The 57,671-nt window shown below is 35.4% G+C and carries 56 protein-coding genes, 2 pseudogenes, 1 riboswitch and 1 other annotated feature; of the genes and pseudogenes, 23 read left to right on the forward strand and 35 right to left on the reverse strand.

The genetic code is table 11. The features are described from left to right. The first annotated feature begins 70 nt into the window (after window positions 1-70). The gene (locus CRO45_RS09390) at window positions 71-1,216 is read left to right on the forward strand and encodes a hypothetical protein (protein WP_097149409.1); all 1,146 of its coding nucleotides are present in this window, start codon (window positions 71-73) and stop codon (window positions 1,214-1,216) included. Window positions 1,217-1,315: 99 nt separating this feature from the next. On the opposite strand, the gene CRO45_RS09395 is transcribed toward CRO45_RS09390, so the two are convergent. The 3 genes from CRO45_RS09395 to CRO45_RS09405 all read right to left on the reverse strand — a co-directional run bounded on the left by CRO45_RS09395 (window position 1,316) and on the right by CRO45_RS09405 (window position 4,268). Next, window positions 1,316-2,113, reverse strand: coding sequence for an ABC transporter ATP-binding protein (locus tag CRO45_RS09395; protein WP_097149410.1), 798 nt, complete (start codon window positions 2,111-2,113; stop codon window positions 1,316-1,318). Then, complete coding sequence (locus tag CRO45_RS09400; protein WP_097149411.1) at window positions 2,106-3,140, reverse strand: ABC transporter permease; 1,035 nt, start codon at window positions 3,138-3,140, stop codon at window positions 2,106-2,108. Before CRO45_RS09400 ends, CRO45_RS09395 begins: the two co-directional genes overlap by 8 nt. Before the next feature lie 111 nt (window positions 3,141-3,251). Beyond that, window positions 3,252-4,268 carry an ABC transporter substrate-binding protein gene (locus CRO45_RS09405; protein ID WP_097149412.1) on the reverse strand — a complete coding sequence of 339 codons (1,017 nt, stop codon included), beginning with the start codon at window positions 4,266-4,268 and terminating at the stop codon, window positions 3,252-3,254. 393 nt (window positions 4,269-4,661) lie between these two features. Beyond that, window positions 4,662-4,706: riboswitch (PreQ1 riboswitch) on the forward strand. Between the two features lie 6 nt (window positions 4,707-4,712). Here CRO45_RS09405 and CRO45_RS09410 point away from each other — a divergent pair. The 6 genes from CRO45_RS09410 to trpA all read left to right on the forward strand — a co-directional run bounded on the left by CRO45_RS09410 (window position 4,713) and on the right by trpA (window position 10,150). Beyond that, the gene (locus CRO45_RS09410) at window positions 4,713-5,204 is read left to right on the forward strand and encodes a QueT transporter family protein (RefSeq protein WP_097149413.1); all 492 of its coding nucleotides are present in this window, start codon (window positions 4,713-4,715) and stop codon (window positions 5,202-5,204) included. A 196-nt stretch (window positions 5,205-5,400) separates the two neighbouring features. Further along, window positions 5,401-5,642 (forward strand) — a binding site (T-box leader). 77 nt (window positions 5,643-5,719) lie between these two features. Continuing rightward, window positions 5,720-6,754: an anthranilate phosphoribosyltransferase gene (gene trpD, locus CRO45_RS09415; protein WP_097149414.1), complete on the forward strand. Its 1,035-nt coding sequence runs from the start codon at window positions 5,720-5,722 to the stop codon at window positions 6,752-6,754. Then, complete coding sequence (gene trpC / locus CRO45_RS09420) at window positions 6,754-7,551, forward strand: indole-3-glycerol phosphate synthase TrpC (RefSeq protein ID WP_097149415.1); 798 nt, start codon at window positions 6,754-6,756, stop codon at window positions 7,549-7,551. Before trpD ends, trpC begins: the two co-directional genes overlap by 1 nt. Continuing rightward, on the forward strand, window positions 7,552-8,175 hold the full coding sequence (locus CRO45_RS09425) for a phosphoribosylanthranilate isomerase (protein ID WP_097149416.1): 624 nt from the start codon (window positions 7,552-7,554) through the stop codon (window positions 8,173-8,175). Continuing rightward, window positions 8,175-9,371 carry a tryptophan synthase subunit beta gene (trpB, locus tag CRO45_RS09430; protein ID WP_097149417.1) on the forward strand — a complete coding sequence of 399 codons (1,197 nt, stop codon included), beginning with the start codon at window positions 8,175-8,177 and terminating at the stop codon, window positions 9,369-9,371. The genes CRO45_RS09425 and trpB overlap by 1 nt, the downstream gene beginning before the upstream one ends. Continuing rightward, complete coding sequence (gene trpA / locus CRO45_RS09435) at window positions 9,368-10,150, forward strand: tryptophan synthase subunit alpha (RefSeq protein ID WP_097149418.1); 783 nt, start codon at window positions 9,368-9,370, stop codon at window positions 10,148-10,150. Before trpB ends, trpA begins: the two co-directional genes overlap by 4 nt. A 50-nt stretch (window positions 10,151-10,200) precedes the next feature. Here trpA and CRO45_RS09440 read toward each other — a convergent pair whose 3' ends face one another. The 4 genes from CRO45_RS09440 to CRO45_RS09455 all read right to left on the reverse strand — a co-directional run bounded on the left by CRO45_RS09440 (window position 10,201) and on the right by CRO45_RS09455 (window position 13,737). Continuing rightward, entirely contained in the window at window positions 10,201-10,845 is a 645-nt protein-coding gene (locus tag CRO45_RS09440; protein ID WP_097149419.1) for a CPBP family intramembrane glutamic endopeptidase, read from the reverse strand. 185 nt (window positions 10,846-11,030) lie between these two features. Then, window positions 11,031-11,969: an L-threonine 3-dehydrogenase gene (locus CRO45_RS09445; protein WP_097149420.1), complete on the reverse strand. Its 939-nt coding sequence runs from the start codon at window positions 11,967-11,969 to the stop codon at window positions 11,031-11,033. 142 nt (window positions 11,970-12,111) lie between these two features. Then, on the reverse strand, window positions 12,112-12,438 hold the full coding sequence (locus tag CRO45_RS09450; RefSeq protein ID WP_097149421.1) for a YolD-like family protein: 327 nt from the start codon (window positions 12,436-12,438) through the stop codon (window positions 12,112-12,114). A gap of 36 nt (window positions 12,439-12,474) precedes the next feature. Beyond that, window positions 12,475-13,737: a Y-family DNA polymerase gene (locus CRO45_RS09455; protein WP_097149587.1), complete on the reverse strand. Its 1,263-nt coding sequence runs from the start codon at window positions 13,735-13,737 to the stop codon at window positions 12,475-12,477. A 288-nt stretch (window positions 13,738-14,025) separates the two neighbouring features. Between CRO45_RS09455 and CRO45_RS09460 the strand changes: the two genes are divergently transcribed. Then, on the forward strand, window positions 14,026-14,295 hold the full coding sequence (locus tag CRO45_RS09460; RefSeq protein WP_097149422.1) for a hypothetical protein: 270 nt from the start codon (window positions 14,026-14,028) through the stop codon (window positions 14,293-14,295). A gap of 148 nt (window positions 14,296-14,443) precedes the next feature. On the opposite strand, the gene CRO45_RS09465 is transcribed toward CRO45_RS09460, so the two are convergent. The 3 genes from CRO45_RS09465 to CRO45_RS09475 all read right to left on the reverse strand — a co-directional run bounded on the left by CRO45_RS09465 (window position 14,444) and on the right by CRO45_RS09475 (window position 17,718). Next, complete coding sequence (locus tag CRO45_RS09465; RefSeq protein ID WP_097149423.1) at window positions 14,444-14,986, reverse strand: cysteine hydrolase family protein; 543 nt, start codon at window positions 14,984-14,986, stop codon at window positions 14,444-14,446. 229 nt (window positions 14,987-15,215) lie between these two features. Next, window positions 15,216-16,589, reverse strand: coding sequence for an RsmF rRNA methyltransferase first C-terminal domain-containing protein (locus tag CRO45_RS09470; protein ID WP_097149424.1), 1,374 nt, complete (start codon window positions 16,587-16,589; stop codon window positions 15,216-15,218). A 337-nt stretch (window positions 16,590-16,926) separates the two neighbouring features. After that, window positions 16,927-17,718 (reverse strand): carbon-nitrogen family hydrolase, encoded by a 792-nt coding sequence (locus tag CRO45_RS09475; RefSeq protein ID WP_097149425.1) that lies wholly within the window; start codon window positions 17,716-17,718, stop codon window positions 16,927-16,929. A 208-nt stretch (window positions 17,719-17,926) separates the two neighbouring features. On the opposite strand from CRO45_RS09475, the gene CRO45_RS09480 reads away from it, so the two are divergent. Further along, window positions 17,927-19,114 (forward strand): pyridoxal phosphate-dependent aminotransferase, encoded by a 1,188-nt coding sequence (locus CRO45_RS09480; protein ID WP_097149426.1) that lies wholly within the window; start codon window positions 17,927-17,929, stop codon window positions 19,112-19,114. Window positions 19,115-19,300: 186 nt separating this feature from the next. Continuing rightward, a complete protein-coding gene (locus CRO45_RS20040; RefSeq protein WP_170949451.1) occupies window positions 19,301-19,456 on the forward strand; it encodes a hypothetical protein in 156 nt (51 codons plus the stop codon). Window positions 19,457-19,514: 58 nt separating this feature from the next. Here the strand turns inward: CRO45_RS20040 and CRO45_RS09485 are convergent, their stop codons facing one another. The 7 genes from CRO45_RS09485 to CRO45_RS09515 all read right to left on the reverse strand — a co-directional run bounded on the left by CRO45_RS09485 (window position 19,515) and on the right by CRO45_RS09515 (window position 26,844). Further along, on the reverse strand, window positions 19,515-20,582 hold the full coding sequence (locus CRO45_RS09485; protein ID WP_235864566.1) for a nucleotide kinase: 1,068 nt from the start codon (window positions 20,580-20,582) through the stop codon (window positions 19,515-19,517). Window positions 20,583-20,743: 161 nt separating this feature from the next. After that, a complete protein-coding gene (locus CRO45_RS09490; RefSeq protein WP_170949452.1) occupies window positions 20,744-21,934 on the reverse strand; it encodes a glycine C-acetyltransferase in 1,191 nt (396 codons plus the stop codon). An 81-nt stretch (window positions 21,935-22,015) separates the two neighbouring features. Further along, a complete protein-coding gene (locus CRO45_RS09495; protein ID WP_097149428.1) occupies window positions 22,016-23,101 on the reverse strand; it encodes a redoxin domain-containing protein in 1,086 nt (361 codons plus the stop codon). 112 nt (window positions 23,102-23,213) lie between these two features. Then, on the reverse strand, window positions 23,214-23,849 hold the full coding sequence (locus tag CRO45_RS09500; RefSeq protein WP_097149429.1) for a YczE/YyaS/YitT family protein: 636 nt from the start codon (window positions 23,847-23,849) through the stop codon (window positions 23,214-23,216). 65 nt (window positions 23,850-23,914) lie between these two features. Then, window positions 23,915-24,403, reverse strand: a complete 489-nt coding sequence (ybaK, locus tag CRO45_RS09505; RefSeq protein WP_097149430.1) for a Cys-tRNA(Pro) deacylase — start codon at window positions 24,401-24,403, stop codon at window positions 23,915-23,917. 163 nt (window positions 24,404-24,566) lie between these two features. Further along, window positions 24,567-25,067 carry a hypothetical protein gene (locus tag CRO45_RS09510; protein ID WP_097149431.1) on the reverse strand — a complete coding sequence of 167 codons (501 nt, stop codon included), beginning with the start codon at window positions 25,065-25,067 and terminating at the stop codon, window positions 24,567-24,569. Window positions 25,068-25,218: 151 nt separating this feature from the next. Next, window positions 25,219-26,844, reverse strand: coding sequence for a Na/Pi cotransporter family protein (locus tag CRO45_RS09515; protein ID WP_235864567.1), 1,626 nt, complete (start codon window positions 26,842-26,844; stop codon window positions 25,219-25,221). A gap of 346 nt (window positions 26,845-27,190) precedes the next feature. Between CRO45_RS09515 and CRO45_RS09520 the strand changes: the two genes are divergently transcribed. Further along, window positions 27,191-29,383: a DNA topoisomerase III gene (locus CRO45_RS09520; protein WP_097149432.1), complete on the forward strand. Its 2,193-nt coding sequence runs from the start codon at window positions 27,191-27,193 to the stop codon at window positions 29,381-29,383. 51 nt (window positions 29,384-29,434) lie between these two features. Here the strand turns inward: CRO45_RS09520 and CRO45_RS09525 are convergent, their stop codons facing one another. After that, window positions 29,435-29,935: a hypothetical protein gene (locus CRO45_RS09525; protein ID WP_235864568.1), complete on the reverse strand. Its 501-nt coding sequence runs from the start codon at window positions 29,933-29,935 to the stop codon at window positions 29,435-29,437. A 185-nt stretch (window positions 29,936-30,120) separates the two neighbouring features. On the opposite strand from CRO45_RS09525, the gene CRO45_RS09530 reads away from it, so the two are divergent. Further along, a complete protein-coding gene (locus tag CRO45_RS09530; protein WP_097149433.1) occupies window positions 30,121-30,393 on the forward strand; it encodes a phage holin family protein in 273 nt (90 codons plus the stop codon). A gap of 70 nt (window positions 30,394-30,463) precedes the next feature. Here CRO45_RS09530 and CRO45_RS09535 read toward each other — a convergent pair whose 3' ends face one another. The 6 genes and pseudogenes from CRO45_RS09535 to CRO45_RS09560 form a co-directional block, all read right to left on the reverse strand. After that, window positions 30,464-31,657: an aminotransferase-like domain-containing protein gene (locus CRO45_RS09535; protein WP_097149434.1), complete on the reverse strand. Its 1,194-nt coding sequence runs from the start codon at window positions 31,655-31,657 to the stop codon at window positions 30,464-30,466. A gap of 281 nt (window positions 31,658-31,938) precedes the next feature. Then, window positions 31,939-32,535, reverse strand: coding sequence for a YdhK family protein (locus tag CRO45_RS09540; RefSeq protein WP_097149435.1), 597 nt, complete (start codon window positions 32,533-32,535; stop codon window positions 31,939-31,941). Window positions 32,536-32,684: 149 nt separating this feature from the next. After that, complete coding sequence (copZ, locus tag CRO45_RS09545; protein ID WP_097149436.1) at window positions 32,685-32,891, reverse strand: copper chaperone CopZ; 207 nt, start codon at window positions 32,889-32,891, stop codon at window positions 32,685-32,687. Between the two features lie 90 nt (window positions 32,892-32,981). Further along, window positions 32,982-33,125, reverse strand: a pseudogene (locus CRO45_RS09550) (heavy-metal-associated domain-containing protein); the annotation flags it as partial. 78 nt (window positions 33,126-33,203) lie between these two features. After that, window positions 33,204-33,527 carry a metal-sensing transcriptional repressor gene (locus CRO45_RS09555; protein ID WP_408057131.1) on the reverse strand — a complete coding sequence of 108 codons (324 nt, stop codon included), beginning with the start codon at window positions 33,525-33,527 and terminating at the stop codon, window positions 33,204-33,206. 134 nt (window positions 33,528-33,661) lie between these two features. Next, complete coding sequence (locus CRO45_RS09560; protein WP_097149439.1) at window positions 33,662-34,417, reverse strand: GTP cyclohydrolase II; 756 nt, start codon at window positions 34,415-34,417, stop codon at window positions 33,662-33,664. 155 nt (window positions 34,418-34,572) lie between these two features. Between CRO45_RS09560 and hpaB the strand changes: the two genes are divergently transcribed. Next, on the forward strand, window positions 34,573-36,021 hold the full coding sequence (gene hpaB, locus CRO45_RS09565; protein ID WP_097149440.1) for a 4-hydroxyphenylacetate 3-monooxygenase, oxygenase component: 1,449 nt from the start codon (window positions 34,573-34,575) through the stop codon (window positions 36,019-36,021). 259 nt (window positions 36,022-36,280) lie between these two features. Continuing rightward, window positions 36,281-36,460, forward strand: coding sequence for a hypothetical protein (locus tag CRO45_RS09570; protein WP_097149441.1), 180 nt, complete (start codon window positions 36,281-36,283; stop codon window positions 36,458-36,460). Window positions 36,461-36,577: 117 nt separating this feature from the next. Here the strand turns inward: CRO45_RS09570 and CRO45_RS09575 are convergent, their stop codons facing one another. Next, a complete protein-coding gene (locus tag CRO45_RS09575) occupies window positions 36,578-37,117 on the reverse strand; it encodes an NADPH-dependent FMN reductase (protein ID WP_170949454.1) in 540 nt (179 codons plus the stop codon). Window positions 37,118-37,377: 260 nt separating this feature from the next. Here CRO45_RS09575 and CRO45_RS09580 point away from each other — a divergent pair, with 260 nt between their 5' ends. Then, a complete protein-coding gene (locus CRO45_RS09580; protein WP_097149443.1) occupies window positions 37,378-38,193 on the forward strand; it encodes a ZIP family metal transporter in 816 nt (271 codons plus the stop codon). Between the two features lie 172 nt (window positions 38,194-38,365). Next, window positions 38,366-39,742 carry an MATE family efflux transporter gene (locus tag CRO45_RS09585; protein ID WP_097149444.1) on the forward strand — a complete coding sequence of 459 codons (1,377 nt, stop codon included), beginning with the start codon at window positions 38,366-38,368 and terminating at the stop codon, window positions 39,740-39,742. Window positions 39,743-39,804: 62 nt separating this feature from the next. Here the strand turns inward: CRO45_RS09585 and CRO45_RS09590 are convergent, their stop codons facing one another. Both CRO45_RS09590 and CRO45_RS09595 read right to left on the reverse strand, forming a co-directional pair. Continuing rightward, window positions 39,805-40,641 carry a hypothetical protein gene (locus CRO45_RS09590; RefSeq protein WP_097149445.1) on the reverse strand — a complete coding sequence of 279 codons (837 nt, stop codon included), beginning with the start codon at window positions 40,639-40,641 and terminating at the stop codon, window positions 39,805-39,807. 237 nt (window positions 40,642-40,878) lie between these two features. Continuing rightward, the gene (locus CRO45_RS09595; RefSeq protein ID WP_097149446.1) at window positions 40,879-41,433 is read right to left on the reverse strand and encodes an NADPH-dependent FMN reductase; all 555 of its coding nucleotides are present in this window, start codon (window positions 41,431-41,433) and stop codon (window positions 40,879-40,881) included. Between the two features lie 438 nt (window positions 41,434-41,871). Between CRO45_RS09595 and CRO45_RS09600 the strand changes: the two genes are divergently transcribed. From CRO45_RS09600 to CRO45_RS09620, 5 genes are all read left to right on the forward strand, one after another. Continuing rightward, entirely contained in the window at window positions 41,872-42,921 is a 1,050-nt protein-coding gene (locus tag CRO45_RS09600; RefSeq protein WP_097149447.1) for a PseG/SpsG family protein, read from the forward strand. 216 nt (window positions 42,922-43,137) lie between these two features. Further along, on the forward strand, window positions 43,138-43,326 hold the full coding sequence (locus tag CRO45_RS09605) for an SE1832 family protein (protein WP_097149448.1): 189 nt from the start codon (window positions 43,138-43,140) through the stop codon (window positions 43,324-43,326). Window positions 43,327-43,382: 56 nt separating this feature from the next. Further along, window positions 43,383-44,951, forward strand: a complete 1,569-nt coding sequence (locus CRO45_RS09610) for an ABC-F family ATP-binding cassette domain-containing protein (RefSeq protein WP_097149449.1) — start codon at window positions 43,383-43,385, stop codon at window positions 44,949-44,951. 396 nt (window positions 44,952-45,347) lie between these two features. After that, a complete protein-coding gene (gene spxA / locus CRO45_RS09615) occupies window positions 45,348-45,752 on the forward strand; it encodes a transcriptional regulator SpxA (RefSeq protein ID WP_097149450.1) in 405 nt (134 codons plus the stop codon). Between the two features lie 75 nt (window positions 45,753-45,827). Beyond that, entirely contained in the window at window positions 45,828-46,259 is a 432-nt protein-coding gene (locus CRO45_RS09620) for a MarR family winged helix-turn-helix transcriptional regulator (RefSeq protein ID WP_097149451.1), read from the forward strand. 880 nt (window positions 46,260-47,139) lie between these two features. On the opposite strand, the gene CRO45_RS09625 is transcribed toward CRO45_RS09620, so the two are convergent. Next, complete coding sequence (locus tag CRO45_RS09625) at window positions 47,140-47,688, reverse strand: RNA polymerase sigma factor (RefSeq protein WP_097149452.1); 549 nt, start codon at window positions 47,686-47,688, stop codon at window positions 47,140-47,142. Window positions 47,689-48,183: 495 nt separating this feature from the next. Between CRO45_RS09625 and CRO45_RS09630 the strand changes: the two genes are divergently transcribed. Continuing rightward, window positions 48,184-49,566, forward strand: coding sequence for a dipeptidase (locus tag CRO45_RS09630; RefSeq protein WP_097149453.1), 1,383 nt, complete (start codon window positions 48,184-48,186; stop codon window positions 49,564-49,566). Between the two features lie 544 nt (window positions 49,567-50,110). Here the strand turns inward: CRO45_RS09630 and cyoE are convergent. The 3 genes from cyoE to CRO45_RS09645 form a co-directional block, all read right to left on the reverse strand. Beyond that, the gene (gene cyoE / locus CRO45_RS09635) at window positions 50,111-50,995 is read right to left on the reverse strand and encodes a heme o synthase (RefSeq protein ID WP_097149454.1); all 885 of its coding nucleotides are present in this window, start codon (window positions 50,993-50,995) and stop codon (window positions 50,111-50,113) included. A gap of 185 nt (window positions 50,996-51,180) precedes the next feature. Beyond that, complete coding sequence (locus tag CRO45_RS09640) at window positions 51,181-52,260, reverse strand: AbrB family transcriptional regulator (protein ID WP_235864569.1); 1,080 nt, start codon at window positions 52,258-52,260, stop codon at window positions 51,181-51,183. A 264-nt stretch (window positions 52,261-52,524) separates the two neighbouring features. Next, on the reverse strand, window positions 52,525-54,636 hold the full coding sequence (locus tag CRO45_RS09645; protein WP_097149455.1) for a sensor domain-containing protein: 2,112 nt from the start codon (window positions 54,634-54,636) through the stop codon (window positions 52,525-52,527). Window positions 54,637-54,950: 314 nt separating this feature from the next. Here CRO45_RS09645 and CRO45_RS09650 point away from each other — a divergent pair, with 314 nt between their 5' ends. Next, a complete protein-coding gene (locus CRO45_RS09650) occupies window positions 54,951-55,166 on the forward strand; it encodes a hypothetical protein (RefSeq protein WP_097149456.1) in 216 nt (71 codons plus the stop codon). Between the two features lie 32 nt (window positions 55,167-55,198). Here CRO45_RS09650 and CRO45_RS09655 read toward each other — a convergent pair whose 3' ends face one another. The 4 genes and pseudogenes from CRO45_RS09655 to CRO45_RS09675 all read right to left on the reverse strand — a co-directional run bounded on the left by CRO45_RS09655 (window position 55,199) and on the right by CRO45_RS09675 (window position 57,450). Beyond that, window positions 55,199-56,005: an alpha/beta hydrolase family protein gene (locus CRO45_RS09655; RefSeq protein WP_097149457.1), complete on the reverse strand. Its 807-nt coding sequence runs from the start codon at window positions 56,003-56,005 to the stop codon at window positions 55,199-55,201. Window positions 56,006-56,091: 86 nt separating this feature from the next. After that, a pseudogene (locus CRO45_RS09660) lies at window positions 56,092-56,278 on the reverse strand (AAA family ATPase); the annotation flags it as partial. Window positions 56,279-56,611: 333 nt separating this feature from the next. Continuing rightward, on the reverse strand, window positions 56,612-57,049 hold the full coding sequence (gene dut / locus CRO45_RS09670) for a dUTP diphosphatase (RefSeq protein WP_097149459.1): 438 nt from the start codon (window positions 57,047-57,049) through the stop codon (window positions 56,612-56,614). Window positions 57,050-57,060: 11 nt separating this feature from the next. After that, window positions 57,061-57,450, reverse strand: a complete 390-nt coding sequence (locus tag CRO45_RS09675) for a ribonucleotide-diphosphate reductase subunit beta (RefSeq protein ID WP_235864570.1) — start codon at window positions 57,448-57,450, stop codon at window positions 57,061-57,063. Between the last annotated feature and the right edge of the window lie 221 nt (window positions 57,451-57,671).

Raw genomic sequence — 57,671 nt, forward strand, 5'->3', positions numbered from 1 at the left:
GGCGAGTCAATAAAAAGCACCTCCTAGTAAGTTGATATGTTCATCATACTAGGAGGTGAGGTGATCTTATATGCGTAGTTTTATTGGGGGCTTACGATCTTTATTTGCGAATCCTGAGTTACTTGCGATTTCACTTAGTTTACTTGCGAAATCTGGAAATTTATTTGCGATTTTCGTTACTTTATTTGCGAATTCCAGCTACTTATTTGCGATTCCTGAATTACTTGCGATTTCGCGTAGTTTACTTGCGAAATTTGGAACTTTATTTGCGATTTTCGTTACTTTATTTGCGAGTTCCAGCTACTTATTTGCGATTCCCGAATTACTTGCGATTTCGCGTAGTTTACTTGCGAAACCCGGGTCTTTATTTGCGATTTTGAACGGGTTATTTGCGGTTTCTGGCATCTTATTTGCGATTCCCGAATTACTTGCGATTTCGACTGGTTTACTTGCGAAATTTGGATACTTATTTGCGAATGCCTATACTTTATTTGCGAGTTCCAGCTACTTATTTGCGATTCCTGAGTTACTTGCGATTTCGAGTAGTTTACTTGCGAAATCTGGAACTTTATTTGCGATTTTCGTTACTTTATTTGCGAGTTCCAGCTACTTATTTGCGATTCCCGAATTACTTGAGATTTCGCGTAGTTTACTTGCGAAATCTGGAAATTTATTTGCGATTTTCGTTACTTTATTTGCGAGTTCCAGCTACTTATTTGCGAATCCTGAGTTACTTGCGATTTCGCGTAGTTTACTTGCGAAATCCGGGTCTTTATTTGCGATTCCCGAATTACTTGCGATTTCGCGTAGTTTACTTGCGAAATCTGGAAATTTATTTGCGATTTTCGTTATTTTATTTGCGAGTTCCAGCTACTCATTTGCGATTCCTGAGTTACTTGCGATTTCGCGTAGTTTACTTGCGAAATCCGGGTCTTTATTTGCGATTTTGAACGGGTTATTTGCGGTTTCCGGCATCTTATTTGCGATTCCCGAATTACTTGCGATTTCGCGTAGTTTACTTGCGAAATCTGGAACTTTATTTTCGATTTTCGTTACTTTATTTGCTAGTTCCAGCTACTTATTTGCGATTCCTGAATTATTTGCGATTTCACCTGGATTACTTGCGAAATTTGGATACTTATTTGCGAATTCTGGCACTTATTTGCGAATTCCGGCAACTTATTTGCGAATTTCACCCAGCTACTTGCGAAATTAAAGCCTGCTCACTAATAATTCAGAACCCCCTCCCCATAAAAATTAAAAAGAAAAACCCGCTCCCAAAAGAGCAGGTTCTCCTATACAAAATCCTAATTCATTAACTTCCCAGTAACGCCTTATCAGAAGACATTTTTTCACCGCGGATGTGTTCGAATTCAGTCATTAGATCAGGGATGGTTAAGGTTGGTTTTTTGGCTTCATCAATTTCTAGAATGATTTGACCTTTATCCATCATAATCAAACGGTTCCCTAAATCAATCGCTTGTTGCATGTTATGCGTAACCATCAACGTTGTTAAGTTGTTTTCCTCAACAAGTTGTTTCGTTAGATTCGTTATTAACTCCGCACGAGATGGGTCTAGTGCAGCTGTATGTTCATCTAACAAAAGAATGGATGGTTGGGTAAATGTCGCCATTAATAAAGACAGTGCTTGACGTTCCCCACCTGACAACAATCCAACTTTTGCATTTAAACGGTTTTCTAAGTTTAAAGATAGCTTTTCTAACGATGTTCGGAAAAAGTCTTTGCGCTCACGGTTTACGCCGAATCGTAAACCACGTTTTTTATTTCTTGAATAAGCAATAGCTAGGTTTTCTTCAATTGTCATCGTTGGCGCTGTACCTGCCATTGGATCTTGGAAGACACGCCCGATATATTGTGAACGTTTAAACTCAGGTAATTTTGTTACTTCTTTTCCATCGATTGTAATGGCTCCGAAGTCTGGTGTTAATGCCCCTGAAATCATATTCAGCATCGTCGACTTCCCTGCACCATTACTACCAATAACAGTAACGAAATCACCAGGTGCTAAATGTAAATTGATATTGTTTAAAGCTACTTTTTCATCCATCGTACCTTCATTAAAAATCTTATTGATTCCTTCTAGTTTAAGCAAGGTCATTCCCTCCCTGCGTTACTAATTCTCGTTGCTCTCTTAATCGTTCCAAACGTCGTTTTTCTTTACGCTTTTTGTCACGTTGTTTACTTACTAGTTGAGGGATAACAAGTGCTAATACGACAATAATAGCCGTTATTAGTTTCATATCACTAGAATCTAACCAAGGCACACGTAATGCAAGCGCGTAAATGATACGGTAGATAATTGCACCAAATACGACTGCAAGTGTCGCTCTAAAGATTGTTTTCGTACCAAAAATCGCTTCACCGATAATTACCGAAGCAAGACCAATTACAATCATCCCAATACCCATGTTAACATCGGAGAATTTAGAGTATTGTGCGATTAACGATCCTGAAAATGCAACTAACGCATTGGATATTCCTAGACCTAAAATCGTATAACGGTCTGTATTTGCCGAAAAGCTTCGAATCATTCTTTTGTTGTCACCCGTTGCACGGATTGCCAAACCAACTTCTGTTTTTAAGAACCAGTCTGCTAACAATTTAATAATTACTGTAATGATTAGTACAATTAAAACTGTACCCCAAGTTCCTGGAGCAGCTGAAGCTCCTAATGACTTCACAAAATTTGATAATGCAGTATCAATGCCTAAAGGACTCCAAAATCCTTGAAACTGTGAAAAAATCGTTTCATTACTTTGTAATTGTATATTCGGCTTAACAATTACATTTTCTGCAGAGAATCCCATGATTCGTAGATTGATAGAATACAAAGCAATCTGCATTAATATCCCTGCTAATAACGCATTAATTTTTCCTTTTGTGTGTAATAGACCAGTCATACATCCTGCAATGAATCCAGCAACGATTGCTATCAATGTAGCTATAATCGGGTGATAGCCTAGTACAATCATCATCGCTGCTGTTGCCGCTCCCGTTACAAAGCTTCCGTCAACCGTTAAATCTGGAAAATCCAACACTCGGAATGTTAAATACACTCCGAGTGCCATAATTGCATAGATGATTCCTTGCTCGACTGAACCAAAGATAGATAAAAACATATTGAATCATCTCCTAGCTTGCTTATTAAAGTTTGTATTACGTTTATAAGTTCCCTCTACTTTGTCACTTCACATCAATAAAGCACAAAGTGTATAAAAATGACTTGCTTTTTATTCTACTACTTCTGCATTCCAAGAGTCTTTAATTTCAACACCGATTGTATCAGCAGTGTTTTTATTTACTACTAATTTTAAGTTCGCAGGGTATGCTGCTGGAATATCAGATGGAGTCGCTTCACCTTTTAAGATCTTCACAGCCATTTCACCAGCTTCATAACCGATATCATAGTAAGAGAAACCAAATGCAGCTAAACCGCCACCAGCTACTGAGTCTAATTCACCTACGATTAATGGAAGTTGGTTTGTATTTGCAACATCTACTACTGTAGGAAGCGCTGATACAACTGTATTGTCAGTAATAATATAAATTGCATCTACTTTACCTAGTAATGATTCTGTTGCTTGTTTTACTTCTGCTGAAGTTGTTACAGCAGCCTCTTCTAATTGGCCACCTTTTGCTTCTAATTGCTCTCTAACTTGATCTACTTGAACAACTGAGTTTTGTTCACCCGTGTTATAAACTGTCCCTACTTTTGTTATACCTAATTCATCGACAATAAAGTTAACTGTCTTTTCAATTGTATCTGGATGTAAATCAACTGTACCTGTTACATTTGCTCCTGGAGCTTCCATAGAACTTACTAATTCAGCACTTACAGGATCAGTTACTGAAGTAAATATAATAGGAATATCTCCTGTTGCGTTTTTAGCAGCTTGTGCAGATGGTGTTGAGTTCGCAAAAATTAAATCTACGTTTTGACTAACTAAGTCTTGTGCGATTGTTACGTTCATACTTTGATCGTTTTGTGCATTGTTATCAACAAACTCAACAGTTAAGCCTGAATCTTTAATCGCATCTTTAAAACCTTGAGTAGCAGCATCTAAAGATGGATGTTCTACGATTTGTGTTGTACCAACTTTATAAGTTTTTGTTTCTTCTGTTGCTTCTTCTCCATTTGAACCATTAGTACTTTCTGTAGGTTCGTTAGAAGAGCTATTACTATTTCCGCCGCCACATGCAGCAAGAAGTAAAATTAGCCCGAATAATAAAAATGATAATTTTTTCATATTTGCTTCCTCCGTTTAAGTTTTCTCATTTCATCGATTCGCAGTCGATGAATTTAGAATATTTTGAATCTAGTGAGTATACGCTATCTTACAGTCACAAAGTTTGTTAGTCAATAAGATTCAGAGCCTGATAATTCACTAAATTATTATAGATTCATTCTAGCATATTAATTTAGTGCTTTAAAGTGCTAAATTTTTTAAATTTTAAATAAAATTATGATTTTTCATACAAAATCGTCACCTAAACCTCCATCTTTTTAATTATATTGACCTAATTCTATATATCTGTTAATATACTAAATTGTGCGTTTTCTATTTGGCAGCATGAATTTCAGTCTAATACAATACGACTTTCGTACTTATAATAGTGCAAATGACGCGATATTGATCACGCGCACCGTGGTTCGAAACCATCCCACGAAAAAAAACTAAGGAGAAATGAATATGAAAGTAAAATTTATCGCAACAACTGGTATTATTGCAGCACTTTATGTTGCTGTTACCCTACTTGTTGCACCGTTTGGATTTACGGAAATCCAATTTAGAGTTTCTGAAATGTTCAATCATTTGGTTGCATTTAGCCCAAGTTTTATGCCTGGGGTTGTCATTGGTGTATTTATCGCAAATTTATTTTCACCACTTGGCATGTATGATTTAGTCTTTGGTGTAGCTCACTCGATTATCACTCTTGGAATCTTCATTTTGATTTGTAAGTTTGTGAAAAATATTTGGGCACGCTTAATTATTAACTCGTTTTTATTCACTTTTACAATGTTCATCATCGCATTTGAGTTACACTTAGCATTCGATATTCCTTGGACATTGTTCTTATGGACATGGTTTACTTGTGCAGTTGGTGAATTTGTCGTATTAGCAGTAGGTACGCCAATTATGTACCTTTTAAATAAACGTTTGAATTTTAAAGATTTAATTTAACCGTTTTAACCGATAGGCTCAGTCCTATCGGTTTTTTTATTTCCCCTGACACACTTTGATTTTTCAGAAAACATTGACAAATAGTAAAATGCAGTCTACAATACAAGTTAATTAATTGTTCGGATACGGAGAAAGGTTGCGGTAGCGCGACCACCGTTAGAGCAGAGCTTAGCCTGAGTTTAGATGAGAATAGCCGAGTAAATTGATGAATAAGAATAGTAGCGAAAATCGTATGGTTAAGAGAGCTAGTGGTTGGTGTGAACTAGTGCATACCTTTCGTGAATGGGTCTTATGAGAGCAGCTGGCGTAAGTTGGCTGACGTCTTTCCTACGTTATAAGGAAGTGTTTATTTAGTTATAACACTATATAAACACACCAAGGTGGAAGTAACTCGTTTACTTCAACAGAGGTGGCAACGCGGTATAAATCGTCCTCTACAAAAGGTATTTTCCTTTTGTAGAGGGCTTTTTTATTTTCATCTAAACCTCCATCAATCATTTAGGAGGAATAAAGATATGACTATCCAATTTTTCACAAACCATGTTAGTAAAGGTGAAAACCTTGACTTTGAAGAAATGGTTCAAGCTGTTGAACTTATATTTAATGAAGAAACATCAAAAAGTGAGATTGCCGATTTTCTTATTGCACTTAGTTTAAAAGGTGAAACCGCACAAGAAATTGCTGCACTTGCAACCGTTATGAAATCTAATGCCCTTAAAGTTCCTGTTCCAGAGGGTACGTATATCGATAACTGTGGTACAGGTGGAGATGGTTTAAAAAGCTTCAATATTAGTACAACATCTGCAATTGTATTAGCTTCAGCTGGAGTCCGAGTTACAAAACACGGAAATCGCAAAATTTCCAGTGCATCAGGAAGTTCAGATGTTCTGCAAGCATTAGGTATACACACGAATTTTACAATTAATGACTCAGTTGATTTATTAAAGGAAGAAGGGATTACCTTCCTTTATGCACCAAATGTTCACCCTAAACTAAAACGGATTGGTGAGGTACGACAAGCAATTGGAAAACCTACAATTTTTAATATGGTGGGCCCTTTAACAAACCCAGTTCATCTGAAAACACAAATAGTCGGTATTAACCGCCCTCATTTCGTAAAGGAATACGCTGAAGTGCTAAATATATTAGGTCGTGAACGTGCAATTGTTGTATCTGGAACACTAGGTATGGATGAAGCTTCCCTATCTAACGACAATACGTTTGCGTTGTTGGAAAAAGGTGAAGTAACGCCATTTGAATTGCGTATGGAAGATTTAGGACTTTCCCCTGCCCCTGTTACTGCATTACGAGGCGGTACACCAGATGATAACGCAGTGATCTTAAAGGATTTATTAAAAGGTAAACAAAGTGCTTACTTTGATGCGGTTTTATTAAATTCTGCACTCGGCCTTTTTGCTTACGGTACGGTTGATTCCATAAAAGAAGGTATTGAAGTAGCACGAGAGGCAATTCTGTCAGGACGTTCATTAGCAAAACTAGAATCCATCATTGGATTTAGCGAAGAGATTTTAAAGGAGCGAGCAGTGTAATGACAATCTTACAAAACATTATTGATTATAAAGAAACGTTAATTCCTACTTTACTTAAAAATAAACCACAGTTTAACGTTGTGGAAAAAGTACGCCCGTCTTTATATGACGAGTTACGTAAATCAAACACACTTCAAGTAATTTCTGAAATGAAGCGCGCTTCCCCTTCAAAAGGATTAATTAACGAAGGAGCCAATCCAATTGAGCAAGCAAAAAAATATGAATCTGCTGGAGCCGTTTGTATTTCTGTATTAACGGAAGATAAATATTTCAAAGGTTCTTATCAAGATTTAGCGGTTATCGCAAATACCGTGGATATTCCTCTACTAAATAAAGACTTCATCATTCATGAAGTACAAATCGATTATGCGAAAGCAGCAGGTGCATCTGTCATTCTATTGATTGTTGCTGCCCTTTCAGATGAAAAGCTAAAGGCATTCTATGATTATGCAACGAATTTAGGGCTCGATGTATTGGTTGAAGTTCACAATGAAGAAGAACTTGACCGCGCACTTGCAATTAATCCAAAAATTATCGGTGTGAACAACCGTGATTTAAAAACATTTAACCTTGATTTAGCTCAAACTGAAAAACTTGCCGAAAAAATAAATGCAATTCATGATATCGCGTTTATTAGTGAAAGTGGTATATGGACGAATGAAGATGCAGAGCGTGTAGCAAAGGCTGGCGCTCGTGGGGTTTTAGTTGGTGAATCTTTAATGAGAAGTGGAAATGTGGAAGATGCTTTGAAATCTTTACAGGTCAAACTACCTGAGATTGTTGAGGTTGTGAAATAAATGGTTAAGGTAAAAATTTGTGGACTGAAAGAAGTAGAACATGTTCAAGCAGCAGTAGCAGCAGGTGCAAGTTTCATAGGGTTTATGTTTGCGCCAAGTAAACGTCAAATTTCAGTTAAACATGCAACGGAACTAGCAAAACACGTTCCCTCTCATGTAAAAAAAGTTGGTGTATTTGTTAATCCATCTGAAGATCAGGTACACGATACCGTTAAACAAGTGGGTCTTGATTATGTTCAATATCATGGCAATGAAAGTTCAGAGTTCATTGAAAATCTTGGCTACCCTTCCATTAAAGCATTTTCAATTAGAGGGTATGAAGATGTTGAAAAAGCTAGTAAATACAATGTAGATTATTATTTATTCGACGCACCAGGAACTGATTATGCTGGTGGTAGTGGGCGTGTATTTGATTGGTCATTATTAGATCAACTATCTATCTCAAAAGACCGAGTCATTTTAGCAGGTGGATTAAATAGTGGTAACGTCCAGCAGGCCATAAAACAGGTTTCCCCTCATGGAGTCGATGTTTCAAGTGGTGTTGAACGTGACGGTGCAAAGGATTCAGATTTAATAAAACAATTTATAGAAACAGCTTGCGAAAAAAGGAGTGTATTGAAATAATGACTACTACAACTACTAAAAAAGGTCGATTCGGTCGTTTTGGAGGACAATTTGTTCCTGAAACGTTGATGACTGCATTACAAGAACTCGAGGAAGCTTATGACAAATTTAAAAATGATGAAGAATTTCAAAATGAACTTAACTATTACTTAAAGAATTACGTCGGTCGAGAAACTCCTCTTTATTTCGCAGAGCGACTAACAGCTCAGTTCGGTGGTGCAAAAATTTACTTAAAACGTGAGGATTTAAACCATACTGGTGCACACAAAATTAATAACGCTTTAGGTCAAGCGCTCCTTGCAAAACGTATGGGCAAAAATAAAATCGTTGCAGAAACTGGGGCTGGTCAACATGGTGTTGCCACTGCTACTGCGTGTGCCCTACTTGGTATGGAATGTATCGTTTATATGGGTGCTGAAGATGTGAAGCGTCAAGCATTAAACGTATTCCGTATGGAGCTACTTGGCACAAAGGTAGTTGGAGTTGAAAAAGGTTCTGCGACTTTAAAAGATGCAGTGAATGAAGCACTTCGTCACTGGGTAACAAATATTGAAGATACGCACTACATTTTAGGTTCTGCTATGGGACCTCACCCGTTCCCTACTATTGTTCGTGACTTCCAACGTGTCATTGGGGATGAAACTCGTAAACAAATATTAGAAGTAGAAAACCGTTTACCAGATGCTGTTGTTGCATGTATTGGTGGAGGTAGTAATTCAATTGGTATGTTCTACCCATTCGTCGAAGATTCAGATGTTGCATTATACGGTGTAGAAGCTGCTGGACATGGTATTGAAACTGGTAAACATGCTGCTGCTATTAATGGCGGTCAAACAGGCGTTTTACACGGAGCATTTATGTATTTGTTGCAAGACGAAAACGGCTTTGTGCAAGAGGCTCATTCCATTTCTGCAGGTTTAGATTACCCTGGCGTTGGACCAGAGCATTGTCATCTACATGATTCTGGTCGTGCCACTTACGTTAATATTACGGACGACGAAGCATTAGAAGGTGTAAAACTCCTATGCAAAACTGAAGGAATCCTTCCTGCCCTGGAAAGTGCCCATGCTATTGCTTACGCTTCAAAATTAGCAAAAACAATGTCTCCTGATGAGATTCTTGTCATCTGTTTATCGGGTCGTGGAGATAAAGATGTTCATACCATTTCTTCTGCACTTGGAGGTGACTTAACATGAGTCAATTAAAAGAGACGATTTTGAAAACTACTGCTAATGGAGATAAAGCATTCGTTCCATATATCATGGCTGGAGACGGTGGTTTAGATAAGCTTCAACCTACGATTTTAAAGTTACAGGAACTTGGAGTAACAGCGATTGAAGTGGGTATTCCTTTCACAGATCCAGTTGCGGACGGTCCAACAATTGAACGTGCTGGTGAACGTGCATTAGCGGCAGGTACAACTTTACGAAAAGTAGTAGAAACTTTACAAGGCTTTGTAGATCAGGTTACTGTCCCTCTTGTGGCGATGACTTATTTAAATCCAATTTTAGCTTACGGTGTGGAGGATTTTGCACGTGACGCAAAAGCGGCCGGTATTCGTGGGATGATTATTCCTGATATGCCATTGGAAGAAAGCGAGATTGTACACCCTGCCTTTAAAGCAGAAGGCATTGCCCTTGTTCAACTTGTTTCTTTAGCAAGTTCATCTGAACGAATTGAACGTTTAACTAAAGCAAGTGAAGGTTTTATTTACGCGGTTACTGTGAACGGAATTACTGGTGCTCGCCAAAGCTTTGCGGATGAATTAGGCGAACATTTTAAAAAGCTACAATCTTATACGGATACTCCTGTATTAGCTGGATTCGGGATTTCAACACCTGACCACGTTAGAAACTTCGGTGCGATTTGTGATGGTGTGATTGTCGGTAGTAAAATTGTCGATAGTATAGCAAATGATGACTGGGTTACGATTGAGGAATTAGTGAAAGCTTCAAAGGTTGCTCCTGTGAAGTAAGTTAAAATTACCGCCCATTAAAATGGGTGGTAATTTTCGTTTTAAGAGCTCTACAATAAATACGGTATCACCAGAATCGCAAAAACGTTTGCAATAAAGTGAGCAAATGCACTAATCCATACATTATTCGTTTTGTAGAAGATTACTCCATATAAAACACTATTGATGAAAATAAATACTAAGTCATATGCAACAACTAAGGTACTTCCCATTGACATATGAGCTATCGAAAAAATGAGCGATGTAATTATTATTGCTGGAGCGATGGGAAGTGCTATATTTAATTGTTTTTGATAAAACCCACGCCACGCAATTTCTTCGCCGAAAGCCAAAAACGCTAGTTGGAGTATTAGCAATACAATTTTATCTAAGGAAAGCATACCTTCCGTTCTTCCATACAGATGATCTATGTATTCTGGTAAAACAAATTTTGCACCCACGATACAAACAATATTCATGAGTATAGGTAACAAAATTAAAATCCATATGTTTGTTTTGTTTAAATTAACGTTATTTATTTTTGTACTTAAACCACTGTTATCTGAATTTTCCTTATTACTTGTTTCGTGAATAATAAAAAACACGACACCTATGATTACAGATATTCCTGCAATATTCATATCAAAAAGGCTTGCAAATGAAACAATGGTCATTGCTATGATTGCTAGTAAATTTATTTTCTTAATTTCAGCCAATTTTATTAAGCACTCCTTTCCTTAGTCTTATTTTTGATAATCCCCCTTTTCCATTTTACGCCTTCATTGTAATTTTATTGTGAATTATTGGTTTTTATTTTGTCATTAAAGTTAATAATTTTTGTTCATTTATAAAAATAAACCTAAATCACTATCGATTTAGGCTCTCAATAATCATCTAACTTTCACCTTAACTTAGTTTTTAATTTCCCTAACATATCCACTGTCATTTTTTCCAAATCATATTCTACTTTAAATCCCCATTCTTCAATTGCCGCTGATGAATCAATAGAATTCGGCCAGCTATCTGCAATTTTTTGGCGAACAGGATCCACCTCATAAGTCATTTCAAAAGTAGGAATATGTTTCTTAATTTCAGCTGCAATTTGTGAAGGTTCAAAACTCATTGCAGATATGTTAAATGCGTTACGATGCTTTAAATTTGATGGGTCTGCTTCCATTAAATCTACCACTGCCTGCAGGGCATCCGGCATATACATCATATCCATATACGTCCCCTCTGCAATATAGGACGTATACTGTCCCTCTTCGATGGCTTTATAGTAAATTTCCACTGCATAGTCGGTGGTTCCTCCACCTGGTGGAGTCACATATGAAATTAATCCCGGGAATCGGACACTACGTGTGTCAACACCGAATCGCATAAAATAATAATCACATAATAACTCCCCTGCTACTTTATTTACCCCATACATAGTAGTCGGTCGTTGCAATGTATCTTGCGGCGTATTGTCTTTTGGTGTGGAAGGACCAAATGCACCAATGGAACTCGGACTGAAAAATTGTAAATTTAACTCCCGAGAGACTTCAAGGGCATTCATTAACCCACCCATGTTTAAGTTCCATGCAAGTAATGGGTTTTTTTCAGCAGTAGCGGACAATAATGCAGCTAAATGAATGAACGTATCCGCATTAAATTGTTTTGCAAGCTCATACATTCTTTTTGACTCCATAACGTCTAGCACTTCAAAATGACCATCAATTTCTTCAGGCTTACGGATATCTGTTGATAATACATTCTCTCTGCCATAAAGATTGCGCAATTTTTCAACTAATTCAGAACCAATTTGTCCAAGCGCCCCCGTAACGAGTATTCTCTTCACACCGTCGCCTCCTAGATTGAGAATGAAAAAAACCTTCGACCGGTAAATTTCACGTTCATAAAAAACTCAATCTATCTTATGCGACTTGCTCGTAGATGTACTACAACCTGCGGGCATAGGGAATATTTTTATTCATTTAATCCTATTCAGCAATTGTGAGGGATACACCGAAAATAGAATGAAAAGGAATAGCACGCCCATCTTCAAGATAAAGCGTTGCATTTGTTTGATTTAATTTCGTAATGATCCCTGTTGCTTTATATATTTGTTTTTCTTCCCAAACTTTTAGCTCTACTTCCCTTTTTTGATTGTAGGCGAGTTGTAATTGTTCACTTAACTCCTGAAGTGCCCACTCATCCAACTCTGGCTTTTTCACGTATTTGTCTTGCTCTTGCCATTCGCGTAGTAGCTTCACATGTTCAGGTAGCATCATAGCCGTCCATTTAATATTTCCTCGGTCTCGAATCATTTGATCGCCCCCTTTTTGTGCAACAGTTTTAAACCATTATTTCTTATGTCCACCTAACAACTGAGCACGTTTCATCGCTGTTCCAGCTTCAGTATAAGATACCGCACGTAATACAGATGTCGTCCCGTATTTTGAACGCAATCTGTCCATTGTGGCACCGAGCTTTCGCTTTCTCCATTTGGATTGGTCAAATAAGCTAAGTTGCATAGAGCGTTCTGATTCTAATTTCGTAAGACTAATATCGATATGCCTTACTGGTCGCTCCGCGTAAAACTCGTCTAATAATTGCTGACAGACTTTAAAAATTTTCATCGTGTCATTGGTTGGTTCATCAATGGTCCGCGCACGATGGAAACCACCACCAAATGCATCTTTGCTATAAGTTACACCAAGGGTTATTGTTCTTCCCACTTGATAGGCTTCTCTTGCCCGTCTTGCCACCTCTTCACACATTTCCAACATCACTGTTAGAATCTCATCTCGATTTCGATAATCGCGCATGAGCATTTGTCCTTTTCCAAAACTAATTTGTCCTTGAACAAGAGGTGCGCCAAGGGGAGACAAATCAATTCCCCACGCATGATGGTAAAGCTGATTGCCCATAACGCCAAATCGTTTCTCAAGCATTTGCAAGTTGGCGTTAGCTAAATCACCTACTTTAAAAATCCCCATATTATTCAACGTGCGTTCTGTCCTTCGACCAATTCCCCACATTTCGGATAACGGAGCAATGGGCCACAATTTTTTGGGCACATCCTCGTACGTCCATTTTGCAAAACCTGTTTTCTTTGCATCTAAATCAAGGGCTAATTTTGCCATCAACATGTTTGGCCCCATTCCAACAGCACTTGGAATTTGAAACTGATTATAAATACAATCTTGAATGTATCGGGCTGTTTCTTCTGGCGGTCCCCACAGTTTTTCAGTACCTGTTAAATCAACAAAACTTTCATCTACGCTATATACATGAATCGCTTCTTTCGGCACAAACTGATTAATTAAATTTGTAATTTCCATAGAAGTACGAACGAAAAGTTCCATTTTCGGCTCAAACAATTTAATATCGGGATGCTTTGGAATTTCATATAGCCGTGAACCCGTTTTAATGCCAAAACGCTTTTTCATCGGTGGAGATGCTGCAAGGACAACACTTCCCTTTTGCTGAAAGTTCCCCACTACCGCAATCGGGACTTCCATCGGATCCAAATTCTCAAGTGCCGCCATACAACTTGCATAGAAGCATCGCATATCAATACACATAATTGAACGGTTCGGCAAATTTTCATATAGCGAAAACATTTCTGTTTGATTTAAATTTACATCATATTCTCTTAAGCTACTCGCAAGCATCCAAACACCTCCAAACTGACATTATTCACGACTTAGTATATGCGAACGTTTGTTCTTTAATTCATTTTAAAATGAGACGGTTGAGACCGCAAGTGGGAGTTTTTGGGGATTTCGGTTATATGTTGACATCAATCTACGTCTTCACTACAATAAGAACATAAGTTCCCCATTGTTTTATTATTCCTTTGAGATACACAAAATTATTAATTATAATTTTTAGACAGGAGTGGTGGAAACATGGAACAGCATGAGTTAAACGCAATATTAGATGCACTGAAGGTAATTTCTGAAAAAATCGATGAACGCTTTGAAAAGATTGATGAGCGCTTTGAAAAGATCGATGTTCGATTGGATTTGTTAGAACAGCGAATGGACGAGCGTTTTGAACGACTTGAGAAGAAGTTTGATGGCTTTCGAGTGGAGTTTAGGGAGATGCAAGAAACAGTTGACTACCTTGCAAGTAAGAACATTCAGCATGAAAAAGAAATTGCGCTCAATAGTAATTAAAGAAGACTAAATAGATTACGGCCGACATAAAGTCAGCCGATTTTTTTGTTATGAACTTTTATACTAACCCTTCGCAAACTTGCCAATTTCCAGCAATAGTTCTAGTGCTAGAAAAAGGACCTCCATTTTAGAAGGTCCTTCATTTTCACTATTCAACAATCTCCGTAAAGAAACATCTCTTCATTTGATTAATGAATGTTTCCCCTAAATCGGTAAAGGTTGCTGATCCACGTTTATGGATGACTGTTTTAAACCCTTCTGAATCCGCACCTGCAATCGTTAAATAATTACAAATGTCTGTACACACGCCTGCAACATGGACTTTTTCCACACCTTTTTCACGGAGCTTTTCAGCTAAACCTGTTTTAAAGAAGGCATTGTAATCCTCTTTTGGCTGCATAATTACGTTTGGATTTGATTCATTTTCTTCATACCACTTCATTAAATCCCCGTATAGCTCCTGTCCCTTTGTTCCAACAACATTATGTGCTGGCCATAATTCAAAATGTGAGTCATTTTCTTGGTGAGCATCCATTGCCACAACAACGACTTGATCGCGGTTAATAAAATCCTTCGCTAAATCAACAATATACGGGACAATTTCCTGCGCTGGTTTTCCAGCAGTTAAAGTACCCTCATCTGCAACAAAGTCATTACTCATATCAACGATAATTAATGCTTCTTTCGCCATTAAAATCTCCCCCTTATTATCACATAACTACATTGTAGAATAAAAAAAAGAGCAAGGGTAAATAAAACCCTCACTCAAAAAAGTTTTTAACATTTATATTCGCATCACCCTGAACATGTAAAGAAAACCCCCCGAAGCATTAGCCCCAAGAGGTATTTTTATAGTATGTGAACTTATTAATTTGTTGCAGGATACTATAATTATTTTTTCATTGAATTTTTTCCATTTACTAAAAGTTCCCCATCCACCTTAATCCTTTTGGATAATGATTCTTCAAACAATTGCCAGCGAGTTTTCCCCAGCCGATAGAAAAACCATCCACTTCAACTAAATACCAGCCTTTATCACCCGTTGCTTGCAATGTTTCACCTTTCAAATAAGAAATAATCTCTTTAGAATCCAAAGGAAGATTCCATTTATTTTTCACTTCATTCCCTTTTAAAGATAATGCCAGGGCATGGGAAGGTTCGAAACGATTCTTTTTAAAGGTACCTAAATGCCATCCAGGACGTACCACTTTTAGCTTATGTAATGATAAAGAATCATCAGGTAAAAGATATAATTGGTCGTTAAATGTAACGTACTTGCCATTTGGAACAAAATTTAAAGATTCCTTTGCGAATTCCTTGTAATGCTTTAACATGTTAGAATCGACTTTCGGTTGCGCTAATTTCAAATGCGGATCAACGTCGACATCTTTCTTTTTAAGTACAGCAATATAGTGACCTTCACCTTTCATTAGATGCGGCCATAATCTGATTGTCTTTTCAATCTTATCTGCCGGATTTGTTACCCATTCTTTTCGGCCTTCACTGAACCCTTTGTAAGTTGGCACTTCTTCGATCTCAAAATTCGGATGTTCTTCTAAGAAACGGCTAATTGTACCTTCATTTTCTTCTGGTGAAAAGGTACATGTTGAGTAAACGAGGCGCCCTTCAGGTTTAAGCATAGCTGCAGCATGTTTTAATATTTCCAGTTGGCGAACGTGACAATGCTCAACACTTTCTAAACTCCAATGTTCCCGAGCTTCCTCATCTTTACGAAACATTCCTTCACCCGAACAAGGTGCATCGACTAAAATACGGTCAAAGAAGCTTGGAAATCGTTCCGCAAGGCGTTCCGGTGTTTCATTTGTTACGACTGCATTTTTAATGCCCATACGTTCTACATTTTGAGAAAGGATTTTTGCTCGCGCAGGGTGAATTTCATTGGACAACAAAAACCCTTGCTGGTTCATTTTCGAAGCAAGGTGCGTCGTCTTTCCACCAGGTGCTGCACATAAATCCAATACTTTCTCTCCTGGCTTTGGGTCTACTAACTCCCCAACTGCCATAGCGCTCGGTTCTTGAATGTAGTAAAGACCGGCATCATGGAATGGATGCTTTCCAGGTCGATCATTTTCTGAATAAAAATATCCTTCTGTTACCCAAGGAATTTTTTCAATTGTAAAAGGACTCTTCTGTAAAAAATCATCAAAAGGTACTTTTAAAGAATTAACACGTAATGCTAAACTCTTTTCATCTTGATAACTTTTAACAAAATCATCATATTCATCTTGCAATAGATTCTTCATTTTCGTTAAAAAATTTTCCGGGAGATTCATCTTTTCCACCTCTCACAAAAAAGTACATTAGGAAATATATCACCTAAAAAATAGAGTTGTAAATATTTCTTGTGAAATTTTTTTGAACGAAAAAAACTTTCTTTTTCGGAACATCTAAAGAAAGTCTAGTCAATTAAGTTTTTATTATTTTTCTTTTATTTAGGTTACTACATCGGTATAGGATAGTTTTTTATAAAGCTAATTTTTCTAGATACGAGGATTTCAGATACGACTTATTCAGAATTATGCGCAACCCACACATAATTGCAGATATGTCGTATCCCCCTTCCTCCAATTTGATGAAAAATGCAATTTTTTATTTCATAGTGAAAAATTTCTATTCTTCTACAACACCAGCATACAAACTCGGTCTACGATCATCGTAAACTGGGATTCTTGTACGTACTTCATCTACCTTTGAGAAATCAACATCAATAATGGCAAGTTCCTCGTCTTCAGCACCTGTCCATAATACTTCGCCCCAAGGTTCGATAATCATCGATTGGCCGTTGAAATTTTCAACCTTCTTTGAAATTCGGTTGACTGCCACGATAAAGCATTGATTTTCAATGGCACGGGCTTGCAATAATGTTTTCCAATGATCAATACGAGGTGTTGGCCATTGCGCAGAAACGAATAACACTTTCGCACCATCAAGTGCATGAGCTCGTAACCATTCAGGGAAACGGATATCATAACAAATAACTGCTCCCGCTTCCACATCCTCAAATTTGAAGCGATTCATTTGATCTCCAGCATGTAAAAACTTTTCTTCATCCATTAATCTAAATAAATGAACTTTATTGTATTCACTTAACAGTTCTCCTTCTTTGTTCACAATATACATCGTGTTATAGAATTTCCCATCATGTTCAGTAGCAACTGATCCACCAACGATATGTATTCCTAGTTCACTTGCTAGTTTCTGAAGAAATTCTTTTGTGCGCTCTCCTTCTTTATCAGCAATTTCAGGTAATTTTTCTAAAGCAAATCCCGTGTTCCACAATTCAGGAAGCACAACAATTTCAGCACCTTTACTCGCAGCCTCGCGGATGAAATGTTCTGCACGTTCATAGTTTTCTTCTACTTTTCCAAATCTTACATTTAGCTGAATGCACCCAATTTTCATAACAACATCCCCCTATAAACTTTCTATTAAAAAATTTATTCATTTGCTATACTAATTGTAATTATATTCTGAATTCTATGCAAAAGGGAAATCTGATAAGTCCATTTGAGACGTATTCTGTATGTTCCGTTTTTAAACACATGGACATTCTAAAGTTAAAGCAGACTATTCATATAAGATTTATTCACAAAAAGAAAGAGGAATGTATATGGAATTATCAAAGAAACTTCAAAACCTTCCAACACAATTTTTTGCTTCACTCGTCCAAAAAGTAAATACTGCTATTGCAGAAGGTCGAGATGTGATTAATTTAGGTCAAGGAAATCCAGATCAGCCTACCCCCTCTCATATTGTAGAAGCTCTACAAACAGCTGTGGCTGATCCTCAAACTCATAGATATTCACCTTTTAGAGGATTACCAGAGTTTAAGGAAGCAATTGCTGATTTCTATAAACGTGAATATGATGTCGAGATAGATCCGCATAAAGAAGTGGCCATTTTAGGTGGAGCGAAAATTGGGTTAGTTGAATTACCAATAGCGATTCTTAATCCTGGTGATTCGATGTTATTACCTGATCCAGGCTATCCAGATTATTTGTCAGGGGTTGTGTTAGGAGACGTACATTTCGATACGATGCCACTGCTTGCTGAAAATTCATTTTTACCGGACTACACTGCGCTATCTGAGGATGTGAAATCCCGTGCAAAACTAATCTATTTAAATTACCCAAACAATCCAACTGGGGCGACAGCAAATTTAGATTTTTTCAATGAAACCGTGGATTTTGCATTAGAAAATGAAATTGCAGTTGTACATGATTTTGCTTATGGAGCATTCGGTTTCGACGGTGAAAAGCCTGTTAGTTTTCTGCAAGCGAAAGGCGCTAAAGAAGTCGGTGTTGAACTTTATACATTGTCAAAAACGTATAATATGGCCGGATGGCGAATCGGCTTCGCAGTAGGCAATGAAACCATAATTGAAGCCATCAATTTAATTCAAGATCATTTATTCGTAAGTCAGTTCCCTGCTGTTCAGCGAGCTGCGATTGAAGCTTTAAATGGAGATCAGCAATGTGTGGAAGAACAGGGTGCAATTTATGAAAGCCGCCGTAATGCATTGATGGAGGAAGCTCATCGGATAGGTTGGGATGTAACTGCGCCAAAAGGGTCCTTCTTTGCATGGTTGAAAGTTCCTGAAGGTTTTACAAGTGAAGAATTCGCAGACCTACTTCTGAATAAAGCCGATGTAGCTGTTGCTGCAGGAAATGGCTTTGGTGAATACGGCGAAGGTTATATTCGTATTGGTTTATTAGTTAGCGAAGAGCGGTTAAGGGAAGCTGTTCAACGTGTGGAGAAGCTTGGGATTTTTAATCGATCTTTGAGGTTTGTCCGATAAAATGGTGAAATTGTCCGATAAACTTCAAAAAGTGTCCGATAAATCACCGAAACTGTCCGATAAAACTAAAAATTTGTGCGATAGTTTCTAAAATTAAGCAGCGAAAAATCATCGCGATTTATTTTTCAAGTGTATGTAATTTTTCTCCATTGAACATCTTTATATAAGAAAGGATGTGTTGAACTAATGGAGGAATTAAAATTTGCAGAATTAGATGTAGAACAGCTCGAAAAAATAAATATGTTACAAGAGGAGCTAGGCGTTGTCTTAATCGCTTACGATAAGCGAATGAGCACTTTGCCAGATGAAGAATTGGCCAATCATGATGACCAATTATCCTAAGTAAAAAATAAAAAGCTTGAGAAGTAGGTACACCCTCTCTCAAGCTTTCAATCTAAAATCACTCAAACAAACTTGAAATACGTTCATTCCACTTTTCTTCATTAATACTGCTATCCACCAATTCTCTTAATTCCCTTTCCGCTTCAGCGTAGAGATTTACAAATGCTACAGCATCATACATTGCAGAACGGTATTTAGCGACAATGACTTTAATGTTCTCTTCTTCTACTTCAGTTGGGTGGCAATGCTGAGCAATATCGAAAATTTGGTCGCCACTCCGCGCTGGATCTGGGAAATATACATGGGGTTCCGTACTATCGAAAATACAGAAATTCAACTCAGGAATAATGACCATATCAATAGAATTGGCATCCAGTCCACACCAAACCTTTTGCACATCATAACCACGATTTAATGCTTCTCCTGCCAACCGTTTCATCATAGAAGACTTCCCTGTTCCTGGATATCCTTTGATAAAGAAACGATTTTCAACGTTTTGCGTAATATTTTGAAGCGTATCTCTAGCGCCAGCTGGTGTTAACGTTCCGAGAAGGCGGTGCGTTTCATTTCCACGTTTGTTTAATTGATTTTTGCCGAAAAGATTTTGGATTAACTGTTCAAATTGCTTGTTTAATCCGGACCAGTCCATATGTCTTCTCGTTTCAATTTCCCAATCATCGTGAATTTTAATCGCTCTTGCAAGAGCATGGAAACATTTATCGTGCCATTTTTCTTTATCCTTTGTTAATTGAATAATTTTCTCCCCATGGGCTTTCAATTTTTCCTCATCAATGCACTCATAAAATGAAATGACTTTGTCTCGGCTTCCATAAAGTTGTGGCTCAAATGATGGGTTCGTTGCTTGGAGGAACAAGATATTGTGTGGTTCTTTAACAAAGAGAGCTTCAAATGTGTTTTCAAATAATGGATCGTGGAAATATTCAATCGCTACGTTTTGACTATGATAATACTTTCCAAGGTTGTGAAGCACTTCTGAAAGTTTAAATCCTTGAGCACCCTTGAAAAAATAAACAGTTTTCGCTTCGTTCATAATATCTTTATATACATTTTTCATGCCTTGCCCAGTTAATGCTTTTCCAAAGAAATGTAGAATCGTGCTGTTCAAGATGTCATCCTTCCTAGAGTTTCTTACCTTATTTTTATGTAAACAAACGAAAAAAAGTGCCTAGGACAAATTAAATGTCTTAAGCACTCCCCCAAATTGTATGTGTACCAGGTACACACACAATTGTGAATATTCTAAGTTGTTTCTGTACCTGGTACCCGCTAAATTACACCTAATTCCTTACCAACCTTTTCATAAACAGTAATGGCTGCATCGAGCATTTCTTTCGTATGTGCAGCAGTTGGCATGTTTCGAACTCGCCCTGTTCCCTTAGGTACCGTTGGGAATACAATGGATTTTGCGTAAACCCCTTCTTCAATGAGCCTTTTTGAAAACTGCTGTGTTAATTTCTCATCGCCGATAATGCAAGGAGTTATAGGGGTTTCTGAATTACCAATGTTAAATCCAAGATTTTTGAGACCACCTTTTAGATAATTTCCATTCTCCCAAAGTCGATCCACAAGTTCAGTAGAATTTGTAATTAATTGAATTGCTGCCGTTGTTGCTGCTACATCAGCTGGCGTTAAAGCAGTTGAGAACAAAAATGGACGGGAACGAACTTTTAACCAGTATATTAAGTTTTTCTTTCCAGCTACGTATCCCCCAACAACTCCTACTGCCTTCGATAATGTACCTATTTGAAAATCAACTTCTTTTTCCAATCCAAAATGTTTTACAGTTCCTTTACCCTTCCCTGTCACTCCCGATCCATGGGCATCATCAACATATGTGATAAGATCGTATTCTTTAGCAATCTCAATAATCTCTGGAAGTTTTGCAATATCCCCATCCATTGAAAATACACCATCTGTTATAATCATCACTTTTTTATATTGCCCTGATTTCACAGCTTCCTCTGCTTTTCTTTTCAAGTCATCCATATCAGAATGATTGTACGCAATAATTTTAGCTTTAGACAAACGACAACCGTCAATGATTGAAGCATGATTTAACTGATCGGACAAAATGGCATCATGTTTGTCCATCACTGCTGAAATCGCAGCCATATTACAATTAAATCCAGACTGATAAGAAATCGCTGCTTCCGTCCCTTTAAATTCTGCGAGTTTTCTTTCAAGCTCCACATGCAAATCTAACGTCCCATTGATTGTACGTACTGCTCCTGCCCCAACTCCATATTCTTGAACTGCATCAACAGCAATTCTTTTAAGCCTTTCATCTGTAGCTAATCCTAAATAATTATTAGAGGATAAGTTAATTAATTCTTTCCCTCGTATTTGTATAATTGGACCATTCGCTCCTTCAACAACATCAATCTCGTTAAACAACCCCTGGTCCTGTAATCCTTGCAAGTTCTCATCTAAAAACTTATCTAAAAATTTCCCCAACATAACCCCTCCTCACAATTGTGCGGGTACCAGGTACACAAACAATTCAGAATATTTGAAATAGTTTGTGTACCTGGTACATATTTAATTTAGAAATGATTCGAGTGTGTTTTTGTCCATTGGACCGACGATTTTTTGATAGATTTGCCCCTTCTCGTCAATTACATAGGTAGTCGGTATCGAAATAATTTCATATGCATCGCCAAACACTCCGTTTACATCAAGTGGAATGCTAAAAGTTAACCCATTGTCGTCTACAAACCTCTTTAAGGCTTCAATACCGTTGTCCCTACTAGTTAAATTCACTGCAATCACTTCAATTTCATCACCATGTTCTTCATAGAAACTTTGCATATGTGGCATTTCAGCTTTACACGGTGGACACCATGTCGCCCAAAAGTTTAAAATTACCTTTTTGCCACGGTAATCAGATAATTTTACCGTTTCCCCTGAAAGAGTTTGCAACTCAAACTCCGTTGCACCTTCTAACACAACGGTTTTATTGCCCTTCTCAAAATTTAATGCAACAGACGCTGCTAATATGACAATGAACACCCAAGATACCGTATTTTTTAAAAGATGCTTTTCTTTGAACACCATCACTACTAAAACAACCGTACTTATACAAATGAATAGCCAACCTTCTAATGCAAAAAGCTTTTCATTGTATGCTAAAAATATAGAATTTAATAGAATTAATATAAAAAGCCAGGTTGGATTTTCCCTACTCCCTTTCTTAACCGCAACGTACCCACTAGCTACTAGGATAACAACTCCAACAGCCCATTCTCCAGAAAGAAGGAATTCAGACCCTTGAAATAATAGATAAAACACGGTAAATGAATAGAGCAAACCGTTCCAATCTAATATCCCATTTTGTTTTTTTGTTCTATAAATTAGGAACATTGAAGCTACTATTACTGCTAATATATGCCCCCAGATACCGCCACTAAAATAAAGTGCAGACATTGGATTTTTAATAAACAACGGCCATTCAAAAAGAATATAGCTTAGCTTCCATACTACTATGTAATTAAACAACGCATCTTGAAACAATGATGTAGATTTTTTATATATAATTTTCTCAACTAACATGAATAAAAGTAGCGCTAAAATAAATGCACCCCACTCAGTTTTCACTGAAATATTACCGATTTGAATATACGACAATCGTTTTTGGCCTCCTTCAACTCACACAAAGGTTATAGTTGTTCCTCATTATACTTGAAAACAAATAAAAAACTCGTAAAAGACTACGAATCTTTTACGAGACAAAAAATAATTAGAAAAATGGTTTCATTTCTTCCACATCACCAATTACTTTCAATAGCATTTTACGGCAATATGGTAATGAAAGCTGAACAACATATCCTGAAAATACTGCAATAATAACAGTTCCGACGCCAAGAGGTCCACCTAAAATCCATCCAACAAATGCAACGGATAATTCCATAGTCATCCTAGCAACTCTTATAGAACCACCAAATCTTTCAACGATCCACATCATTAACGAGTCACGAGGACCAGTACCTAGATTCGGGGCGATATACATTCCGCATCCAAACCCTAAAACAAATACCCCTAAGACGAAATAAATAATTTGAAATGTCATAGAGGATGTTCCAGGCAAAATCCAAATAAACAAATCTATAAAAATTCCACATAAAAACATATTTACCCAAGTACCCACTTTTGGAAGTCTTTTCACCATAATCGAGGTAAATGCAATTACAAGTAGTCCGGTAATAATATTCCACGTACCAATTGTTAATCCAAAGTTTTCAAATAGTGCAATATGAAGTACGTCCCACGCATTTGTTCCCACCACTGCACCTTTAATAACCATTGAAACCCCTAATGACAAAATGGCTAACCCTACTAAGAAAAACGCCCATCGCCATGAATATACTTTTCTCATTTACCTGATTTTCCTTCTTTCTATATATCTACAAAAATACAAACTATATTTTTTTCGAGAGTTTTTTATGTATCTTTTACTATATCAGAAAAACTTCCCTTCGTAACATGCAATAAGTCAATTGGTGCTAATTTTATTTGCATCCCTCTTTTTCCAGCACTTACGATTAGATAGTCTAGCTCTCTTGCTCCTTCATAAACAAATGTAGGAAATAACTTTTTCATTCCGATTGGTGAACATCCTCCACGGACATAACCAGTTAGGTTCAACAAATCATTTACATGAATCATTTCTACTTTCTTTTCACCAGCTACTTTTGCACATTTTTTAAGATCAAGTTCATTTGAAACTGGAATGACAAAAACAAAAAATTTACCAGTCCCAGCTGTTGTAACGAGCGTTTTATAGACATGAGAAACTGAGTGCCCAATTTTAGTAGCTACTGAAACTCCGTCAATATGTTCATCCACTTCATATTCAAATAGTTTGTAAGCAATTTTTTGCTGATCTAGTAATCGAACTGCATTTGTTTTTGATGTTTTTTGTTTTGTCACGCTACTCCCTCCTAATGTCTATAAAGAAAAACTGTATAATAAATGCATTCTAATATAATATAAATATCTTTCCAATAGGAAGTTCCCACTAGATATTTGTTATTTATCCACTTTTTTAAAAAATAAAATAAAACCCTCAGATTTACTGAGAGCTCCTGAACCTTTATGCAGTTATATTGTACTGTGATTGTTGCTGTATAAAGCCAGTTTTAGCAAATTTCATTTGATAAGAATACGTTGTTATGGCTCTTTGAAATTTATTTTTTATAAAATTGTTATTTACATTAGTTCTAGATGCAAATTGTTGTTCAGATTCGATTTTACTTTCTTCGAATAGAACAAATTTATTAAGTTCAGTTGATATTAGATTTAGATGATTATCTTTCAATTGATGAATCCGATTAGGCTCAATTTCATCATTTCCGCTTGCACTTGCTATTTCTAACTCTGCTTGTTTTAATTCATCATAAACAGGATTGTGGAGTTGTTTTGCTAAGTCTTTTTCAGATTTTAATAATTCATTGAGTAAATTGGTAACAGGATTTTTACTTGCTTCAATAAAAGTAGAAGACTTTTTATAGGCTTTGGCCATCTCCCTACGCTGAGATACATACTTTCGTTCTTCAAATTTATTAATATCATTTAGTAGACTTGAAATTTTCAAATTTCTCACCGTTCTTATTTTGATAAATTTTTATATCGATAATTTTACCACTTAATTACAGTATGTCTACAAATTTCTAAACCTATTCAGAACTTTTCCAACAAAAATAAAATACCTGTGTAAAGATTTGTTTTCTTTACACAGGTATAGTTTAAACGTTTTCTTCTAATATAGTTCCAGCAATATTTACTGCATGGTCTCCAAGACGTTCCAAATTACTAATAATATCAGCAAAAACGATACCAGCTGAACCAGAACATTCATCATTATTTAAACGATAAATATGTCGCTTACGGTATACACGTTCTAATTCATCGATACGATTTTCGTTGTCTAAAACTTTTCTTGCTAAATCTTTACTTTGTTTATCTAATGCTAACATTGCAACACTAATAGTATCTAGCACAAGATTAAACATTTCTTTTAGTTCTTTTTCAGCTTCCTCACTAAATTTCACACGGTTCGTCACACTAAATTGAGTTAGTTCGACTAAATTTTCAACATGGTCACCAATTCGCTCGATATCACGGATATTTTGCAATAGGTTATGGTGAACTTTCGAATCATTACCAGATAATGATGCTTTAGATAGTTCAACTAAATAATCTGTCGTTACTCTATCTAGGTTGTTGATAGCTTCTTCTAACTGTTCAGTTATTCCTACATGTTTAGTATCTCTTGTGAAAAGAAACTCTTGTGACTCCTGAAGGCCTCTAATAGCAAAATCCCCCATGCGCATTACTTCTTGCTTAGCCTGTCCTAATGCAATTGACGGAGATGTTTTTATTAAAGAACGATCTAAGAATTTAGGAGCATATTCAATTGTTGTATCTTCTCCAGGAACGATTTTTGTAACGATCCAGGCAATAGCTGCAACAAATGGAAGTTGAATTAGAGTGTTTACAACGTTAAACGATCCGTGTGCAAATGCAATTTGCATTTTTTCATCTAAATTCAATAATCCAGTAATCCACTCTACATAATTTACAAATAGCGGTAATATTACCAGGAAAATAACTGTTCCAATAACATTAAACATTACATGAGCTGCAGCTGCACGACGAGCAACAACAGTTGCCCCTAAAGAAGCTAATATAGCAGTAATGGTTGTCCCAATATTATCACCAAATAATACTGGTAATGCTCCAGCTAATGGAATAAGACCTTCACCATATAATTCTTGTAAAATCCCAACAGTTGCTGATGATGATTGAACTACTAAAGTGAATACTGTCCCTGCAACTACACCTAAAATTGGAAATTCACTAAAACTTACAGTCATATCAATAAATGCGTCAAAATCACGTAATGGTTTCATCCCATCACCCATCATTTCAAGACCGATGAATAGACCTGCAAATCCAAACAATATTTGACCAATATTTTGGATCGTGTTCTTTTTAAAGAAGAAAAGTAACACTGCACCTAGTGCCATTATTGGGTAAGCGTAAGTTCCCACATCAAAACCAATGATAAAGGCAGTTATTGTCGTACCAATGTTAGCACCCATAATAACACCAATAGCTTGTCTAAGGTTCATGAACCCTGCACTAACAAGTCCTACTGTAATAACTGTTGTACCTGAACTGGATTGGATTGCTACAGTTACTAAGATACCTACTAACACACCCATTAATGGATTTGTCGTAAATTTATCTAAAATGTCTCGTAGTCGATCACCTGCTGCTTTTTGCAAGCCATCGCCCATAAATTTAATTGCAAATAAAAATAACCCTAGTCCTCCTAGGAATTGGAATAACATCGTCTGCCAATCCATTAATTAGTTCCACCTTTCCAAAGCCTTCGACACTATTATTCATATTTCGCGCTTTAGTGTAAATAATTTTATAGTTTTGAAATATAAAATTTACATTACCTTTACAATTCCTTAATATAATATACACAATTTTGTTGTTGAAATAAGGAAAATTAGAGTATTTAGGTTTCTTTATATAATGAAAAACAATACATACCTTATAAAAATTTGATATAGCTCATTCCATTTCTTTAATATCATTGCCTTAGTTTTGCCTATTACATTACAATCATTCACTATGACTGAAACTCCATTTGACATATGCTATATTTATTCCTATGGAAGTTAGAAAGGATGTTTTTTAACAATGGCAATAAGTTTAGTGTTAGCAGAAAAACCATCTGTTGCACGTGATATAGCAAACGTATTAAAGTGTACGAAAAAAGGAAATGGGTACCTTGAAGGTGATCGATATATTGTCACTTGGGCATTAGGTCATCTTGTTACATTAGCGGACCCTGAAAGTTATGATGTGAAATATAAAACGTGGAATTTAGAAGATTTGCCAATGTTACCAGACCGTTTGAAACTTACTGTCATTAAACAATCTGGAAAGCAATTCAATGCTGTAAAATCTCAACTAACACGAGGAGATGTTTCTGAAATTATCATTGCAACAGATGCTGGTCGTGAGGGAGAACTTGTTGCGCGTTGGATTATTGAAAAAGCGAAGGTACATAAACCGATAAAACGTTTATGGATTTCTTCTGTTACAGATAAAGCGATTAAAGATGGCTTCAACAATTTAAAACCTGGAAAAGCCTATGAAAATTTATATGCATCGGCAGTTGCACGTTCTGAAGCTGATTGGTATATCGGACTAAATGCAACGCGTGCTTTAACGACACGATTTAATGCACAACTGAATTGTGGACGCGTTCAAACACCAACTGTTGCAATTATTGCAGCTCGAGAAGATGAGATTAAAAATTTCAAACCACAAACTTATTACGGAATCGAAGCAAATACAGCTGATAATTTGCGTTTAACTTGGCAAGATGACAAAGGTAACAATCGAAGTTTTAATAAAGATAAAATCGATTCAATCGTTAAGAAACTTGGCAGTGAAAATGCAGTTGTCACTTCGATTGACCGAAAAACAAAAAAATCCTATGCACCAGCTCTATACGATTTAACTGAACTACAAAGAGATGCCAATAAAATTTTTGGCTACTCAGCAAAAGAAACACTTAACATTATGCAAAAGTTATATGAACAGCATAAAGTGTTAACTTATCCACGTACAGATTCAAGGTATATCTCGAATGATATTGTTGCAACAATCCCAGAACGTTTAAAAGCTTGTGGAATTGGCGAATATCGTACGTTTACTAATAAAATTTTAACAAAACCCATTAAAGCGACGAAGGCTTTCGTAGATGACACTAAAGTAAGTGATCACCATGCAATCATCCCAACAGAAGGGTTCGTTAATCTCGCTAAATTTACGGACAAAGAACGTAAAATTTATGATTTAGTGGTCAAACGATTCTTAGCCGTTTTACTCCCACCTTTTGAATATGAACAACTAACATTACATGCCAAAATTGGGGATGAAACTTTTATCGCTAGAGGAAAAACGATTTTATCGAGTGGATGGAAAGAAGTCTACGGACATCATTTTGATGATGAGGAATCTAGTGATGACGTGAAGGAACAAATTTTACCGCGCATTGAAAAAGGTCAATCCTTAACTGTAAAGTTAATCGCCCAAACATCTGGACAAACGAAACCACCAGCCCGTTTCAATGAAGCAACTCTATTATCAGCAATGGAAAATCCCGTTAAATACATGGGGATGCAAGATAAAAAACTAGCTGAAACATTAAAATCTACAGGTGGTCTTGGAACCGTTGCGACTCGTGCAGATATAATCGAGAAACTGTTCAATTCATTTTTAATAGAAAAACGTGGTGGCAAGGAAATCTATTTAACTTCAAAAGGACGTCAACTTCTTGAACTAGTACCAGAAGAATTAAAATCCCCTGCCCTAACAGCAGAATGGGAAATGAAGCTTGAACAAATCGCCAAAGGCAAAATGAAAAAAGACGTATTTATTTCAGAAATGAAAAACTATACAAAAGAAATCGTATCAGAAATTAAATCAAGCGATAAAAAATATAAACACGATAATATATCAACTAAGTCATGTCCGGATTGCGGAAAGCCGATGCTTGAAGTGAACGGCAAAAAAGGAAAAATGCTCGTTTGCCAAGATCGTGAATGTGGACATCGTAAAAATGTATCCCGTGTGACAAATGCTCGCTGTCCAAACTGTCATAAAAAACTTGAATTACGTGGTGAAGGTGACGGCCAAATTTTTGTATGTAAATGTGGACACCGTGAAAAACTATCCGCCTTTGAAGCCCGTCGTAAAAAAGAAGGCGGAGGCAAAGTTGATAAACGTTCAGTACAGAAGTATTTGAAGCAGCAGGAGAAACAGGAAGAACCTGTGAATAATGCACTTGCTGAAGCGTTAAAGGGACTCAAATTTGATTAGCATTAATTAGCATGACTTGAGGTAGGGCTGGGACAAAATTGTCCCAGCTTTTTATTCATTAATGTCCATTACTAATATATCGAACAATTCATTATTTACATATAGTAATAGAGCCCACTCGCCTTCTTTAGCAAACTTTACTGATGATGGAGTATGTGCATCTGCACCATTGTGTTCACCTGCCAAAGGAATTGACCAATTATCATTTCCAGTCTGTAATATTGGATGTACGGTTTCAGTTTCTTTATGATAGCCTACAACCGTAAGATCATTATTTACAATTTCATCGATTCCCCATAAATGCCACATCCATTTTTGTTCACTTATACTTGGCATGTCTGCTCCGATTACTCCAACAATATTTAGATTTCCTATCATATCCTCAAATTCAATTGCCTTGCGCTCCCAATCAATGATGTCAAAATCACTAGCTAAAACAAACTCTGGTAAGTCATCTGGTAAAGTCGATTTCTTCTCTTCTACACATCCTGAAAAGATTACGCCCAATACTATTGTCATAATTATTGGATTAAGATATTTCATTCCTTTCATACTACCCGCTCCCTCTCCTATTTTTCTAAAAATTATAATAAACAATCTGTAATTACTCTCTTTTTTATAATAAATTAGTAGAAATAAAAATTCTTCAATCACATTCAACTATTTAGACTTTTCCATTATCCCCTTCTCTAATCTTTGAATATATTAAATTAGAAAACACGAAAGGAGGTAGCATGTTGGAAGCGAACTTTTTAGCATCACTAATCGATTCACGTTCATATGTTCTAATTCCGGTTCTTTATATTATATTGCTACTCCTTAGGCAGACACCACGTCTTGAACCATGGACCCATGCTTGGATTGTTATGGGAGTTTCCATCATTTCCTGTTTCTTATATTATGGTTTTGTGATCCAATCATTCGTTGAAGGTGTTCTTGTTGCAGGGGTATCCATCTTACTAAAAGATTTAATACATGTTCGGATCGGAACTAATGGGAAAAATAAATAACCCTATAAATTTAGCGATAAAAAAATGCTGATTTTCACACTCCAAATGGAATGTAAAAATCAGCTTTGTGTTAAATCAATTGTTTTGACGGTATTTCGTAAAGTATTTTCCCTAATCGTTTAATTCCTTCTTCGATCACTTCTGGTGATGAATTCGTATAGTTTAAACGTAACGTATTTACATTGCTTTTGTTGGTATAGAAAGGATCACCAGGAACAAATGCCACTTTTGCTTCCATCGCTTTATTGAATAACTCCAAAGCAGATACTCCTTCTTCTAATGTTACCCAAATAAACATCCCACCATCAGGCTTTGTATATGTAATCGTCGGTGGGAAGTATTTTTCCATCGCCTGTATCATGGATCTTGCTTGCTGTTGGTATAAGTCAGTTATTTTAGTAATATGCGTAGTAAGGTCATTTTTTACTAGATAATCATGAATTACAATTTGAGAGAAAATATTTGTATGTAAATCCGTCGCTTGTTTTGCAGTATTAACATGATTCAGTAATTCCTTATTTTTTGTAATCATATAGCCTATGCGGAAGCCTGGAGTTACAATCTTTGAAAATGAACCAAGTATTACTGAGTTTTCTAATCGACCAGCTCCAATGTATGGAAGCTTTTCACCGTTCCAACGTAAATCACCATATGGGTCATCTTCTATTAACACAACATCAAATTTTTTAACTACTTCATAAATTGCTTCTCGATTCTCTCTAGTATATGTAATACCAGTTGGATTGTGGAAATTTGGTACAGTATAAATAAATTTAATACATGGATTTTCATAAAGGGTTTGAGCCAATTGTTCAACATTTAACCCTTCTTCCGTTAATTGCACTGGATAAAATGTTGGTTCAGTTAAACTAAATGCCTGTAGTGCTCCTAAGTATCCTGGTTCTTCTACGATAATTCCTTCACCTTTATTAACAAGTACTTGTGAAATCAATTCTAATGCTTGCTGCGAACCAGTAGTAATTAAAATATCTTCAGGTTCAATAGCTAATCCGAAATTTGTATTATATTTATCTGCTATATATTGACGTAATGGTAAATATCCTTCTGTCGTTGAATATTGGAATAATTTTGGCCCATGAACTTCAATCGCTTCATTTATTGCTTTTTGCAGACCATCAATTGGAAATGAAATTGGATTTGGTAATCCCCCGGCAAATGAAATGACATCCTCTGCACTCGCTACTTTTAAAATATTACGAATAAATGAGGATGGTGTTCTTAAAATCTTATCTGAGTACAACATTACAATTTCCTTCTTCCTGCGCTAATGATCGCTGAAAGGATTGTTTATCCAAATCAGTGTTATCTGATTTTATCAGACTATTTAAAAAACTTCAAAGGGATATTTAGTAAATTTTATTAAATTTTTATTATTAATACTGATAATTAATGTAAAAATTCTTAAATGTGGGCGTTTCATTCTAAGATAAGCACTCTTATGCTATTTTGTATACATTTTTAAAATAAAAAAAATGTCCAATTGATTATTTATTCGATGACTCAATTGGACATTATGTTCATTTATTATTTCGCTGATAATTCACTTTCTTTAAACCATTTTTTAAGAGATGTCCCATCGGCAGTAATATACTCTACCATATAAGCAACGGTTTTTTCAGCCGTATCAATTTCGCCTTCAGCACCAAGCATCCCTTCTTCTTGATTTGTTTCAACTATTACTTCTGACCCTGGTACTAACATTTCCTCGTCTAATCCTTGAAGTTCTTCTTGAACAACCCATTTATGATTTTCTTCACGGAAGTCACCATGTGTAGGTGTATAGGATATGGAGTATACGATAGTATCAAAGGCACCAGTAACAGTTCCTACTGCACCCTTCATTCCTTCTTCGTGTTCAGCATTAACGATTACTTCATCCCCCACTTTAAATTTAGGGTTTTCTGCTTCTTTCATGCCTTCTGGTATTTCTGAAGGGGTAGGTGCATTTGTTACATTATTATTTGCTTCTTCTGTTTGAACATTATCCTTTGTCACTTCATTTCTTGATTCAACATGACTTTCGTGTTCTGTATCACTATTATTTGTATCATCATTACCACATGCCGTTAGTATAGTAAATAAAAAAAGAGACATTACAATTAACCCTAGTCTTTTTTCCATTTGAATCCTCCTAAAAGTTTTCTCAATGCTTTTTCTATATTAAAAGGATTCAACATTCACGAACTTTCTATGCATGATTGATGTAGTTGATTTTCATAATAAAAATGATGAGAACCTAAAAAGATTCTCATCATTTCACTAACTCGTAATTATTCAACATCATATCCTTGATCATCTATTGCATCTTTAATTTTTGCAAGGGATACTTTATCGTTATCGTAAGTTACTTCTACTTGGCCTTCTTCTAAAATAACTTTTACTTGGTCTACGCCAGCTAAAGCACTAACACCTCCCTCAACTGCTTTTACGCAATGCCCACAAGACATACCTTTTACATTTAGAGTTACAGATTCCATATAATTCAATCTCCTTTTCTTTTTAAATTTAAATTACATACACTATAGGGGTATTATTCACTTTTAAAAATAGTATCAAACAAATTGAGATTAAGCGTCTACAAAATATCCTTTATCTTGAACGACTAATTTAATCTGTTCTACATTCACTTTAGATTCATTAAATGAAACTTCAACTTTTCCAGTTTCTAATTCAACATGGTCCTTTTCAACACCATCCATTGATGAGATACCGTTTTCTACAGACTTCTAGCAACCACCACATGTCATTCCTTTTACTAATATCGTTACTTCACTCAATTTGTTAACCTTCTATTTCTTCATTAATTTTTGGATAGTGACGATAAGTTCATCTAAGACTTCTTCATCACCTTCTGTTAACCGGTCAACAACGCATCCTTTCAAATGCCATTGTAGTAATACTTTTGCAACGCTATTTAAAGCTGATTGAGTTGCAGATAGTTGAGTAATAATATCATCACAGTAAACATCGCGTTCTACCATCCCTTTAATGCCTCTCACTTGGCCTTCAATACGATTAAGACGGTTCATAAGATCTTTTTTTATATGTTCTGGATGATGACTTTTTCGATTCGATGATTCTGAATGACAATGTGTTTCGTTTGTATGATCCAGTGTAATCTCCCCCTATTCTTACTTTTATATTAAGATACCCTTTAGGGGTATGTCAACAATAATATCTGTTCATAAATAAAAGATGTTCTAAAATCGACTTCTATCGACTCGAACATCTTACATTTCACTTATTCTTAATCATTACAGCATGTACCATCATCATTTAAATGACCTGATCGTGCAATTTTCGTTTCTAAATAATTTCGATTATATTCAGAAACATCCCCCCAAATGGGTTTTCTACTTACTAGTTCTAGCCCAGCGGCTTTTAATGCTTCTAATTTTTCAGGATTATTTGTTACGAGGGAAACTGGTTTTGAACGAAGTGCTTTTAATACTTGAATAGCATCCCCATAGTTTCTAGAGTCATTCACAAATCCAAGTGCATAGTTTGCATCAACTGTATCGTACCCATTTTCTTGAAGAATGTATGCCATCGCCTTACTAAATAGCCCTATTCCTCTACCTTCATGATTCGCTAAATAGAACAGTGCACCCGTACCATGCTCAACAATTCTTTTCATTGACTCTTTTAATTGATATCCACAATCACATCTTTTACTGCCAAAAATATCACCTGTATGACAAATTGAATGCATACGAATGATTGCATCATCTTCGTGTTCAAAATCTCCATAAACAAGTACACTGGACTGTTGCATTTCTGCTAAATTTAAATCCGTTAGTTTAAAAATAATTTTTTCAAAGTCTTCCGCTACTTCCTTACAATTTAACCAGCAATACCACTTAAACTTTACAGTTTCTCCGTATAAATTCACCGGTAAATTGATAGGTCCTACTAAGTAAATTCCTCCACTATCTGTACGAATTAAGGTAATCTTTTCTTCTAATATTGAAACCACTTTATTATCTAATTTGGTGTTTTTCACAAATGATTCCTCCTTAAACTTAGTGTGGATAATTCCACTAGTATTATGTTTCTTTAGTAAATTCCTTGAAGATATTTTTAAAAATCATTGAACCCAATCCAATTCGTTTAAATAAAATAGGATATAGTTTCTCACTAAACATTTGGGGTGTTTCAATGGGTGCGATTAATGGAAATGAATTCGTCAATAGAATTAATAAATTAAATCCAGAAATTTGGTTCGATGGTGAAAAAATTGAAGGATTAATCTCAGAACATCATGCTTTTAAAGGGATTATTCAATCGAAAGCAGCACTTTATGATTTACAATGCGATGAGAAATTAAAAAAAGAAATGATTTTTCCTTCACCTAAAACTGGTGATTTAATTGGACTTTCTTATCTCCAACCAAAAACGAAAAAGGATTTAAAAAGAAGACGCAAGATGATGGAGAACTGGGCTAAACTTAGTTGCGGTATTATGGGGAGAACTCCTGACTATTTAAATTCTGTATTAATGAGCTTTGCATCTTGTGCCGGGTTTCTAGAAGGTAAAGAAAAATGTTTTCCACAAAACCTACAAGCTTTTTTTGAGTATGCGAGAGAAAAGGACTTATCATTCACTCATACTTTCATTACTCCTCAAGTAAATCGTTCACAAATTTATATTGAACATTCAAAAGAACCAATCGCGGCAAAAGTAATCGATGAAAATGAAGATGGAATTATCGTTAAAGGTGCACGGTTATTAGCAACACAAGGTGGATTAACTGATGAGGTTTTAGTATTTAGCGTTGGCCGATTTCTTTTTAATGAAGATGAGGCATTTGCATTTTCGATTCCATCTAATACAAAAGGATTACGCTTTATTTGTAGAGACACTTTTTTAGGTGGTGAATCTACATTTGACCATCCATTAAGTTCACGTTACGAAGAGATGGATTCCATTGTCGTATTCGATAATGTACTCGTTCCTTGGGATCGAGTGTTCTATTACAATAATGCTGAAGTAGCTGAAGAATTTGTCTCCAAAAGTTCCTTCCATCATTACGCAAAACATCAAGTACTTACAAGACAAATAGTAAAAACTGAATTCTTATTGGGCATTGCAGAACTAATCGTCGACACAATTAATATCAGTGAGTACCAACATGTACAAGAAAAGCTATCCGAAATCATCGTTGGATTGGAAACGATGAAGGCTTTGTTAGAAAAAGCAGAAAATGATGCTTCATTAGACGAATGGGGTTTTATGCGTCCTAATATTATCCCTCTAAAAGTAGCCAGTAATGTGTTTCCTAAAATCTATCCTCGTTTTACTGAAATTATCGAATTATTAAGTGCAAGTGGAATTATCACGTTACCAACAGAAAAAGCTTTTTACTCGGAAATTCAAGAAGATTTGAACCAATACTTACAAGGGGCAAATAAACCAGCTATGGAAAGGGTAAAAATTTTCCGCTTAGCATGGGATTTAACAATGAGTTCATTTGGAACACGACAAACACAATATGAACGATACTTTTTCGGTGATCCTGTTCGTGTTGCAAGTGATTTATATAAGTCGTATCCAAAGGATTCATGTATAAACACAGTATGTAGATTTCTAAACTTAACAAGTGAATAAACAAAATGAAGGCTCGGAATGATAGTAATCCGAACCTTCATTTTTTTATCCTAATTGGAATGTTGTTATACAAGTACAATCTTCTTCGAATGTAGAAAAAGTAGAATCTGCTTTTGATTCATGACACAACAATTTCGATTCATGACACAACAATTTCTTTATCTGAAAAAATGGGTGGAATTAGGAAAGCAATTAGCCTATGTGTAATTGACATAGGAGCATAAATTGTGCTGATGACTAATTAGTGAGGTGAAGGTAAATGGATCCACGTTTAAAACAATTACTAGAAATGACTAGCCTCTATGGTACATTGGCAAAATATTATGAACATATTGACCCAGAAAAGCATATGTATTTTTATCAAAAACATTTTATGTATGAAAAACAATTAGTGCAAATGTATTGGGCATTGCATGAGTCTGAACATTATCATAGATAAAGCAAAATAAATAAAAGTCCTTTTCAACATGTTTAAAAAAGATGAAAAGGACTTTATTTCGTTATCTTTTAGCTATACTAGCTGATTGTCTTCCCAAATGGACTTTCAAACAGCTACTTAGTTACGTACAGTTTTTAATGCTGTAGCCCAAGGAATAACTTGGTCTAACATGTCGTTAACTGATTGTACTTGGTGTTCAGATGGTTTGAATTCATTACCATTTACGAAATCAGTGAATAAAGATAATGCTGGGTGTACACGTACGTCAGCAACTGATAATTCACCAAGAATTCCACGTAAGTGTTCTGCAGCACGTGCTCCACCTACTGAACCGTAAGATACGATACCTGCAGCTTTGTTATTCCATTCTTCACGTAAGAAGTCTAATGCGTTTTTAAGAGCACCAGTGATAGAGTGGTTATATTCTTGAACGATGAATACGAAACCATCTTGTTTTGCAACTGCTTGAGACCAAGCTGCAACACCAGAAGTGTCTCCACCAGCTTCACCTAAAAATGGTAATTTGAAATCTGCGATATCAATGATTTCATACTCTGCATCTCCGCGTTTGTCAGCGATTTCTTTAACCCATGCACCAACTTGTGGACTTACGCGTCCGTCACGTGTTGAACCTAAAACAATACCAATTTTAACCAATTTATTTTCCTCCAATTTTATGTAATTTGTGAGCTCTGTTAAGCTATCTTGAATTCTAATATATTGAATTCGAGATAATAGTATCATCTTCATTATCTATCAGTCAATAATTTTGATTTCAACTAATTTTGCAAATACAAATAAACATATAATGAATTATTTACTTTTAAAAATACATATTGTTTTGACTTATGTATTAGAGAGGATTACTATTTTCTAAAAGTTATATAAAGTTTCTCAAATGGAGTGGTGCAAAAGATATGTTTGATTTCTTTTTTGAACTTAATACAATTCAACAAGTGATTGTAGCCACTATTTTTACTTGGGGTATGACTGCTTTAGGTGCAGCATTAGTTTTTACAACAAAGAAGTTTAATCAGCGCTATTTGGATTTTATGCTCGGTTTTGCAGGTGGAGTGATGATTGCAGCAAGCTTTTGGTCACTTCTGTCCCCTGCCCTAGAAATGGCTGAAGGTGGAAGATTTCCTGCTTGGGTTCCCGTAGCAATTGGATTTCTACTAGGTGGCATGTTCTTATTCTTAGTAGATAAATTACTCCCCCATCTTCACCCAAATGCACCAATGAAACATGCAGAAGGTATTTATCCAAAAAAACAAAAAAGGAGTACGCTCCTTGTGTTGGCAATCACTCTTCACAATATACCTGAAGGGTTAGCGATCGGCGTATCATTTGGAGCAGTTGCAATTGGTTCACCTTCAGCTTCATTAGCTGGTGCATTAGCACTTGCCATAGGAATTGGTATACAAAACATTCCCGAGGGTGTTGCTGTATCCATGCCGCTTTACCGTGATGGAATGTCTAAACGAGACAGTTTCTTGTTTGGTCAATTTTCTGGAATGGTCGAACCAATCTCAGCAATTATAGGGTTTTTAGCTGTGGCATATATTGCACCGTTATTACCATTCGCACTAGCATTTGCAGCAGGTGCGATGATCTTTGTAGTCGCTGAAGAGGTAATCCCTAGCTCTCAAGAAAATGGCAACCAAGACCTTGCAGTCATTAGTTTAATGATTGGATTTACAATTATGATGATCTTAGATGTCGCTTTAGGATAAGTTTAAAGGGTGTACGAAATTGACTTCATTTTTCGTACACCCTATTTTTGTCATGAGTTACATAATACGCATAATAAAAAATCTAAAAAAAGTGCATCATTTTCATTCATTCTATGATAATATATTTTTTATTTTTACGTATTTGATGAACTATTTTGGAAAGAGGTTGACCATGTCAGAAACAATTCAACAACCTAAGGAAAAGTTTGGTCTATTTCAATTAACTTGGCCGATTTTCTTAGAGATTTTTTTATTTATGTTAATGGGGTTAGCAGATACGTTCATGCTAGCATCAGTATCTGACGATGCGGTTTCTGGTGTTGGAACTGCTAACCAGTATATACAAATTGCAATTTTAATTTTAGGGGTTGTTGGTAGTGGAGCTTCCATTGTAGTCTCCCAGTATCTTGGATCTCGCCAATTTCAAGAAGCAACAAAAATATCAGCTTTAGCGATTACACTTAATATTTGTGTAGGTTTTATTATTTCAATTGTATTTATTTTTTCGTCAAATTTATTAATGAAGATGATGAATTTACAAGGTGATGTTCTTGAATATGCATCCACTTATTTAAATATCGTTGGTGGAGCGATTTTCTTACAGGCGATTATTACTTCATTAGCTGCCATTATTCGCGTTCACGGATGGACGAAGCAAACGATGTACGTGTCCCTAGGTATGAATGTCCTTCACGTTGTATTAAACTACATTTTAATATTCGGTAACTTCGGAGCTCCAGAACTAGGTGTTCAAGGTGCCGCTATATCAACTGTAGTAAGTCGTTTACTCGCAGTATTTGTTTTCGTCTGGCTTTACTATCAAGTGTTAGAAGTGAAAGTACAGTTTAAGACATTCTTTACATTTTCTAAAGATTACGTACGTAAAATTTTGTCTATCGGAATCCCTAGCGCACTAGAACAAATTATGTACCAAGTGTGTCAAATTGTTTTCCTGTACTATGTAACTTACTTAGGTACAGAGGCACTCGCAGCACGTCAATACGCAGTAAATATTTCAATGTTCACTTACCTTTTTGCAATGGCGATCGGTATGGGGACAGCAATTATTGTTGGACGTTATGTAGGAGCTGGAAGGCAAGATGATGCTTATAAACAACTTTGGGTTAGTGTAAAAGCAGCAATGATTTTCACACTAGTTATGGTTACGATTGTAATCATTTTCCGGGAGCAATTGATGGATGTTTTCACAGATAACCCAGATGTAATTAAAATTGGTGTTTCTGTTCTATTACTCAGTATTTTACTTGAGACAGGTAGAACAGTTAATATCACTATTATTAATACACTACGAGCTACAGGTGATGCACGATTCCCTGTAAAAATCGGCTTCTTATCGATGATTTGTATGAGCTTGCCTCTTGGATATTTACTCGTCTTTGTATTCGATTTAGGATTAGTGGGAGTTTGGCTAGCTATTGCAGCAGATGAATGGTGCCGGGCAATCATTGTATTCTTTAGATGGAAGAGTAGAAAATGGGAAAAGTATGCATTAGTTACACCAAAAACAGCAGAAGAAACTCCAAATTAAAAAGCGCATTATGCGCTTTTTTTGCTTATTAAAATAAAAATCCTATAAAACAGTTTATAGGATTAGGCTTCTTCTCTTTTTTCATTTTCGTTACTACTAACTTCAATTGTTGAAGGTTGAATGATATTATTTTTTATTTTTTGTATATAGTTAACTACCTGATCGTACACTTTCTCCATTTTCTCTTCTAAGTAATTTGTACGTTCAAACAATACGAATCTTACATGATCGATTTGGTGAACAATTTTATCAATAATCCCCTCTTGCCCATCAACCCGATGAATCACTTCTTGTTGGGTCTCTTCTATCGTTGTAATTTTATCAGCAATTTGTTGTTGTAATTCTGTTTGTTCATCCATTTTATGAAGTATTTTTTCACTTACCACATTCACTGTTTCGAATTGACCGATGACATCATCCTTAAGTGATGCAAGCGAATCTAATTTTTGTTGAATTTCTTCTTTTGCATCAACTAATGCATTTAGTTCTTTCAACACTTCTACTTGTGAGCTAGCTAAATTTTGTACATGTAACTTTAATTCCACTTTATCTCTTTGATCATTTATAATGAGATCTTCTAGATTTGCTTGTTTATTTTCAAGTTTTTTAAGCCATGTGACAATTTGTTTTTCTATTTTTTCATGCTCTTTATGAAGAACTCTTAATTCATACATTTGATGTTCTATCTCTCTCCATTGTCTTTTTTGTTGGATATGATATTTATCTTGAGTAGTATTAATTCCCTCAATTGATTTATGAATCGACTTATTAGAAGCTTTCTGCTCCTTTACAAATTCAGTAAATGCATTGATGCAATATTCTACTTGATTCGGTTCTATTAAAGCGCCTTTATTTTTAAAGACATCTGGGTGCTGTTTTTTATTTATAAACAATCCCATACAAAACACCCCCTGTTTTTCTTTTCTATAGTATGCAGTTTAGGTAGGAATGGGCACTGTATCATAGGAAGTGAACATAAAAGGGAATGTCTAGAAAGTAAAAAAACTTTCCAGACATTCCCTACTTACTAATGGAGTTTTCCTTTAAATCTATTGCTTCTGCGGTGGTCACATCAAGATGTCACCATCCTGGGCGCAAAGGGTGCGTCTCAAAAGTGAACTTTTCAGACGCCCCCTTTAATGATGATCAACAGGTTGTTTCGGTAATGTTTGACTTAACTTACAGTATTGCACGAATACTCGAGCTAATTCTTTCAGTCGATTTTGAATATCTTCATCAACAATTTTATCATTTTTGTCAAAATGAGATGTATGTGTGTATACGTAATTTGGTGTCACTAAACAACGGAAGTAATCTAGGATTGGTTTAAATTGATTCTCTACAACTAAATGATGTTGATACGTTCCACCCGTTGCCACAATGGATGCAGGTTTATAGCGTAATGCCTTAGGTGAAATCATATCTAATGCATTTTTTAACACGCCTGGAATTGATGCTTGATAGATTGGCGTTGCAAAAATATATCCATCAGCCTCTTCTATTTTTTGTATCATCATTTGCATATCTTGATTTAGTGGACTTCCATCTAAAATTTGGTGTTTTAGCTTAGAAAAATATAAAATTTCTAGCTCTAAACTACTATCGTATTCCTTAATATAATGTTCGACTTGGCTTAGTATCGCACCGGTTTTAGTTCCAAACACTGTGCCATCTACAAGTAGAATCTTCATGTTGTCTTTCCTCCATCTATCTCTAATTCCTTTTAATATTCAACAACTATTGTTTATGTACCAAAATTTTTAGAGCAATCTCAGAAAAAATCCGGGCTCAAATACGAAAAGCACATATTGATTGTTATTTTAACAGATGAAACTAGTAAGGAATAGGAAACAAGTTTTAAAAGGTTTGAAATTCAGCCTTTTGTCTTAGGTTTTTCACCTTTTTAAATTTTCCTTCTGTAAATATTCTTCATAATTATAGTATTCCGTAGATCGTCCAATTTCTTTGCAATTCTCTCATATTTTTATTTAATTTTTTCATTTTCTCCTGTCTTACTGCATACATTTTTAAAATCAAACACTAATACTAATTTAACAATTTAGTATTTTTACACATACTTTCGAAGTTTACACCATAACTTAGTATGGATTGGAAAGGATGGGATTCTCTTGAACAAAGACACAGTAAGACTATCAGAAAAAAAGAAAATTGCTTTTATTGTAGAACAGTGCCAAACGAAAGGAATTTATCCTCTTGAACGCGTTGCTACATTAGCAAAATCATTGGAAGAAGAAGAAACAGTTTGGATTTTCTTAAAGACAACAAGTAATGAAGAAATTCAAATTTTTACTAACGAGCAAATTACACCAATTCTTTTTGACAATTACAACGAATTAACAAAACATATTCGTAATCTTCAACCTGATTTAATTGTTCAAGATGGGAAAGATACACTGATTGAGCATGTGGAACAATTGAAACCTTATTGTAAAACACTTGTGCATTTTGATGACTTTGGAGATGGTGCTCAGTTTGCGGATTGCAATATTATTGCACTCTTCGAGGAAACAAAAGAAAATATGGCACAAAATACACTTGCTGGCCCTTACGCATTTGCGGTTACAGATACAATACGCCAAATTGCAGAATCACGTGCATCAAACGAATTGTCCAGTCCTCCTCATATAGTTGTGGCATACGAAGATGGGGATGAAAATAATTTAACTTACCGTACTTTACGTCATTTAACACAACTAAACATTCCTTTAAAAGTAACGGTTGCAATTGACCGTGATTATAAACACTCTGTAGAAGATTTACAAATGATGGTATTAACTAGACGTAATACTAAAATCTTTAAACATGAACGAGCTTTAGAACAGTTATTAACTGAAGCAGATATTGTTATTTGTAATGCAAGTTACTCACCTTATAAAGTTGCGGCCGTAGGAGTACCATGTATAACAGCAGCACAAAATGAACTAGAATTAAATAATTCCTTCCCTAGAGAACAACATGGCTTTATTCATTTAGGCCTTGGAAGGAAAATGAAACAATCCAATATTCAAAATGCGGTAATGGAGTTTTTATTACACGAATCAAGACGTGAGCGTGCAGTTCGAAAGCAACTAGAGCTAGAAATTATCGATAACAATGAAGTATTAAAATCGTTATTATTAGACTTCGCTTACGAACGTCATAATATGGTATCTTTATAGATTGCTATTTTAAATATAAGTAGTCTCCACTCTCTATTTAAATGAAGTGGAGGCTGCTTTTTATTATTTTTTAATAACTTTGAGCACATTGGATTTATTCTTGCAATTGGGCTTCATTTCATAATGAAATCCCCTCTTCAACTGTGTTACAATGTTGGATAGATATTTTTAAGTGCAAATCAATGGATGAAATTTCTTATAAAGGGGCAACAAAAAATGCTTACTAAACGAGAACTTGAACAACAAATTGCTGAATTGAAAATGGATTATATTAATTTACAAGGTGATATGGAAAAGCTTGAACAAACAGGTCATGCCGGTTCTGTTGCACAAGCTGTTGAACGCCTTGAAAGAATGGAAAAACAACTGGCTGAACTGAATAAGCAGCTCGCGGCGTTGTCATAACCCGCGTTTTTTTATGGGTTTTTTATTAATTTATAAATTTGGAGGAACTAATTTTTATGGCAATATTAACAGTTGAAAACTTAGGCCATTCCTTCGGGGATCGTACCCTATTTAAAGATGTATCATTTCGTCTTGTTGAAGGTGATCATATTGGACTTGTAGGTGCTAATGGGGTTGGTAAATCAACCTTAATGGGGATTATTACAGGTCAAACAATACATGATACTGGTAAAGTTGAATGGTTACCTGGAACACATTACGGTTATTTGGATCAGCATACTGTGTTAACAGCTGGCAGAACGATGCGTGATGTACTACGTGATGCCTTTCTCCCCCTTTATAAAAAAGAAGCTGAAATGAATGAAATCACTTCTAAAATGGCTGATGCTACTCCTGAAGAACTTGAAACATTACTTGAGCAAATGGCAGACATTCAAGATGCCCTTGATGCAGGTGATTTTTATACTTTAGATATGAAAATTGAGGAAGTTGCTCGTGGTTTAGGTTTAGATGCGATTGGACTTGAGCGTGACGTTGCTGCATTATCAGGTGGTCAACGTACAAAAGTTTTACTTGCGAAGTTACTGCTTGAAAAACCAAAAGTATTATTACTTGATGAGCCAACAAACTATTTGGACGAAGAGCATATTACGTGGCTTTCTAATTATTTGAAAAACTACCCTCATGCATTTTTATTAATCTCACATGATACGGAATTTATGAACGGTGTCGTAGATGTCATTTTCCATTTAGAGTTTACTAAAATGACTCGCTATACGGCGACTTACGAAAAGTTCTTAGAGTTAGCTGAAATTAATAAACGTCAACATATTGACGCTTATGAAAAACAGCAAGAATTTATTAAAAAGCAAGAAGAGTTCATTGCAAAAAACAAAGCACGTTATTCAACGACAGGTCGTGCGAAGTCTCGTGCGAAACAGTTAGATCGTTTAGAACGTATCGATCGCCCAGAAACAGCTGTAAAACCAGAGTTTGGATTTAAAGAAGCACGTGCTTCCAGTCGATTCGTTGTAGAAGCAGACAATCTATTAATTGGTTATGATAAATCAAAACCACTTTTACCTCCACTATCATTCACGATAGAACGTGGAGAAAAGATTGCTTTAATCGGGATGAATGGTGTTGGTAAATCGACATTACTGAAAACAATGCTAGGAAAGATTGATGCCCTTGGTGGAAAAGTTGGGCGCGGTGATTTCTTAATTCCTTCTTATTTTGAACAGGAAGTAAAGGCTGGGAACATTACACCAATTGATGATGTATGGAATGCGTTCCCTAGTATGGATCAACACCAAGTTCGTGCTGCCCTTGCCCGTGCTGGTTTGAAAAACGAACATATTTCACGCCCATTAAATTCCCTTTCTGGTGGAGAACAAGCTAAAGTTCGTCTATGTAAGTTAATGATGGAAGAATCGAACTGGCTTGTTTTTGACGAACCTACAAACCACTTAGATGTAGATGCAAAAGCAGAATTAAAACGCGCCATGCAGGAATACAAAGGAACGATCGTGTTAGTATCCCACGAACCTGAATTTTACGAAGGACTTGCTACAAAGGTCTGGAATGTACAAGATTGGTTTACGACTGGTAAGACGGATATATAAGAGTAGTTGAAACCGCGGAGTGTATGTTATACTCACCGCGGTTTTTGTTTTGGAATTTTTATGAATTTTTGTTTTTCGAATGTCTACTTATTTCTATTAAATTCAGATTACCACTTTTACCCTCAAACTCACATATAAAAACTTCTTTTCTACTATTCCTATCAATCTGCTGAAAATTGGTCACAATTTACTAACCTTTCATTAAAATTTTGAAACTTTTTTTCAACCAGAACGTATATATTGTTATAGAAAAGGTTATAAAAATAATATGAATTACTTTATTATGTATGATTTGTGAACACTATTGACTTACATTTATCTTACTAGTAAGATATTTATATATTAAATTTATTTTACTTGTAAGCTTTTATAAATTTATGAAAGCGAGGAGTTTTTATGACAGTAACAATTTACACTCAATCAAGCTGTTCTTCATCACGTAAGGCTATTAAATGGTTAAAGGAAAACGAAATTCATTTTATTGAAAAGAGAATTACTTCTCAACCACTTTCTTTAACTGAATTTAAGAATATTTTACGCATGACTGAAGACGGTACTGACGAAATTATTGCAACGAATTCAAATGATTTTAAAAATCTTAATATTGATATTGACCAACTTTCAATTCAAGAGCTTTATGATTTAATTCAAACTCATCCGCGTATGTTGCGTAGTCCGATTTTATTGGATGAAAAACGAATTCAAGTTGGCTATAATGAAATGGATATTCGTCGCTTTATTCCACGTAAAGTTCGTGCATATGAACTAGTTGCAATGCAAAAGCTTGCTAGTCAAATGTAATGAATGATTAGACTTGTGAACGTGAATTTCTTTGGTTTTCCTTCACTAAGCTAATCATATAGGGGGCTAAGCTCTATGGATAACCAGAGATATGAACATCTTACTTCTCTATTTGAAGTAGTATCTTCATTAGAGAGAAAATGGGCAAATGAATGGAATCAGAAAAATCATTTAGGCTTTTCGAAGTCTCATATATTATTATTAGAACTATTAGCAAAAGAAGGTCCAAAACGTCCATCTGTTATTGCCGAGCGACTCCAAGTTACTACTGGTGGAGTCACAGTTTTAACAACTAAGCTCATCAATGCAGGTTTTATCGAAAAAACGCAAAGTAATGCAGATCGACGTTCTTCTCAAATTGCTATCACCCTAGAGGGTAAGAAAATATTAGAAGAATCAAGGTCACATGTAACAGAAATGGTTAATTCCATGTTTGGAATGCTTTCAAATGAGGAATTAAAAACATTACATACGATATTCGAAAAATGTTTATTAAATAGTAAGTAACCGGGACTGGGACAAAACCCTTCCCCAAATTGAAATAGCCGATTGCATTTTACAAGGATAAGATGCAATCGGCTTAATTTTTTATTCAAAGAAATTCAGGGTATAACAAGTCTGATGAATAATAGATAGCCGGAAAATTTCCTTTTAAAATGAAGTTATAATTGAAAGTAGCGGAGATAACCGGAGAGATGAGACTATCGATTAACTCATTGTCGCTTTAGATAACGAACATAATATACGTTTTTGCTTAAATAGTATATAAAATATTCTATTTCCCTCTATTTTTGATCGCAGAATTTCACTCATAGAATTAATAAGAGTAGAAATTACCCTTAATTAGTAAAAGGTTTGAACAATCGCTTAAATAGAGGGAGAAATTACCCTTGTTTGCTTAAAAAGAGCAAAAATAAGGTGGTCTTCTTAAAATAAGAGGAAAAAAAATCTACTCTTATATACCCTAAAAAAGTCCTAATTCTATAAATAACGGGAAATTCTCCCTTATTTATACGTTTCTAAAATTCGATACGCTCCTAATTTCAAACATTGCATTGATTCCCCGATCAATCGACTAAAAGTTATAGTTCATACTCGGCTACAAAGACTCTTTATCCTAAACTAGTTAATCGGCAGCCTCGAGATTCCGGTTATTAACTTGAAAAGCCAAAAATGGGTCGTTTTATTTCAAATAGCCGGAAAATTTTCTCTTATTCTTCTTTAACCCGCATTATTTCACCTTTAACCGGAGAAAATCCGCTTATTTCACTTTTTTATCTAAGCAAGATTTGTCCCGGTCGCCTCTATACTATTCTCTCCCCTTCTCTTAAACATTAAAAAAGAAAGAACTGCTCCTTAAGAACAATTCTTTCCTTTGTGGTTCTGGTTAAGCTGTTAATACTCCATCTACTACTGAATCATCTGATAATAAAATTTCTTTTAAGCGTGCTTTTGCACGGAATAATCTTGATTTTACCGTTCCGATTGATACTTTCATTAGTTTTGAAATTTCAGCTAATGAGTATTGATCGACGTAAAAGTACCATAATGTTTTTTGATAAATGCCATCTAGCATTTTCATTTTTTCTTGAACAATTTTCGTTACTTCTTCTTTTTCAACTTGTTCTTCAGTCGTTAAGTCGTTATTGGGAACCAAGTCTAAGATAGGAACGTCTAATGTTTCAGGTTGATGCATTAAGTACTTACTACGGCGAACATTTTTGCGATAGCGGTCGCGGAACGTGTTCATAGTAATTGTTGTTAGCCAAGCTTTCACATGTTCAACTTTAGAAACTTGGGCTTCATTGCGTACGACTTTTACCCATACTTCTTGCATCAAATCCTCTGCTTCTTGTGCGTTACGTGTTAATTTTAAACATAAATGATATATATAACGGCTATATTCTTCATATATCCCTGCTAAGTTGTTATTCATTATTTAAACCTCCGTATAAAAAAGACGTGTTTTTATATAACTTTCTACAGTTCTAATTTTGCCAAATATATGTATTACATCCCATCGCATTAGCTTTCAATTTCATTACATTGATGTAAGTTTTCTGTTTCCTTGGACTAGCAGAATATTACAAATGAGTAAATTTTCAGAATTGTTTGTGCACCTGGTACATGAAATATTCTGAATTGCTTGCGTACCTGGTACCCAAAATATTCTGAATTGTTTGCGTACCTTGTTTGCGTACCTGGTACCCGAAATATTTTGAATTGTTTGCGTACCTGGTACCCGAAATATTCTGAATTGTTTGCGTACCTGGCACCCGAAATATTCCGAATTGTTTGTGTACCTGGTACCCGGTATATTCTGAATTGTTTGTGTACCTGGTACCTTGAAGGTGGCAGCTTGAAAAATGCTGTGTACAGAGGTTTCTGTTATACTGTTTTTATTATGGAAATTTGGAAATGAGGGAAATTAATGAGTCATTTACAATCATTGGATCAGTATTTTTCACAACATCGTGAGAAACATTTAGAAGAACTGAAGGAGTTTTTACGTATTCCTAGTATTAGCTCACTTTCTGAACACAAAGAGGATATGTTAACAGCTGCAAGCTGGTTAGCTGATGCTCTTAAAAAGTTAGGGATTGAAAATGTCTCAGTCGATGATACAAAAGGTCACCCGGTTGTATATGGTGACTGGCTACATGCTGAAGGTAAACCAACGATTTTATTCTATGGTCACTATGATGTTCAACCAGTAGACCCATTACATCTTTGGGAATCTGAACCTTTCAACCCAACGATCCGAGATAACAAATTATTCGCTCGTGGTTCTTCAGATGATAAAGGACAAGTCTTTATGCATCTGAAAATGATTGAAGCGTTATTTGCAATAGAAGGAACTTTACCTGTAAACGTGAAATTCATCTACGAAGGTGAAGAAGAAGTTGGTAGCCCTAACCTTCCTGCTTATGTTGAAGAACATAAAGAAAAGCTTGCAGCTGACCTAATTCTAATTTCTGATACAGGTCTATATGCACCAGGAAAACCAGCAGTATGTTATGGACTTCGTGGATTAACAGGTGTCCAAATCGATGTACGTGGCGCAAAAGGCGACCTTCACTCCGGTCTATATGGCGGTGGTGTTCAAAATGCAATCCACGCTTTAGCTGAAATTTTAGCTTCCTTCCGAAACGAAGATGGACAAATTTTAGTAGAAGGTTTTTATGACAAAGTGCTTCCTCTAACTGATGAAGAACGCCAAGCTTACAAAGAACTGAACTTTGATGAAGAAGCTCTGAAAGAAGAAATTGGCGTAAACGAATTATTCGGTGAAAAAGGATACTCTTACTTAGAACAAACTTGGGCTCGTCCGACTCTTGAAATAAACGGAGTATTTGGTGGATTTTCAGGTGAAGGAATTAAAACTGTTCTACCTGCAGAAGCTGGTGCAAAGATCACTTGTCGTCTAGTGCCAAATCAAGATCCGGAAGAAATTGTTGATTTACTTCGTAAACACATTCAAAAACATAAGCCTGCTGGAGTAGAAATTACAGTATCTGAGTTTGATAAAGGTGCACCTTATATTACGCCATTTGACCACCCAGTAATTCAGGCTGCAGGACGTTCTTACGAGAAAATCTATCAAGTTCCAACTGCTTATACACGCGGAGGTGGCTCGATTCCTATCGTTGCAGCATTCGATCAAATCTTAGGGTTACCGGTCGTATTAATGGGATTTGGTTTAAATAGTGAAAACTTCCATGCACCAAATGAACACTTCCACTTAGAAAACTTTGACAAGGGACTTCGTGTTCTTGGAGATTATTTACATGAAGTGTCCAATCTTGCTCTGTAATATTCAAATTCAACTGTTCTACAAAATCTATTAAATAATAAACACAAAAAAGTCGACTCTCGTTAAAGAGCCGACTTTTTTGGACTAACCTTTTAAAGCAATATATATAATTATAGGGGAGGTTATATATCTTGTCGAACAAGCTTTATAAGGTTTATTGAGCTTAACTAATCACTTTTACTATAGAGCGATTCTCATATCAGTTACTTTTGTAACCTTTATGATGATATTAGTTTATCATCTACACTTATGACTTTAAATAGATTTTTCTTATATGTCACATTTTTATCATATTTTCGTTCACATTTTCGTAAAAATTGTTGTATAACAACTTAAAAACTTCTACCCTCACTTCAATAAACCTCTATAAACTTTGATAAATCAATAACCCTCTAACCAACAACTGTTCTATAGAAGTTTCATTTCTAAAGATAACGCTCCGCATCTTATCGTATTATTTTGACTTTTCAAAATACAATCGTTTACATTTTCATATAAAAAAATAGAGTATATAACAAATTGTTTTATACTCTAAAAGTCACTATTAACTAAAAATCATGGCTACTACTGAATATATAATAATAGTTGCAAACTCAATAGTCATAAAAAGTAAGGAATACACGAACATTTTAGTAGCCCATGTTTTCCCCTCCATTTTGTGATACCCTACAAAACTTAACCACAGCCAGATGATCGCTAAGATTAAGGAAACAAGTGTAAGTCCCCAACTAATTGGAACAAATAAAAAACTCGTTAGCGTTAAAATAATTAAATATATATTTGTTTGAATGTACGTTCTTCTAATCCCTTTAACAACTGGTAACATTGGAACATCTGCTGCTGAATAATCGTCCTTTTTTCGAATTGCAATCGCGTAGAAATGTGGCATTTGCCAAATAACCATAATAAAAAACAACGCCCATGCCGCTGGATGCCATATATCTGGTGCAACTGCTGCCCACCCTATTAACGGTGGCATTGCGCCTGAAATACTACCAACTTCCGTATTCCAAATCGTTCTTCTTTTTGTCCACATTGTGTAAGGGACAACATAGAAAAACACGCCAAGGAATCCTAAAAAAGCTGCAAGCAGTGAAGTTAATGACAAGCTTACAAGTCCTATAATTAATAGTAAAATTGCAACAGTTGTAACTAACTTTGAATCTAAATCCCCTGTAACTGTTGGACGGGATTTTGTCCGACTCATTTTCAAGTCGATATCACGATCATATAGGTTATTAAATGCGCCGGCAGCACCGATAATGAGCGCACTACCAATAATTGCAAAAATAATATTTAGTATATTATCGACAAAATTTAAATCATAAGTATATAAAGCAAGCATTAGTGCAGCAATCATTGGAATTAAATTGGATTTGATAATTCCTGTCTTAATTGTTTTTGCCCACAAATCCACATAATTTTGCATATTCTATCATTTTCCCTTCACTATAAGACGTGCTTCGTCAAAATAGCACACGATTCTATCATAACATTGATTTGTGGTATGCAACAATCATATAACTCTCGGGAATATGCATAAATTATGTCATTCTTGAACAAATTTCTCACAATCTATAGAAAGAAAATTATCGAGATATAGAGTAGCTTATTCTACGTTTTACTAATATCTACTTCATTTCTTTGTTTTTGTGAATTTCTCCTATCAATCCATGCGCATGCAACTTTTAGTAACGGTATAGTGACTATAAATACGAAAAGTAAACGGAACATTTGAAATACTGTCACGACCGAAATATCTGCTCCGACAGATGTTGCTATTAAGCTCATTTGGTCTAATCCACCAGCTGCAGTACTTAAAAAACTGGTTGGAAGTGAGTATTGTAAAAAAAACACTAAAATTAAACTTTGAATATATGTAAAAAGAAGTAAAACGATTGAACTTGCAATTCCTAAAAAAAGTATCCGCGCTCCGACCTTAACCATATGAGGTTTTAATAAAAGACCGATATAAGCTCCAAGAAATATCTGTGCAATATTCAATAACCATAAAGGCACTTCTGGCGTTTCAATATGAATGAATTGAAAGAATATAATGAGAAAAACTGGTCCTAAAAAGAATGAAACAGGAAGTTTTACTTTTTTACCGATTAAAGCACTCAACCAGGCAACTGCTATCAGTATGATTAACGGTAATACCGTTTCTAATTTAAATCCTGACCCTTCCATCCCACTGACTACATGTCCAGAAACAATAAATGGAATTAATACAACAATACTAATCACTCTTATGACATGGAAATATGTAACCATCGCTAAATTAATATCTTTTTCCTCTTCTGCAAACGTTACTATTTGTGATAATCCACCTGGAACTGTACATGTAAGTGACGTTTTTAATGGAATATTACCTATTCTTTGAACAACATAAGATACACCTACTGAAAATGCCGTTAATGATATATTCATGGCAAACATGATTAAAATAATCCAGCCCATGCCAGCAAATAAATCAAATTGGAATGATTGACCAATTGCCACTCCAACGATTACTAACCCTAGATTACGCAAAGATTGAGGCCATTCTAAGTTAATTTTTCGGATAAAAAATTGACTAATCAACATAACAATTAATGGACCTAACATCCATGGAATCGGTAAATTTAAGCTTTTAAAAATGAACACACCAATTAAACTAATAATTAAAACTAACCCCATTGATACGATACGCAATTTTGAACCTTCTCTCACCATTCAATAACTATTTTTTAGTAGTTCAATCATACATAAAGTGGAAACATTAATCTATAATTTCTATTATTTTAATGGTATCTCTTTTAATGTTTCTAAGAATTCACTCCATTTTTAAAGATGCATTTTCTATACATCTATTATTTATTCTTCTATTCAACGAAATTCATTAATATAAAAGGAATGTAAATATATTGTCAAACTTAAAAACGAAAAAGAGATTGTAAAGCAGCCCTTTACAATCTCTTATGTGGTAATAGAACTTTTTTGAATGAACTTCTCAAACGCCTCAACTTTTAACGGTCGGCTATAATAATAACCTTGTCCAAATTTACATCCTTCGGTACAAAGTTCCTTTGCCTGGTCTTGAAGTTCAATCCCTTCAGCAATTACCTTTAATCCAATTGAATTGGCAATATGAATAATTGCACGAACGATTGCCCTACTTTCTTCATTTACATGGATATCTCGTACAAACGATGCATCAATTTTTAACGTATCAATTGGTAAATGTTTTATATAACTTAATGAGCTATACCCTGTTCCAAAGTCGTCTACTGAAACTTGGACACCCATTTCACGAATCTCCTGTAATATCGAGATTGTGTTTTGAATATCTGCCAAAACACTTTCTGTTAATTCTAGTTCTAAATATTTTGGAGTCAACTTTGTTTCTTCTAGCACTCTTTTTAACTTATCGATGAAATGAGGATCCTCTAGTTGTCGGATAGAAACATTAATCGATACGATTAAATTTTCTAAACCTTTTTCTTGCCATTGTTTTGCTTGGCGACAACCCTCAAACAGAATCCATTCCCCTAAAGGAATAATTAGACCAGTTTCTTCAGCTAATGAAATAAATTTCCCTGGAGGAATCATGCCTAAATCTGGGTGATTCCAGCGGACCAATGCTTCCATCCCCATAATCCGTTCATTTTTCATATCCATCTTAGGTTGATACTCCAAATAAAATTGTTCTTCTTTCAAGGCAATTCGAAAGGCATTTTCCAGAAGCCTTCGTTCAATTGATTGGTGTTCAATCGTTTTGTTAAAAACCATGAAGTCATTTTTCGTACCACTTTTTACTCGAGCTAAAGCATTTCCAGCATTCTTAATTAAATCTTCTGCAGATTCACCATGTTCAGGAAAGTTTGCAACGCCAATACTGCAAGTTACTACGTAATCTTCACCATCTACATTTATACTTGCCCGGAAATTAGAAAGTATTTGACTTACGATCTCATTTGTTTCATCCTGACTTTTTATATTTTTCAGCATTACAATAAATTCATCGCCACCCATTCGTGCAGCAAGATCCGTAGGGCGAATGACATTTCGAATATTGTCAGCTGCTTTTTTTAAAATACTATCGCCAATGTCGTGTCCAAGTTGATCATTAATATTTTTGAAATTATCTAAATCTATAAAGAGTATCGATATACCCTGCTTCGATTTTTTACGATCTAACAATTCATTTCTTAGTTGATTCATAAATGATCTTCGATTCGGAAAACCAGTTAAACTATCATGATACGCAAGATGATGTATTTTCTTTTCTATCACCTTTCTCTTACTAATATCACGCATGACAATTAGAATTAAATCTTTTGAGAATCTACTTTGAGTATCCTCTATAGTACTAACAACTGCTTCAACATCAATATATTCCTCTTCTTTAGAAAGTATCCGAAACTCACAGTCTAACGGTTGTTTATTTTTCAAAAACGACTGTAATTCCTTTTTAAATGTTTCTAAATCACTTGGATGTATCAGTGGGAAAAAGTTTGACTTCTCTAAAGATTGGAGATCGTAATGTAATATTTTTTCAAAAGAAGGTGAAACATAATCTACTGTGCCCTCTACAGTAATTAATGAAATAAGGTTTACTGAATTTTCCGCAATGAGACGGTAGTTTTCATTACTTTTTATAACTTCTTCCTCTAATAGTTTTTCCTTTGTAATGTCTGTTCGAAATGAAATGTATTGATAAGGAATTGCTTTTTCATTTAAAAACGGCACAATGGTCGCATGCACCCAATAATACGACCCATCTTTTCGTTTATTTTTGATTTCACCTGTCCATATATTACCTTGGCCAATTGTTTTCCACATTTCTTTAAAAAATTCTTTAGTGTGATACCCTGAATTAATAATATTATGAGTTTTGCCGATCAATTCTTCCCTACTATATTGTGTTAATTCACAAAATAGGTCATTCACATATGTAATATTTCCTTGTCGATCAGTTACTCCAACAATCGTCGATTTATCTACAGCATATTCAATATCATGTAATATTTTCAGTTGTTTATTGATTTCATCTATATTGGTTAATTGAGTTGGATGTTTTACAAGCATATCAATACTCCTCTAGAGAGATACTATTTCAAACATTTTAACTATGCACATGTTACTTTCGTCATTACTATTTTAACAAAAAATTAACAATTCGCACGAACATAGTTGTGAACAAACTAAAGATATTTATTGAACATGTCAAAATTATGTAACATCTATACCTCTAACGTTATTGTCTTTCCTATTTAATGTAAACTTTTTGTAAGCCGAAAATCGCTAATAGGTATTAGTAACTACAAATAAGAGCTACCAATAGGATAAGCATAAAACCAACACCACTTACACAAATTAAGTGCCTAGGAGGTGATTGAACTATGGGTAATAAAAATAGTAAAGAAACATTAAATGTGAGAACTCATAATCCTTTTGAGACATATAAACACTTGCATACAAACACTACAAGTCATAGAGATAACCCAGAGGACAACACAACGGAGTATTCTGAAGAGTTCGACTCAAAACTAAAAAATAAAAACAATGCAACAAACCATGATAAAAATCAACAGTCGAACAAAAAACATAGTAAATAAGCAAAAAAGCCTTTGGATTTAACCAAGGGCTTTTATAAATTTTTCACTAACCAATCATGAATTGTATTAGTAAGTTCCGTTCTTTTATTTAAATAGTTATGATCTGTATCAAAAAGTACTGATTCAAACTGTACCCCAGATTCTTCAAGAATTTGTACGAATGGATCGTGGAAATATTCTTTCGGCAATTCTTCATCATTGGAAACAGCTGTAATTAAAAGTTTGCGATTAGCTAAAGTCGGAGCAAATAAAAACGTATTCCACTCATCCTCATGTTCACGAACTTCCTGTAATAATTTTTCACCTGTACTTTCCTTTAAGAAAAATGCAGATTCTTCTAACATATGGATAATTCGTGCTTCCATTTCAGGATTCTCTTTAATCATATTAATAAATAACGAAAAGTTAGCACCAGACAATGAAGCAACTACCTGAATCGATGGATCTAAAGTTGCCGTTTTTAGCGCTAAAAAACCACCAAAACTATGGCCGACTAACCCAATTCTGCCTAAGTCAATTCTGTATTCCTGCGCTACCTCTTCCTGGCGAATGTATTTTAATGCTGCTTGTACATCTTCTATTGCATTTGAGAAAGAGTAATTTCCCTGACTTCCCCACGACCCCCGGTAATTAATAACTAAAACGTTCCATCCCTTTTCTTGAAGAGTCGTAGCAATATCGAGATTTAAAATTACCCCTGGAAATCCATGTAATAGTAGAATTGTCGCCTTTCTTTCTTCCCCTTCAGCAACATATAGCCTTCCTACAATAATATCTTCACCGCTTGGAATTTTTAATAGTGATACCTTTCTTGTCCCTTTTGTTTCTACCTGGAACATTCAATCCCCTCATTCCCTATTAGTTTACTTATGATTAATTATATGGGTAATGAAAAGGATTTTGCAATAAGAAATGTATCATTTATTCAATCATTTAATAAATCTTTCAAGAACTTTTCTCGATTTTGGAGGTAGTACTTTGTTATTTGGTAATGATCCGTCATTTCATAATCAAATTTCGTGAATCTCACCATCGTCAAAGGAATAAATTGTCGCACCTGGATATCCTAAAAGAATCGGCGAGTGAGTTGTTATAATAAATTGACAGTTTTCTTCAATGGCTAATGTTTCCCTATACATAAACCTTTTATATTCCTCTCATATTAACAAAAGAAAGGAGAAGAATATATGACTGACAAAAAATTTGATATGTACTTAAGTTCCAACAATAACAATAAGAATTCGTCGCGTAAAAGAGATTTAAAAAAGCCCAGAGTGGAATTTGGAACGGAGACTAATTTTCAAAAGGACCTTTCAAAGAACTTAGAGTCATTTAGTGACTGGGTAGATAAAATGACGAAGGAACATGAAAATAACAATAACATCTCCTAAACAAAAAAGGATTCCCACAAGGAGATAGTGCTTTCCTTATGGGAATCGATACTATTATTTTGTTCCGCTTGAGCCGAAGCCACCTTCTCCTCTTGCAGTTTTGGATAATTCATCGACTTCCACTAAGTGTACTTGTGGAACGGTTTGAATCACCATTTGTGCAATTCGCATTGATTTTTCAACGAGGAATGTTGATTTTCCATGATTGATGAGAATTACACCAATTTCCCCACGGTAGCCCTCATCAATTGTACCTGGACTGTTTAGAACAGTGATACTGTGTTTTAGGGCTAGTCCACTTCTAGGACGAACTTGTGCTTCAGTTCCCTTTGGTAATTCTACTTGGATCCCTGTTTTGATAAGTCTCGCTTCTCCTGATGGAATCTCCACTGATTCAATTGAATATAAATCCATGCCCGCATCTCCAGGGTTTGCTTGGAATGGGATTTTGGCATCCTCATGGATTCTTTTAATTTTTACTTCGTAGTTCATCGTTGTCATCCTTATCGATTAAATATGAAAGTTTCATCTGTGATTGGGGCTACTTTGGCTTTCGCATACGATGATCCTTTTTGTGAAAAGAAGTCGTATGTTGATCCTTCATTGCGAATACCGTTCATAACGATTGGGTTCACTTCTTCTTCAGGGAACATCGCCTCAAAGCCAATATTCATTAATGCCTTATTTGCATTATAATGGATATAAGCTTTCACTTCATGTGATAAACCTGTTTCAGCGTAAACATCCTCAGTATACTTTACTTCATTTAAATATAAATCTAGTAATAGTTCATAACCCCAAACTCTTAACTCATCTTGTTGCTCTTTTGAGAATTGATTGAAAAGATTCTGTGCGAAGAAGCCAACTGCTACTCCGTGGATTGATTCGTCCAAATATGTTCACATAAGTTCGTCAGACTTATGCCGCATTTTATGCTGCTTATAATTTCTTATAAGTTCAGACCATTTCATACATATTTAATATGTCTCTCCGCTTCGAACACCATTATTGACTTGTGCTCTACTCTACTCACTTCCATGCATTGCACGTGTTTTCGATGGTCGTTGCACCTTATTGATTGTAAATGGACAATCAATCTTGGCTCAAGATTGCC

Origin of the sequence: Ureibacillus acetophenoni, assembly GCF_900220965.1 — a bacterium.
Classification (GTDB): Bacteria; Bacillota; Bacilli; order Bacillales_A; family Planococcaceae; genus Ureibacillus; species Ureibacillus acetophenoni.

Excerpts from the sequence above, each read along its gene's own strand:
- CRO45_RS09425 (WP_097149416.1), top strand. The coding sequence starts at position 7,552 with ATGGTTAAGGTAAAAATTTGTGGACTGAAAGAAGTAGAACATGTTCAA.
- copZ (WP_097149436.1), bottom strand. The coding sequence starts at position 32,891 with ATGGAATCTGTAACTCTAAATGTAAAAGGTATGTCTTGTGGGCATTGC.
- CRO45_RS09580 (WP_097149443.1), top strand. The coding sequence starts at position 37,378 with ATGTTTGATTTCTTTTTTGAACTTAATACAATTCAACAAGTGATTGTA.
- CRO45_RS09500 (WP_097149429.1), bottom strand. The coding sequence starts at position 23,849 with ATGAGAAAAGTATATTCATGGCGATGGGCGTTTTTCTTAGTAGGGTTA.
- CRO45_RS20040 (WP_170949451.1), top strand. The coding sequence starts at position 19,301 with ATGGAGGAATTAAAATTTGCAGAATTAGATGTAGAACAGCTCGAAAAA.
- CRO45_RS09405 (WP_097149412.1), bottom strand. The coding sequence starts at position 4,268 with ATGAAAAAATTATCATTTTTATTATTCGGGCTAATTTTACTTCTTGCT.
- CRO45_RS09470 (WP_097149424.1), bottom strand. The coding sequence starts at position 16,589 with ATGAATCTCCCGGAAAATTTTTTAACGAAAATGAAGAATCTATTGCAA.
- CRO45_RS09630 (WP_097149453.1), top strand. The coding sequence starts at position 48,184 with ATGAGTCATTTACAATCATTGGATCAGTATTTTTCACAACATCGTGAG.
- CRO45_RS09655 (WP_097149457.1), bottom strand. The coding sequence starts at position 56,005 with ATGTTCCAGGTAGAAACAAAAGGGACAAGAAAGGTATCACTATTAAAA.
- CRO45_RS09455 (WP_097149587.1), bottom strand. The coding sequence starts at position 13,737 with ATGTTTTCGCTATATGAAAATTTGCCGAACCGTTCAATTATGTGTATT.
- CRO45_RS09480 (WP_097149426.1), top strand. The coding sequence starts at position 17,927 with ATGGAATTATCAAAGAAACTTCAAAACCTTCCAACACAATTTTTTGCT.
- CRO45_RS09410 (WP_097149413.1), top strand. The coding sequence starts at position 4,713 with ATGAAAGTAAAATTTATCGCAACAACTGGTATTATTGCAGCACTTTAT.
- CRO45_RS09595 (WP_097149446.1), bottom strand. The coding sequence starts at position 41,433 with ATGAAGATTCTACTTGTAGATGGCACAGTGTTTGGAACTAAAACCGGT.
- CRO45_RS09535 (WP_097149434.1), bottom strand. The coding sequence starts at position 31,657 with ATGTTGTACTCAGATAAGATTTTAAGAACACCATCCTCATTTATTCGT.
- CRO45_RS09605 (WP_097149448.1), top strand. The coding sequence starts at position 43,138 with ATGCTTACTAAACGAGAACTTGAACAACAAATTGCTGAATTGAAAATG.
- CRO45_RS09490 (WP_170949452.1), bottom strand. The coding sequence starts at position 21,934 with ATGTTGGGGAAATTTTTAGATAAGTTTTTAGATGAGAACTTGCAAGGA.
- dut (WP_097149459.1), bottom strand. The coding sequence starts at position 57,049 with ATGAACTACGAAGTAAAAATTAAAAGAATCCATGAGGATGCCAAAATC.
- CRO45_RS09465 (WP_097149423.1), bottom strand. The coding sequence starts at position 14,986 with ATGGCGAAAGAAGCATTAATTATCGTTGATATGAGTAATGACTTTGTT.
- CRO45_RS09540 (WP_097149435.1), bottom strand. The coding sequence starts at position 32,535 with ATGGAAAAAAGACTAGGGTTAATTGTAATGTCTCTTTTTTTATTTACT.
- CRO45_RS09590 (WP_097149445.1), bottom strand. The coding sequence starts at position 40,641 with ATGGGATTGTTTATAAATAAAAAACAGCACCCAGATGTCTTTAAAAAT.
- CRO45_RS09450 (WP_097149421.1), bottom strand. The coding sequence starts at position 12,438 with ATGATTCGAGACCGAGGAAATATTAAATGGACGGCTATGATGCTACCT.
- hpaB (WP_097149440.1), top strand. The coding sequence starts at position 34,573 with ATGGGTGCGATTAATGGAAATGAATTCGTCAATAGAATTAATAAATTA.
- CRO45_RS09610 (WP_097149449.1), top strand. The coding sequence starts at position 43,383 with ATGGCAATATTAACAGTTGAAAACTTAGGCCATTCCTTCGGGGATCGT.
- CRO45_RS09475 (WP_097149425.1), bottom strand. The coding sequence starts at position 17,718 with ATGAAAATTGGGTGCATTCAGCTAAATGTAAGATTTGGAAAAGTAGAA.
- CRO45_RS09460 (WP_097149422.1), top strand. The coding sequence starts at position 14,026 with ATGGAACAGCATGAGTTAAACGCAATATTAGATGCACTGAAGGTAATT.
- CRO45_RS09620 (WP_097149451.1), top strand. The coding sequence starts at position 45,828 with ATGGATAACCAGAGATATGAACATCTTACTTCTCTATTTGAAGTAGTA.
- CRO45_RS09585 (WP_097149444.1), top strand. The coding sequence starts at position 38,366 with ATGTCAGAAACAATTCAACAACCTAAGGAAAAGTTTGGTCTATTTCAA.
- CRO45_RS09520 (WP_097149432.1), top strand. The coding sequence starts at position 27,191 with ATGGCAATAAGTTTAGTGTTAGCAGAAAAACCATCTGTTGCACGTGAT.
- trpA (WP_097149418.1), top strand. The coding sequence starts at position 9,368 with ATGAGTCAATTAAAAGAGACGATTTTGAAAACTACTGCTAATGGAGAT.
- cyoE (WP_097149454.1), bottom strand. The coding sequence starts at position 50,995 with ATGCAAAATTATGTGGATTTGTGGGCAAAAACAATTAAGACAGGAATT.
- trpC (WP_097149415.1), top strand. The coding sequence starts at position 6,754 with ATGACAATCTTACAAAACATTATTGATTATAAAGAAACGTTAATTCCT.
- spxA (WP_097149450.1), top strand. The coding sequence starts at position 45,348 with ATGACAGTAACAATTTACACTCAATCAAGCTGTTCTTCATCACGTAAG.
- trpD (WP_097149414.1), top strand. The coding sequence starts at position 5,720 with ATGACTATCCAATTTTTCACAAACCATGTTAGTAAAGGTGAAAACCTT.
- CRO45_RS09525 (WP_235864568.1), bottom strand. The coding sequence starts at position 29,935 with ATGAAAGGAATGAAATATCTTAATCCAATAATTATGACAATAGTATTG.
- CRO45_RS09650 (WP_097149456.1), top strand. The coding sequence starts at position 54,951 with ATGGGTAATAAAAATAGTAAAGAAACATTAAATGTGAGAACTCATAAT.
- CRO45_RS09570 (WP_097149441.1), top strand. The coding sequence starts at position 36,281 with ATGGATCCACGTTTAAAACAATTACTAGAAATGACTAGCCTCTATGGT.
- CRO45_RS09645 (WP_097149455.1), bottom strand. The coding sequence starts at position 54,636 with ATGCTTGTAAAACATCCAACTCAATTAACCAATATAGATGAAATCAAT.
- CRO45_RS09390 (WP_097149409.1), top strand. The coding sequence starts at position 71 with ATGCGTAGTTTTATTGGGGGCTTACGATCTTTATTTGCGAATCCTGAG.
- CRO45_RS09625 (WP_097149452.1), bottom strand. The coding sequence starts at position 47,688 with ATGAATAACAACTTAGCAGGGATATATGAAGAATATAGCCGTTATATA.
- CRO45_RS09515 (WP_235864567.1), bottom strand. The coding sequence starts at position 26,844 with ATGGATTGGCAGACGATGTTATTCCAATTCCTAGGAGGACTAGGGTTA.
- CRO45_RS09400 (WP_097149411.1), bottom strand. The coding sequence starts at position 3,140 with ATGTTTTTATCTATCTTTGGTTCAGTCGAGCAAGGAATCATCTATGCA.
- trpB (WP_097149417.1), top strand. The coding sequence starts at position 8,175 with ATGACTACTACAACTACTAAAAAAGGTCGATTCGGTCGTTTTGGAGGA.